The sequence below is a fragment of the Desulfitobacterium sp. genome (assembly GCF_035539115.1).
Lineage (GTDB): Bacteria > Bacillota > Desulfitobacteriia > Desulfitobacteriales > Desulfitobacteriaceae > Desulfitobacterium_A.
In genome coordinates this window covers 1-53962 of the sequence record NZ_DATLJA010000024.1, presented here as the reverse complement: position 1 = coordinate 53962, position 53962 = coordinate 1, and the positions used below count along the sequence as shown (strand labels likewise).

General features: G+C 43.0%; 41 protein-coding genes, 4 pseudogenes and 1 riboswitch. Of the genes and pseudogenes, 14 read left to right on the top strand and 31 right to left on the bottom strand.

The window, feature by feature from the left end:
- The 5 genes and pseudogenes from VM640_RS04395 to VM640_RS04375 all read right to left on the bottom strand — a co-directional run.
- Window positions 1–375, bottom strand: a 375-nt coding sequence (locus VM640_RS04395) for a response regulator (RefSeq protein ID WP_325390200.1), incomplete at its 3' end; no start/stop codon positions are given.
- Between the two features lie 16 nt (window positions 376–391).
- Entirely contained in the window at window positions 392–2749 is a 2358-nt protein-coding gene (locus tag VM640_RS04390; protein ID WP_325390199.1) for an ATP-binding protein, read from the bottom strand.
- A gap of 58 nt (window positions 2750–2807) precedes the next feature.
- Window positions 2808–2975, bottom strand: coding sequence for a competence pheromone ComX (gene comX, locus VM640_RS04385; RefSeq protein WP_325390198.1), 168 nt, complete (start codon window positions 2973–2975; stop codon window positions 2808–2810).
- 123 nt (window positions 2976–3098) lie between these two features.
- A complete protein-coding gene (locus VM640_RS04380) occupies window positions 3099–4013 on the bottom strand; it encodes a polyprenyl synthetase family protein (protein ID WP_325390197.1) in 915 nt (304 codons plus the stop codon).
- Window positions 4014–4175: 162 nt separating this feature from the next.
- A pseudogene (locus VM640_RS04375) lies at window positions 4176–5114 on the bottom strand (Rpn family recombination-promoting nuclease/putative transposase).
- Window positions 5115–5783: 669 nt separating this feature from the next.
- On the opposite strand from VM640_RS04375, the pseudogene VM640_RS04370 reads away from it, so the two are divergent.
- Window positions 5784–7009 (top strand): annotated as a pseudogene (locus VM640_RS04370) (IS110 family RNA-guided transposase).
- A gap of 454 nt (window positions 7010–7463) precedes the next feature.
- Window positions 7464–7673 (top strand): hypothetical protein, encoded by a 210-nt coding sequence (locus VM640_RS04365; RefSeq protein WP_325390196.1) that lies wholly within the window; start codon window positions 7464–7466, stop codon window positions 7671–7673.
- On the opposite strand, the gene VM640_RS04360 is transcribed toward VM640_RS04365, so the two are convergent.
- The 7 genes from VM640_RS04360 to argC form a co-directional block, all read right to left on the bottom strand.
- Window positions 7670–8524, bottom strand: coding sequence for a DMT family transporter (locus VM640_RS04360; protein WP_325390195.1), 855 nt, complete (start codon window positions 8522–8524; stop codon window positions 7670–7672). The genes VM640_RS04365 and VM640_RS04360 overlap by 4 nt on opposite strands.
- Window positions 8525–8805: 281 nt before the next feature.
- Window positions 8806–12018: a carbamoyl-phosphate synthase large subunit gene (carB, locus tag VM640_RS04355; protein WP_325390194.1), complete on the bottom strand. Its 3213-nt coding sequence runs from the start codon at window positions 12016–12018 to the stop codon at window positions 8806–8808.
- A complete protein-coding gene (gene carA, locus VM640_RS04350; protein ID WP_325390193.1) occupies window positions 12008–13135 on the bottom strand; it encodes a glutamine-hydrolyzing carbamoyl-phosphate synthase small subunit in 1128 nt (375 codons plus the stop codon). The genes carB and carA overlap by 11 nt, the downstream gene beginning before the upstream one ends.
- 95 nt (window positions 13136–13230) lie before the next feature.
- A complete protein-coding gene (locus VM640_RS04345; protein ID WP_325390192.1) occupies window positions 13231–14436 on the bottom strand; it encodes an acetylornithine transaminase in 1206 nt (401 codons plus the stop codon).
- Window positions 14437–14778: 342 nt separating this feature from the next.
- Window positions 14779–15672 carry an acetylglutamate kinase gene (gene argB, locus VM640_RS04340; protein WP_325390191.1) on the bottom strand — a complete coding sequence of 298 codons (894 nt, stop codon included), beginning with the start codon at window positions 15670–15672 and terminating at the stop codon, window positions 14779–14781.
- Between the two features lie 404 nt (window positions 15673–16076).
- Window positions 16077–17330 carry a bifunctional glutamate N-acetyltransferase/amino-acid acetyltransferase ArgJ gene (argJ, locus tag VM640_RS04335; protein WP_325390190.1) on the bottom strand — a complete coding sequence of 418 codons (1254 nt, stop codon included), beginning with the start codon at window positions 17328–17330 and terminating at the stop codon, window positions 16077–16079.
- A gap of 53 nt (window positions 17331–17383) precedes the next feature.
- The gene (gene argC, locus VM640_RS04330) at window positions 17384–18409 is read right to left on the bottom strand and encodes an N-acetyl-gamma-glutamyl-phosphate reductase (protein WP_325390189.1); all 1026 of its coding nucleotides are present in this window, start codon (window positions 18407–18409) and stop codon (window positions 17384–17386) included.
- 1107 nt (window positions 18410–19516) lie between these two features.
- Between argC and VM640_RS04325 the strand changes: the two genes are divergently transcribed.
- On the top strand, window positions 19517–20182 hold the full coding sequence (locus VM640_RS04325) for a hypothetical protein (protein WP_325390188.1): 666 nt from the start codon (window positions 19517–19519) through the stop codon (window positions 20180–20182).
- Window positions 20183–20288: 106 nt separating this feature from the next.
- Here the strand turns inward: VM640_RS04325 and VM640_RS04320 are convergent, their stop codons facing one another.
- Together VM640_RS04320 and VM640_RS04315 are read right to left on the bottom strand one after the other, a co-directional pair.
- A complete protein-coding gene (locus VM640_RS04320; protein ID WP_325390187.1) occupies window positions 20289–21449 on the bottom strand; it encodes a DUF2812 domain-containing protein in 1161 nt (386 codons plus the stop codon).
- Window positions 21442–21768 carry a PadR family transcriptional regulator gene (locus tag VM640_RS04315; protein ID WP_349255220.1) on the bottom strand — a complete coding sequence of 109 codons (327 nt, stop codon included), beginning with the start codon at window positions 21766–21768 and terminating at the stop codon, window positions 21442–21444. The genes VM640_RS04320 and VM640_RS04315 overlap by 8 nt, the downstream gene beginning before the upstream one ends.
- A gap of 488 nt (window positions 21769–22256) precedes the next feature.
- Between VM640_RS04315 and VM640_RS04310 the strand changes: the two genes are divergently transcribed.
- The 6 genes from VM640_RS04310 (at window position 22257) to VM640_RS04290 (ending at window position 30233) form a co-directional block, all read left to right on the top strand.
- Window positions 22257–24380, top strand: a complete 2124-nt coding sequence (locus VM640_RS04310) for a S8 family serine peptidase (protein WP_325390186.1) — start codon at window positions 22257–22259, stop codon at window positions 24378–24380.
- 608 nt (window positions 24381–24988) lie between these two features.
- Window positions 24989–25579 carry a recombinase family protein gene (locus VM640_RS04305; RefSeq protein ID WP_475394570.1) on the top strand — a complete coding sequence of 197 codons (591 nt, stop codon included), beginning with the start codon at window positions 24989–24991 and terminating at the stop codon, window positions 25577–25579.
- A gap of 262 nt (window positions 25580–25841) precedes the next feature.
- A complete protein-coding gene (locus tag VM640_RS04300) occupies window positions 25842–28616 on the top strand; it encodes a Tn3 family transposase (RefSeq protein ID WP_325390185.1) in 2775 nt (924 codons plus the stop codon).
- A 16-nt stretch (window positions 28617–28632) separates the two neighbouring features.
- The gene (locus VM640_RS17130) at window positions 28633–28884 is read left to right on the top strand and encodes a Tn3 family transposase (protein WP_414647897.1); all 252 of its coding nucleotides are present in this window, start codon (window positions 28633–28635) and stop codon (window positions 28882–28884) included.
- Between the two features lie 120 nt (window positions 28885–29004).
- The gene (locus VM640_RS04295; protein ID WP_325390184.1) at window positions 29005–29766 is read left to right on the top strand and encodes a threonine/serine exporter family protein; all 762 of its coding nucleotides are present in this window, start codon (window positions 29005–29007) and stop codon (window positions 29764–29766) included.
- 20 nt (window positions 29767–29786) lie between these two features.
- Window positions 29787–30233: a threonine/serine exporter family protein gene (locus VM640_RS04290; RefSeq protein WP_325390183.1), complete on the top strand. Its 447-nt coding sequence runs from the start codon at window positions 29787–29789 to the stop codon at window positions 30231–30233.
- A gap of 353 nt (window positions 30234–30586) precedes the next feature.
- Here the strand turns inward: VM640_RS04290 and VM640_RS04285 are convergent, their stop codons facing one another.
- From VM640_RS04285 to VM640_RS04260, 6 genes and pseudogenes are all read right to left on the bottom strand, one after another.
- Complete coding sequence (locus VM640_RS04285) at window positions 30587–31753, bottom strand: M20 family metallopeptidase (protein WP_325390182.1); 1167 nt, start codon at window positions 31751–31753, stop codon at window positions 30587–30589.
- Window positions 31754–31843: 90 nt separating this feature from the next.
- Window positions 31844–32251: a hypothetical protein gene (locus VM640_RS04280; protein ID WP_325390181.1), complete on the bottom strand. Its 408-nt coding sequence runs from the start codon at window positions 32249–32251 to the stop codon at window positions 31844–31846.
- Window positions 32199–32787, bottom strand: a pseudogene (locus tag VM640_RS04275) (RNA polymerase sigma factor). Before VM640_RS04275 ends, VM640_RS04280 begins: the two are co-directional and overlap by 53 nt.
- Window positions 32788–32904: 117 nt before the next feature.
- The gene (locus VM640_RS04270; RefSeq protein ID WP_325390180.1) at window positions 32905–33357 is read right to left on the bottom strand and encodes an endolytic transglycosylase MltG; all 453 of its coding nucleotides are present in this window, start codon (window positions 33355–33357) and stop codon (window positions 32905–32907) included.
- Window positions 33354–33896, bottom strand: a complete 543-nt coding sequence (locus VM640_RS04265) for a sigma-70 family RNA polymerase sigma factor (protein WP_325390179.1) — start codon at window positions 33894–33896, stop codon at window positions 33354–33356. Before VM640_RS04265 ends, VM640_RS04270 begins: the two co-directional genes overlap by 4 nt.
- Before the next feature lie 124 nt (window positions 33897–34020).
- Entirely contained in the window at window positions 34021–34776 is a 756-nt protein-coding gene (locus VM640_RS04260) for an N-acetylmuramoyl-L-alanine amidase (protein WP_325390178.1), read from the bottom strand.
- Between the two features lie 188 nt (window positions 34777–34964).
- Here VM640_RS04260 and VM640_RS04255 point away from each other — a divergent pair, with 188 nt between their 5' ends.
- The 4 genes and pseudogenes from VM640_RS04255 to VM640_RS04240 all read left to right on the top strand — a co-directional run bounded on the left by VM640_RS04255 (window position 34965) and on the right by VM640_RS04240 (window position 36341).
- The gene (locus VM640_RS04255) at window positions 34965–35102 is read left to right on the top strand and encodes a hypothetical protein (RefSeq protein WP_325390177.1); all 138 of its coding nucleotides are present in this window, start codon (window positions 34965–34967) and stop codon (window positions 35100–35102) included.
- A 302-nt stretch (window positions 35103–35404) separates the two neighbouring features.
- A complete protein-coding gene (locus VM640_RS04250) occupies window positions 35405–35698 on the top strand; it encodes an autorepressor SdpR family transcription factor (RefSeq protein ID WP_325390176.1) in 294 nt (97 codons plus the stop codon).
- A pseudogene (locus VM640_RS04245) lies at window positions 35691–35858 on the top strand (DUF1648 domain-containing protein); the annotation flags it as partial. The gene VM640_RS04250 and the pseudogene VM640_RS04245, both read left to right, overlap by 8 nt.
- Before the next feature lie 27 nt (window positions 35859–35885).
- Window positions 35886–36341: an SdpI family protein gene (locus VM640_RS04240; protein WP_325390175.1), complete on the top strand. Its 456-nt coding sequence runs from the start codon at window positions 35886–35888 to the stop codon at window positions 36339–36341.
- 554 nt (window positions 36342–36895) lie between these two features.
- On the opposite strand, the gene VM640_RS04235 is transcribed toward VM640_RS04240, so the two are convergent.
- The 11 genes from VM640_RS04235 to atoS (VM640_RS04185) all read right to left on the bottom strand — a co-directional run bounded on the left by VM640_RS04235 (window position 36896) and on the right by atoS (VM640_RS04185) (window position 52504).
- On the bottom strand, window positions 36896–37534 hold the full coding sequence (locus tag VM640_RS04235) for a 3-oxoacid CoA-transferase subunit B (RefSeq protein ID WP_325390174.1): 639 nt from the start codon (window positions 37532–37534) through the stop codon (window positions 36896–36898).
- On the bottom strand, window positions 37527–38198 hold the full coding sequence (locus VM640_RS04230; protein WP_325390173.1) for a CoA transferase subunit A: 672 nt from the start codon (window positions 38196–38198) through the stop codon (window positions 37527–37529). The genes VM640_RS04235 and VM640_RS04230 overlap by 8 nt, the downstream gene beginning before the upstream one ends.
- 102 nt (window positions 38199–38300) lie before the next feature.
- The gene (locus tag VM640_RS04225) at window positions 38301–39716 is read right to left on the bottom strand and encodes a short-chain fatty acid transporter (protein WP_325390172.1); all 1416 of its coding nucleotides are present in this window, start codon (window positions 39714–39716) and stop codon (window positions 38301–38303) included.
- 267 nt (window positions 39717–39983) lie between these two features.
- Window positions 39984–40424, bottom strand: coding sequence for a sigma-54-dependent transcriptional regulator (locus VM640_RS04220; RefSeq protein WP_325390171.1), 441 nt, complete (start codon window positions 40422–40424; stop codon window positions 39984–39986).
- A gap of 132 nt (window positions 40425–40556) precedes the next feature.
- Entirely contained in the window at window positions 40557–41738 is a 1182-nt protein-coding gene (locus VM640_RS04215; protein ID WP_325390170.1) for an acetyl-CoA C-acetyltransferase, read from the bottom strand.
- Window positions 41739–41781: 43 nt separating this feature from the next.
- Window positions 41782–42963: an acetyl-CoA C-acetyltransferase gene (locus VM640_RS04210; protein WP_325390169.1), complete on the bottom strand. Its 1182-nt coding sequence runs from the start codon at window positions 42961–42963 to the stop codon at window positions 41782–41784.
- Window positions 42964–43200: 237 nt separating this feature from the next.
- Window positions 43201–45177, bottom strand: coding sequence for a methyl-accepting chemotaxis protein (locus VM640_RS04205; protein ID WP_325390168.1), 1977 nt, complete (start codon window positions 45175–45177; stop codon window positions 43201–43203).
- A gap of 160 nt (window positions 45178–45337) precedes the next feature.
- Window positions 45338–45421: riboswitch (cyclic di-GMP riboswitch) on the bottom strand.
- 31 nt (window positions 45422–45452) lie between these two features.
- Window positions 45453–46838: a sigma-54-dependent transcriptional regulator gene (locus VM640_RS04200; RefSeq protein ID WP_325390167.1), complete on the bottom strand. Its 1386-nt coding sequence runs from the start codon at window positions 46836–46838 to the stop codon at window positions 45453–45455.
- Window positions 46839–46854: 16 nt separating this feature from the next.
- Window positions 46855–48669 carry a two-component system sensor histidine kinase AtoS gene (gene atoS / locus VM640_RS04195; protein ID WP_325390166.1) on the bottom strand — a complete coding sequence of 605 codons (1815 nt, stop codon included), beginning with the start codon at window positions 48667–48669 and terminating at the stop codon, window positions 46855–46857.
- Window positions 48670–49289: 620 nt separating this feature from the next.
- Entirely contained in the window at window positions 49290–50672 is a 1383-nt protein-coding gene (locus tag VM640_RS04190; RefSeq protein ID WP_325390165.1) for a sigma-54-dependent transcriptional regulator, read from the bottom strand.
- Between the two features lie 11 nt (window positions 50673–50683).
- The gene (gene atoS / locus VM640_RS04185; protein WP_325390164.1) at window positions 50684–52504 is read right to left on the bottom strand and encodes a two-component system sensor histidine kinase AtoS; all 1821 of its coding nucleotides are present in this window, start codon (window positions 52502–52504) and stop codon (window positions 50684–50686) included.
- 797 nt (window positions 52505–53301) lie between these two features.
- Between atoS (VM640_RS04185) and VM640_RS04180 the strand changes: the two genes are divergently transcribed.
- The gene (locus tag VM640_RS04180; RefSeq protein WP_325390163.1) at window positions 53302–53784 is read left to right on the top strand and encodes a helix-turn-helix domain-containing protein; all 483 of its coding nucleotides are present in this window, start codon (window positions 53302–53304) and stop codon (window positions 53782–53784) included.
- The last annotated feature ends 178 nt before the right edge of the window (window positions 53785–53962 follow it).

The window sequence follows — 53962 nt, the reverse complement described above, 5'->3', positions numbered from 1 at the left end:
AGGTATAACTGCTTCACCTCGTAAAGCACAGCGAATAGCCGTAACAAGCTGCTCTCTGGATGCTGTCTTGCTTATAAACCCGGAAACTCGTGCTTCTATGAGAATATTAAAATAAGAACTAATATCGTATCCTGTATATATTAAAATAGGTATATCCGAATTTATCGCGACTACTCTCCGGGTTAATTCCAATCCATTGATTACAGGCATATTCAAATCAAACATCAGTACGTCGAACGTTCGGCTTTTCAGTACCTCTAATGCGTCTGTACTAGAGGTTACAACAGTAACTTTCATATCGCTTTTTTGCTCAATCATACTTTTTGTCCCTTCACCCACTGACGGGTGATCATCGACTAATAATATTTCAATCATGTTTTGTCTTTTCCCCCTAAAAAACTTGTTCGTCTATACTCGGTATCTTGTTTAATGGCATCCAAATTGAAACTTCAAACCCTTTACCTAAACCTGAATGAATACATATTTTACCTTCAAGACTTGAAACTCGCTCCTTGATTCCAGATAACCCCATATGGTCAAAAGAAGCGTGTAAATTTTTAAGATCTATATCTGTACCCATCCCATTATCTCGATAGTCTAATTTTAAGCTGCCCTTACTATTGGCTAGCCTTATATTGATCTCTGTTGCCTTTGAATGTTTAGCTGCATTTGTCAAAAGCTCTTGGACAATTCGATAAACTGCCAATACATGTTCATAATCGAAATCTATCCTAAAATCAGTGGCATTAAAATTCACAATATAATTGGTTCGTAACTGGGCATTAGCGAATAAGTCCTCTAACGCATGAACAAGCCCCACCTCTTTTAATAAAGGGGGACGCAGCTCATTACAGGTTTCACGAATCTGATGGATTACATCTAATAGCCCTTCCGCCGTATCATTTAATCGTTTTCGCAGATCCACAGGGATTCTTTCATCTGTTGATATTATTTCAAGGTTGCGATACCAAAGCAATTGCTGTTGCAGTGCTGAATCGTGCAGATCTGATGCTAAACGACGTCTCTCTTTCTCCGATAAGTTAAATAAAAGGCGCAATACCCAAGGATGCGCTGAGTCTTTTTGGGTAACCGCTTCCTCTAATTCCTCCAATTCCTCTATTACCCCCTCAATCAAGTGTAGATTTTCATAAACCATATTTACATAAACTGCAACAGTTTTAAGCCATATTCGTTCATCTTGATTAAATTGAGTTCGATTTGATTTTTCCCTAATCCATACAAGTTGACTTTTATCCGTTTCCTGATTGACGATTAGAAAAACTCCATGACTACCGATATTGATTAACTCTCCAACCGGATTTGATCCCGGATTGTTTCTAAACCAATCCATTATAACTATATCAGGAAAGTCTGGACTTCCTGTTTTTTTCGCTAATGAATAATTTGTCAAATCCATTTCCAACAAGGAAATGGATCTGACAGATAAAACCTCCTTTACTTCCATAACTAATCGTTCTTCTAAATCGGAGATTTTCATCACTGTGGCAATATCATGAGAAAAACGATCTAAACTGGCTTGGAAATTAAATTTCTCTCTAAAAAGTTTTGGACGAAAACGAAAATCAAGTTCTTCTTTTAGATAAAGAAATACGATAATTCCTATATACGTCACAAGGGTAACCTGAATCCGCTGAACTAAAGTAAAATCCCTCACAAGATAGAATAAAAATATTACAAAAAACACAGTGGGTATGAGTGTTAAGATGGAATAATAACGTATACGGTTAATGATAAAATCGATATCGAACAAGCGATTTGCAGTTATCAGATATAAAAATACGGCAGGAAGGAATACTAAAAAAGCTGCCGCTAAAGCTCCCGGTATAAGTTCCACCCCGAATAAAAGAGTGGGAAAACCCACTAAAAAGACAAAGGGGGAAAATGCCAGTGTAAAGCCTGCAATGATGATTTTAAAAACCGGTCTATGTATGGTCTCTCTATAACGAATATAACGGGAGATTAAAATGTAAAGACATAAAAGAATGCTTATTGAAAAGATAGCCAGAAAGGAATATCTAACAATGGATAAACCTACTCCAAAGATCTGAAAAAATGAACTGATAACAAGAAGTAAACCATTTGTTAAATAAAATGCAAATAAAACCTTTCGGTTATACAAAGAAAGTCCATATCGCCTAAAATAATTATGTAAGAATTCTAAAAATAGTACGGGTATCAATGAGAATGCAATTCTATTGATATTCATCCCCAGAATATCTTTCCTAGATGAAGCACCGGCACTCAAATAACTAAATCCAAGCGCAAGAAAAAAGAGAATCAAAATGAGAGCGGACTTATCATCGCTTTTCTTGATATATAAAAAAAGGGAAGAAATGAATAATATGACGAATACAAGTGTTGGTATGACGATATGATACTGGACTAAGTTGGGAGTCAGATTATTGGTCACCTTATATGAAATTGATTCTCCATTTTTATTAATTTCTAATGTCTCTGCTTGTTCAATAACACCATATTGCAGAACTGTAAAATATTCGCTCGGCTGATTTTGATTGATCCGTAAAACCGTATCTCCAATTTTGATTCCCTGCTGTTCTGCCCATCCGAGATGATCCACATTAGCAATCTGCCATTTACCTACTTCATTTTCTTCCACGGTTAGCCCGATGTATGGGGTGTTTAAACTTACAAACAGCAAGTAATAGGACAACAGCAAAATGATTCCTGTTGAAGTTAGTAACACGAAACTTTTTCTAGAGTTTCCCATGCGAATCTCCTCCCATAAAAAAGAGTCAGGATAAATCCTGACTCTTTTTTGGATCTTTTTACCAATACTCTATTGATCCAGAGGTACTACTACCTGAACCTCCGAAAACCTCAAGAACTGCCTTCTGTTCCATTTCGGATAATCCTACTAAGCTCTCTGTACCCTCTTTCACTTTCTCTATTAGCTCAGAATTTTGCATTAAGTACTCAACAGCATTTTGCAGCATACCCTTTTTCCCTCCCTTTTGATTTTTTATCTGATTTTATCTAAATTATATCATGTAATCTAGCGTTTAACCCCGCCAACTGTACTGCGGGTTTCCGCAATTATATTGCGGGGAACAGAAGAATTAGACATAGTGCAACAACTTTTCCTTCCATTCTTGCGCCATCCCCATACTATCAATCAGTTCAAGAGCCTGTAACTGATTTAGTCTCATAATAACACGAGCATATTCAAGGGCGCCGGATTTTCCGATTAACGCTTGAATTTCTGCTTTATTTTTGATTAACTCTTCTTTCTTTAGTTTACCGCTAAAATAATCTCTCGTAAACTGATATTGCGGTTGTTGATTTTTAAGTAAATATAAGGTGAGAAGCGTTTTTTTCTTATTGATCAGATCATTTTTCTCATCCCAACGACAGATATCCTTTATGTCATTCTTGATTTGAGCAATAATCCCGATATGCTCTGCATATTTATTTACACGATCATGATATTTTTCACTGGCTAAAGCGGTTCCTACCAGACATGCAGCAGCCATCAGCGACCCTGATTTTTCCCTAACCATTTGGATATAATCTTCTTCGGATTCAATCAAATCCCTAAGATCAGTGTGTTGACCATTGATCGCTTTTAGCACCAGCGTATTTAGGTAGTCGTTTGCCCTTACCTTTCTATTTTGTTCAAATGAGGTTTGTTCTAATGCTTTTGTACTAAGCACTAGAAAACCCGTAGCTATGTTCATCGATATAGCCTGGTCAATTTTATTCCAAGGTACTGAAAAATCATCTTGATCCTGCAAGTCGTCGAATATATCCAGCGAAAGAATCATCAGCTCAACCGCCGCAGCTGCTTGAAAGATGTCTTGAGACCGACCCTCAAACATCTGATAATGCAAAATAGCAAGCTGGCCAAAAGGAAAATGGCCTTTCATTTTAAAAGTAACGAATTCTGATAAATAGTTTTTAAGTTCTTTTACCGGGAAATAGTCATCTACCAGTTGTAACATGACGTGTCCGATAACATCCCAATCCTCTTCCATAAAATGTGTTGCCTCAATCTTAAGAACTTTTTGCCGAAGGTTCATTTGATTAACTACTTTGCCCCAACCCTATGACAAAAACTCAATAAGCTCATTTAAGTTGAGTTCTTGTATTTGAACAAGAACTCTAAGCAGTTGTAACTTATGGGTAGCTTAGCCTCTTCAATCTTTTATTCTTTTAACTTCTTCTTCAGACAATCCAGTCGCCCTGACTACTTTTGGAATCTCAATTCCCATGTCTAAGAGGTTTTTAGCAATTTCAGCTTTTCCTTCAGCTTTTCCCTCGGCTTTTCCTTCGGCTTTTCCCTTCCGTTCTGCTTCTCTCGCCTTCAGCTCTCCTGCCTGTAGGGCTTCCCTCAACCGAAGTTCTGCCTCTCTGACTGCCGCCATCTCATCTAAAACTGCCTTACGTCTAGCAAAATACGCCTCTCGCACTTGGGGATCATCGCTTGATTTCTCCCAAGCTGCCATGGCCTGGTGCAAAACGGGATCTTGCATTGCAATCGCCTCCAGTGTTCTTAAAATTTCTTGATTCTCTGAACCCTCTAAGAGCAACAACCATCGCACTAAACTATTCTCCCAGGGGCTAACTTCCTTTCGCTGCCACTTAGCGATCAATTTCGGCAACTCCATGAAGTGCATTTCTAAGGCATCCGTGAGTTGAAATTTTCCTTCATCTTCATAGAGATGAAACACGTTATGATAGTTCTTCGTCTGATTCAAATCATTGAAATCCAGGATGTTTATCGTTACTGCTTTCGCCAGTTCCTTATATGCCATCCCTTCTCGCATCTGCCGGGAGTACATTTCCGCCCAATAATACAGTGAGCGTTTCTCCATGTCATATTGATTGCTTAATTGAATCTCTATGTTAATCTGCATTCCTTCGATCGTAACAGCACGAACATCCAGAATCGATTTCTTATCCTCTTTGTATTCTTTGTTTAATTCCGGATTCATGATCGTTATCGCTTCAATCCGACTTTCCTATGGCAGCCTCAGCGCGGCATTAAGAAATGCGATGAGGATCGCTTCATTCCCCTCTTTTCCGAAAATAAGCTTAAATGCGTAATCGATCTTAAGGTTGATAAGTTCCTTCACATTTCACGCTCCGTCCTCACCCTTATGAGATAGCCCTGATCATAAATGAGTCATGATCGTTCTTGATCGCCGTTTAAGGCATAAATTCCTTACGATCTATAGCCATATTATACCATAGGTATGGAATCATTCAAACGATTAGCCTGAAATTTCATTCACTATAGGGCATGTAACTTCGTTTTCTTGTGGATATTTTATTGTAAAAGATTTATCTCATATAAATTATGGAATACAATAAATTATTTTATCTTAAAACTTTTCTTAAAATATTTTTATATAAATCAAAGAGGTGTAGTTCTATGAATAAGAACTTAAAATTAGGTTTGATTATAATTTTAAGTTTTATTCTCATTTTAAGTGCAACAGGATTTGCCATTAAAAATCTAGTCCAAAATACAAGTGTATATATAAACATCCATGAATTCGCAGTTCACAGGGAGGGATGAAAATCAGGCATAGGAATCCATTCTACATTACCAATAAACTGGGAATAATCTTAATAAGGCGGGGGTACTGTTAGCCGTTCTTTTTGTGGTGGATTTTACCCCGGAATATAAACTGGCTCCAACAATCTATGAGTACAGGGGAATGTGCCAAGAGCACGTGTAAGAAATTTCTTTAGTTTTCTCCGATTGTTGGATTCGCCCGCCTTATTTGGAGGTGTGTTTAGTGGATGCTGTTTTAGAATGCTGTGCTGGGTTGGATGTCCATCAAGAAACAGTGGTTGCCTGTGTTCTCTTTGGTCCCCTTGAACATAAGCCGAAAAAAGAGATCAGGACGTTTGGAACGACAACTCCCGAACTTTTGGCCCTTGCTGACTGGCTGGAAGAACAAAAGTGTACTCATGTGGCGATGGAAAGCACAGGAATCTATTGGAAACCTATTTGGAACATTCTAGAGACCGGGTCGTTTCAGCTCATCCTAGCGAATGCCCAAAGAATCAAGAATGTTCCGGGACGAAAGACGGATGTCAGAGATGCAGAATGGATAGCTCAACTTCTTCGCAGTGGCTTAATCGAAGGTAGTTTTGTTCCACCCGTAGAGATCCGTGATTTAAGGGATCTAACCCGATATAGGAAGAAACTTCTTCAGGATGCGACTCAAGAGAAAAACCGGATTCATAAAATTCTGCAAGACGCCAATATCAAAATTACAACCTATATTTCCGATATCTTCGGAGTCTCTGGACGTAATATCATGGAGTCTCTCCTTGATGGAGAGGTCATAACTGCAGAGAAGATTACCAAGATGGTAAGAGGTAAGCTAAAAAGTAAAGTGCCTGGTTTGGTCGATGCTTTAAATAACCGCCTACGCAGCCATCATCGGGAAATGATTAGATTCTCCTGGAAACACTTGGAGTACTTAGAACGAACGATTCTCGATATCGAGGCTCAAATAGAGCTGTGCCTAACTCCCTATCGTCAAGAAGTCGAACTATTGGATTCCATACCCGGTGTAAACCAAACGGCTGCAGCGGTGATGATTGCTGAATTTGGTACAGATATGTCGGTTTTTCCAACGGATAACCATATTTCTTCTTGGGCTGGAGTATCACCAGGAAATAATGAAAGTGCAGGTAAAAAAAAAGAGCTGGGACCACATCAGGGAACAAAGCATTAAAGGCGGTTTTATGCGAGTGTGCATGGGCTGCTTCTAGAACAAAAAATACTCGTCTATCCGCAACATATTGGCGATGGGTAAAACGCATGGGAAAGAAAAAAGCGTTGCTTGCCCTAGGCCATCTAATGCTTCGGATTGCTTACAAGATATTGCTTACCAAGGAACCATACAAGGAATTAGGCACGGAATATTTAGCAGAACGTGAACGCGAAAAGGAACAACGAGTTATTCGGCAGCTTCAATCTAAAGGATATCAAGTTTCGAAAGTGTGTTAAGGTAGGTTCCGAATAAGGCAATATTTAAGAGATCCCACAGTGGTTCTCGGGCATCCCTATTGTCTTTAAAACTTAAGTTATAAGGTCCGGACACGGGATTTAACGCCGAAGAGAAAAAGTAGTAATTCCAAAGAATTTAGTGAAGCAGATGCAATCTCTAAAATAATTAAAGAGCATCCAGACTTTCCTGCAAATCCTACTGATACTAATTGGGATATGGCCAAGTATAAGGGAAAACCTCGTACCTTTGTGAAGTTTAAATGCCGTCTGGGAAGTTATATCGGTAAATCCATATCTGATGTATGGCTTGCCCGTCGGTATCGGTATCTTGTTACTTGTGTTATCCTGCACACTATCCTGTAGGTTGTATGCGAAAAGAGATATTTAAGAATCGTATTAACGGAAAATAACTTTAGCATATCAAAATATTTTTTTAGATTTAAAAGTTGAGTTTTTGCATTTACAGCATTACTCTAATTTATTCATTGAACGCTATAAAAAAACGTTGTTTTGGCGGCAGATCATTATCCACATCGTAAGGATAATCAAATACCAAGCGGCGGTGCGTATTCCGACGTATCCGGATATCCCCGAAATACGCAGGAGTTCCCGAGGAAGATTATCCGATGATGGTGGGTATCAAGCGGTTCGTTTTTCTGCCTAAAGCGTAGCCAAAACCGCACCGAGGATGGTGATTAATCCTCCCGCAAGTGAAGTCCCAGAAATCTGCTCCTTTAATAAGAGAACTCCAAAGATAACCGTGCAAACCGGCAGCAAGTTGATATAAGGGGCTGCTTTGCTAGCGCCAAGCATTTTAACACCTGCGTTCCAGGCATAAAAGGCACACACAGAAGCGAGAGTACTGACATAGAGTACTGCTAACCAAGCACTTACCGTCATATGGATCATCCCCGGCTGAACCGTTCCGATACAGCTTAAAGCACTGAGAAGCGTGCCATAGAAAGAGGCGCCTGCTGTCATTGTCAGCGGATCCGTATCTTTTCCATATTTCTTGCCAAAGACCGTATAGAGCCCCCACGCCAAACTGGCTAGGAGAGTTTCGATTTCTCCAAACACTGAACTAGAGGCGGAGACAACATGTTTTCCTTGAAACAAAAGGATTACGCCTGCTAACGATACTAGGGTACCCAGCCAAGCCTTTCCACTGATATGTTCTTTAAGTACAAGAAGGCTAAACAGCAGTATCGCAATCGGATTTGCCGCTGAAATCATACCGGCTTGAGATGCACTAATCAATCTTAATCCCATGTAGTTCAACGTTGAAAATGCAAATATACCGAAAAAGCCTAGGATCAAAAATTCCTTCCACATTACAAAAATGGGAATTCTCTTTTTCTTGATAGCCAGTAACCCAAAAAGGATGACCGTCGAAATTGCCCACCGTACTGTATTCAGTAAGGTTGCCGGTAAGGCAGACGCTAAAAAACGTCCGCAAATATAATTGCCACCCCAAAGAATTGTAGCAAGCACCAAGAGCCCAATTCCTCTTTTCATATAAATAAACCCTCTCTCTACATATCCTTCAATTTTTCAGCTAAAGAAAACCCGGCTTTCGCCGAGCTTCAGCGATAAAGAAAACTTGGCTAGCACCAAGCCCTAGCGAAGGTGGTAGCCCTAGTTGCCTTATCCTGCCGGACTTAACCACTTGCATCGTAGGAGAATGAAAGCCGCTGGTTGCACTTATACTATCTGCCCCAAAATTTATACTTTCTGTTAGTATAAAAAAGTCAAGAAAGGGCAAGAACCATCCTCGGAGGGTTCCTGCCCTTTTTACTTTATCCTTGATTCTTCTCCATCGCCCGATATTCTTGCAACGTCAAGGTCTGGGGAGTTGTATTTCCACGAATCTCTTTCAGTGCGCGAACAACCGCTTTTGCCGTATCCATGGACGTCAGACAAGGTACGCGATGCTCTGCCGCTAAACGTCGTAAGAGATACCCGGTTCGTTCTTCTGTTCCCCCTTTGATAGGCGTACTTAAGATAAACGAAAATTCGCGTTGACGAACAGCTTCTTGAAGCTCGACGCTTCCCGCTCCTACTTCTTCAACTTCTACTCCGCATAAGGCTAAGGCTTTCGCCGAATCCCCGGTTGCTTTGACCCCGAAGCCTAAGCGTGCGAGTTCTCGGGATAACGTAATTGCCTCTGGGCGATCTTTCTCCGCAACACTAACCAAAATATTGCCTTGCTCTGGGAGAGGAACGTGGGACGCCGCAAACGCTTTCGCCAAAGCATGCCCAAAACTGAGATCCATCCCTAAGACCTCACCTGTCGATTTCATCTCTGGGCTGAGGGACGTTTCGACCTTGGTCAGTTTTTCGAAGGAAAAAACCGGAGCCTTAACGACAACAAACGGAATCTCCGGAGCAAGCCCATGACTATACCCCAAGTCGGTGAGTTTTTTACCGAGGGAAACTTGAACCGCTAAACTCACGAGAGGAATCCCCGTAACTTTCGAGATAATCGGTACGGTTCGGCTGGCCCGCGGGTTAACTTCAATGATAAAGACCTTCCCACTAACCACCACAAATTGAATATTGACAAGTCCCCTTACCCCTAGGCCCTGCGCAATTCGACAGGTATAATCCTGAATCTGCTGAATCTCAGAGGGCGTTAAGCGTTGAGGGGGATAGACCGCGAAACTATCCCCGGAGTGGACCCCTGCCCGCTCAATGTGTTCCATAATCCCCGGAATCACAGTAATCTCACCATCGCAAACGGCATCGACCTCGACTTCTTTCCCTTCAAGGTACTGGTCGACAAGAATCGGATGCTCCGAAGAAAGGTTGATGGCGCGGGTCAAATATTCTTCCAATTCTTTAAGGTTATCGACGACCTGCATTGCTCGACCCCCGATTACATAGGAGGGGCGGACCAAAACTGGAAAGCTCAGTTCCTCAGCGATTTTCTTCGCTTGATCGACAGAAGTGGCTGCCCGTCCCTCGGATTGCGGAATCCCCAGTTCAAGAAGAAGCTTGGCAAAACGTTCTCGATCCTCAGCAGCATCGATCGCATCAACAGGTGTTCCCAAAATCTTGACTCCAGCCTGACTGAGCGGGCCGGCTAGATTAATCGCCGTCTGACCGCCAAACTGAACTAAAACTCCATCAGCCTTTTCCTTTTCTACAACATGGAGAACATCTTCCAAGGTCAAAGGCTCAAAGTAAAGTTTATCACCGGTATCGAAATCGGTAGAAACGGTTTCTGGATTATTATTGATCATGATCGATTCAACGTTCGCCTCTTGCAAGGCCCAAAGTGCCTGCACGGAACAATAATCAAATTCAATGCCCTGCCCAATCCGAATGGGGCCTGAGCCTAGAACGACGACCTTCGGTCCGGGGTGGACCGAAACTTCATCTTCCTCTTCATAACTTGAATAGTAATAGGGAGTGGAGGAAGCGAACTCAGCAGCACACGTATCCACGGTTTTATAAACGGGTCGAATTCCTTCCCGATAACGTTCCTGGCGAATATCTTCTTCTTTTCTCCGTGTTAAACGCCCGATCGCCTTATCGGAAAACCCTTGAGTTTTAACCAGGCGTAGAAGTTCAGGTGTTAAAGGTTCCTGGCTTAAACGTTGTTCTAAGGCCACGAGATCTTTAATTTTATGAAGGAAAAAAGGATCGATCTTGGTTAGCATTTGCACTTCAAGTATGGTCCAATCCCTGCGAAAGGCTTCAGCCACTGCAAAAAAGCGCTCATGATCGGCTTCGGATAACTTATCTTCGATCTCAATTTCCGTCCAACGGGCTGCATCTGAAATTCGAAGTCCAATTGCCCCAATCTCCAGGGAACGTATGGCCTTAAGCCAGGCTCCCTCGAGAGTTCTTTCGAGGGCCATGACCTCACCGGTGGCTTTCATCTGTGTCCCTAAGCGATTATCCGCCGCGGGGAACTTATCAAAAGGCCAACGCGGGAATTTAACCACGACATAATCCAGAGCGGGCTCGAAACAGGCGCTCGTGTGTCTGGTTACAGGATTTTGTAATTCTGGCAAGGTGAAGCCCACGGCGAGAAGCGCTGCCATTTTAGCAATTGGATACCCTGTTGCCTTGGAAGCGAGAGCACTTGAACGGCTTACCCGTGGATTCACTTCGATTACAACATATTCACGGCTTAAGGGATTGAGGGCATATTGAACATTACACCCCCCATTCACCCCTAAAGTACGAATAATTTTCAAAGAAGATGCCCGGAGCATTTGATACTCGACATCCGATAGTGTCTGGGAGGGAGCAACGACAATACTATCCCCTGTATGGATCCCGACGGGATCGATATTTTCCATATTACAGACCGTGATACAATTATCCGCTCCGTCGCGCATGACTTCATATTCTATCTCTTTCCAACCTGCCACGCTACGTTCCAGTAAACATTGATGAATGGGGCTGGCTTGTAGACCGAGTTGCAAAATCTCCTGGAGCTGGCGCTCGTTCTTGGCTATTCCTCCACCTGTTCCTCCCAACGTATAGGCGGGGCGGATAATGACTGGATAGCCAACGCATTTTATGAACGCTAGCCCTTCCTCAAGGGCCATCACGATCGCACTCTCGGCGACAGGTTCACCAATCTCTAACATCGTCTTTTTAAAGGCTTCCCGGTCCTCTGCTTTATAAATTGTCTCGGCGTTGCACCCAATCAGCGCGACACCGTAACGTTCAAGAATTCCCTGCTTTTCGAGTTCCATCGCGAGATTCAGACCGGTCTGCCCACCCAAAGTTGGGAGGATCGCATCTGGCCTTTCCTTAGCCAGGATCACTTCCAAACGTTCAGGGAGCAACGGCTCCAAGTAAATCTTGTCCGCCATTTGCACATCCGTCATAATCGTGGCTGGATTGCTGTTGACCAGTACAACCTCAAGCCCTACTTCATGCAAGGCTTTACATGCTTGTGTCCCGGCATAGTCAAATTCTGCCGCCTGCCCGATCACAATCGGCCCGGAACCAATAACAAGTACTTTTTTCCAAGCCGGATTAAGAGGCATGTTGAGCCCTTCTTTCTGCCATTAATTCTGCAAATTGATCAAACAAGTAAAGTGAATCATTGGGGCCCGGCCCCGCCTCCGGGTGATATTGAACGGAAAAAACGGGCAGACTCTTATGCTTCATCCCTTCAACGGTCTGGTCATTCAAATTCCGGTGGGTAACCTCAAGCGAGGTTCCTGGCAAACTCGCTTCCGCAACTGCGTAACCATGATTCTGAGACGTAATCGTAACTTTCTCCGTTTTCAAATCTTGGACAGGTTGATTCCCGCCGCGATGCCCATATTTCAGTTTATAGGTATCTCCACCTAAAGCTAGGGTCAAAAGCTGATGACCCAAGCAGATTCCGAAAATGGGAAGCTGCCCCACCAGTTTAGCGATGGTTTTAATCCCAGTAGTTACGACCTTAGGATCTCCCGGGCCATTGGATAGAAAGACACCGTCCGACTGATAGGATTCAATTTCCTCAGCTGGGGTGGAATATGGGACAACGGTCAACGCGAACCCTTTCTTCTGCATCGCTCGTAGAATACTGGCCTTGATTCCAAAATCCAGGACTACGACGTGAAAAGGTTCGGAACCGCTAGAATTATTAACTAAAGCATCCTTTTCCCATGAAGGACTAAGTGTATAGACCTCTTGAGTACTGACCTGTGCTACAACCTCTGAAGGCACTTTCCAATCTCGAAGACGTGCTGGCAGTTCTTCCAGATGATCCAGCTCCGTCGTAATCACTCCTCGGAGAACCCCATGTTCCCGGATAAGGCGGGTCAGGGCTCGGGTATCAATCCCTTTAATCCCTACAATTCCTTCTTGTTCTAGAGCCTGAGCAAGATTTCCCTCTGACTGCCAATGGTTAGGGTTACGCGCCGCCTCTTTAACAATAAATCCTTGAACCTGAATTTTCTTCGACTGATAATCGCTATCGTTGATCCCGTAGTTTCCAATTAGCGGATAGGTCATACAAACCATTTGACCCGCGTAAGAGGGATCGGTGAGCACTTCCTGATACCCAGTCATGCCCGTATTAAAAACAACCTCTCCCCAGGCTTCCCCGTTTGCTCCAAAAGACTCACCGAGAAAGATTCGTCCGGTTTCAAGAACCAAAGCTGCCTGCATCTCTATTCCTCCCTGGGGTTAGCTACCCAAAAACTTTCAAACGTATTTCGTGAATCTTCCTTTGTTAAATACATCTTACTATAGCAGTGCCCCGATCAAGCATTCCACAGGGATGCAAATACTTCGTCGAGGATCTTTACCGCGTAATCGATTTCTTCAAAGCTCACATTAAGCGGCGGCACAAATCGAAGTGCTTTCCCACCCGCAAAATTAATGAGCAACCCTTTTTCACGACAGGTATTAACAAGTTCTGAACCTAACTTCGAAACTGGCCAGCCCAGAAGAAATCCTGCACCCCGTACCGCTTCTCCCGTTTGATATCTATCCGCTAACTTCTGTAATTCTCCTTTAAAATACTCAGCACGCTCCTGAACTCCTTCCAGGAACCCTTCTTCAAGCATCACGTTCAAGACGGCACACCCTGCTGCTGTGGCTAAAGGATTTCCTCCGAAAGTCGAAGCATGATCTCCGGGTTTAAACGCGGCTGCCACGGAATCCTTTGCCAGCATTGCCCCGATCGGGACTCCTCCACCTAAGGCCTTAGCAAGGGTCATAATATCGGGTTCCACCCCACTCCATTCATAAGCAAAGAGCTTACCGGTCCGACCGACGCCTGTCTGCACTTCATCAAAAATCAAAACCGCTCCTTTCTCATCACAGAGCTTGCGGGCTGCTTTCAAAAATTCCGGTTCTGCTGGGATGATTCCACCCTCGCCTTGAATCGGTTCAATAATCACGGCCGCTGTTTTATCACTGATCTTCTTCGTGAGATCGTCAATATTGTTCAGCTCCGTATAGGAAAATCCTTCAGGCAAAGGCTCATACCCTGCTTGATACTTAGTTTGTCCTGTCGCCGTCAAAGCTGCCAGCGTCCGGCCATGGAATGAGTTCTTGAGGGATATGATTTCGTATTTTTCAGGACCAAAATGAAGCTTCGCATATTTACGCGCTAGCTTAATCGCGGCTTCATTCGCTTCCGCCCCACTATTGCAAAAAAACACTTTATCTGCAAATGAGTGCTCGACGAGTAGTTTCGCAAGCGCAATCTGATTTGGAATCCAATACAAATTTGAGGTATGCAGAATCTCTTCCGCCTGCTTTTGAATCGCTTGTACAACCGCAGGATGCTTATACCCTAGCGAATTAACCGCTATCCCGCTCACAAAATCCAAATATTTATTTCCTTCCCTATCCCAAACCCAGGATCCTTCGCCTTTTACCAACGCCATCGGCAGACGACCATACGTGTTCATCACCACGGCTTGACCTTCCTGGATCAACTGTTCAGTTTTCGTACTCATGATTTCTTCCTCCTTCTTATTTTCCTTCCGCTTCTACTCTTACCACTAAAGTACAAGCATGGCGTGAAATGGCCCTTTCAAATTCAGGATAACAGGGCATCCCGTGACAAGACCGAAAGACTTAAAGCGAGTAGCCACCGAACTTGGCGAAGACCTGTAGTGGAAGAGGGTCTGAGCACACGGATGTGCGAAGCTGCCAGTCGCCGCATGGACGCGGCGTTTGGCAGGTGCCCTCTGGAACGGAAGGTTAAGCCCTAGTTCGGTCTACGCAGCGCCTAGAATGAGGGATGGCACGGGATGCCCGCCCCCACCAAAGCGAATAATTCACGCCATGTTTGCTTCTCAAACGATCATCGTGCCAATTCCGCAATCGGTAAACACCTCAAGTAAAATCGCATGTGCTAACCGTCCATCAAGAATATGCACGCTTCCTACTCCACCGTTAAGAGCTTCTAAGGCACACTCGACCTTAGGAATCATGCCACCATTGAGAATTCCCGTCGCGATCAACCCCGGAGCCTCCTCCTTCTGTATCACAGAAATCAGCGATTCGGGATTATTAACATCCTTCAAGACCCCACGGACATCTGTGAGTAAAAGGAATTTATCGGCCTCTAACGATTCGGCTATTTTTCCGGCTGCCGTATCGGCATTGATATTATAACTTTCTCCATCTTCTCCCCCAGCAAGAGGAGAAATTACGGGGATATATCCTTGATCGAGCAATGATTTAACAATCCCAGGAGATACGTGTTCGATTTCCCCAACAAATCCCAAGTCTATATCTTCGTATTCTCCCTGTGGATTTTGCACCTTAAGCGGTTTTTTGACCGCTTGCAAAAGTTGGGCATCCTTGCCCGATAATCCGACCGCCCGACCTCCGAAATGATTAAGCAAAGATACTATTTCTGTATTCAGCTTGCCCACTAAAACCATAGCTGCGATTTCCATGGTTTCCGCATCAGTCACCCGTAATCCACGGATAAAATGGCTTTCCTTACCCACTTTTTTCAACATGGTGCTGATTTCCGGTCCCCCACCATGCACTAAAACCGGGCGAATTCCTACCGAATGCAGCAGAAGTACATCCAGCATCACGGACTTCTTTAAGTCCTGATCCAGCATCGCATGACCACCATACTTAATTACCATGGTTTTACCCGCGAATTTTTGGATATAAGGCAAAGCCTCAATCAATATCCTTGCTTTATCAATGCCATAGTCCAACGGTGTCATCCCTGTCATCTCCTAATTCAAGGTTCGAGATTCGTGATTCGAACCTGTCTTGCTAAACCACAGCTCGGCTTCACGCTCCGCTGCCTGCGTTCACTACGCCCCTATGCTTTAAGTCTTCGCTTGCCAAATCGTTTCGCCTGTCTTTATAGCTTTCATACTGTAAAATCTAAGAGGCCCATAAGCGTAGCTTCTTGCACAGAAGTGAACGATTTCGTGAAAGGGCGTTAAGGCGAACTAAGTTTCCGTGGGGTAGCGTGCCACTTGGTTCACTCCTGGTATTACCCTGAGGTTTGGCTAAGCTCCCACGGAAACTAGAGAGCCAGCCCTGAAGCGTTGAGTGAACGGATGTGCGAGAAGCTACACGACCCACTATTTATCTGCTGATAAAATATACAGCCATGAATTTAGGTCCGATAATCCCCGTTAATCGTCACATATTCATGGGTTAAGTCACAGCCCCAGGCCGTCGCTTGGGCTTCTCCATCCTTGAGCTGAAGTAAAATCTTAATCTCTTTTTGCGAAAGAACCCCTTTCGCAACTTCCTCAGAAAAGTGAACTCCTTGCCCATTCTGAGCGACCAAACACTCTCCTAAATAGATGGCCGCCTGGGAAGGATTAAATTCTGCACCTGCATAACCTGCCGCAGCAAGGATCCTCCCCCAGTTTGCATCTTCGCCATACATCGCGGTTTTAACCAAACTCGATCCGCAGATCGATTTCGCGAGCTTGCGAGCATCCTCTAACGACTTTGCTCCGGTCACTTGAACCTCAAGAAACTTGGTGGCGCCTTCCCCATCCCGTGCAATCTCTTGAGCTAAACGAATACAAAACGAATTCACCATTTCTTGAAAAGCAAGCCATTCCTCCTCTACCGGAGTAATACCAGACTCGCCATTCGCCAGGAATAAAACCATATCATTAGTGCTCGTATCTCCATCTACCGTAACCATATTAAAACTCTGATCTACAGCCTGCCGCAGCAGTCCTTGTAACTGAGCTGCTGGAAGCTTCGCATCCGTCGTGATAAACCCAAGCATTGTTCCCATATTGGGATGAATCATACCTGAGCCCTTGGCTATTCCGCCGAGGCGGATCACCCCTTCATGACAGGGCAATTCACAAGCGAGTTCCTTAACCTTTGTATCTGTAGTCATAATCGCTAGTGCCGCTTGATGCGCATTCTCGATCCTCTCCTGAGGCGTCCAAGTTGGCGTCTCGCTGCTCGTTAAGATCTGGGCGGCTTCTTCAATTCCATGCGCCAAGCGTTCCACTGGCATTTCAACACCAATGACCCCAGTCGAGGCCACTAATACATCTTCGATCTTTAAGCCGAGTGTTGAAGCAGTTGTCCTCGCCATTTCCAAAGCTGCTTGGTCTCCTGCCTCCCCGACACACGCATTCGCATTTCCGCTATTAGCCACGATGGCTTGCGCTACACCGTCTTCTAAATACTTTTGAGTAAGCACTAACGGATGAGCCTTCACTTGATTCCGCGTAAAAACCCCAGCAGCTTGAGCTGGCACACTTGAATAAATTAGGGCAACATCATATTTATCTTGATATTTAATTTCTGCCTTCACTCCGGTCGCTTGAAATCCTTGGGGTGCCCCTACTCCGCCTTCAATCCAAGTCCATGGTCTATTTAACTCTCCACACATCTACTTCATCCCCTGTTTTACCTTACTTTGTTTCTTAGTCTGGCACCGACGCTTTACGGCCATAATCCTCGGCCCTCTAAGCCCATATTCTCCGGCAAGCCCAATACAAGATTCATATTTTGAATGGCTTGCCCGGCAGCCCCTTTCACGAGATTATCAATAACGCTCACGATAATGACCCGTCCCGTACGTTCATCCAATTTGAGTTGTAAAAAGACGTGATTGCTGCCTAAGGCAAACTTCGTTTGCGGCCAAATGCCCTCAGGAAGGATATGCACAAACTCCTCTTCTTGGTACGCCTCTTCCCAACACGCACGAAGGGTGCTCTCCGAAATCCCGTCCTCGACTTGCGCATAAATTGTCGCCAAAATTCCCCGAATCATTGGCACCAAATGCGGCGTAAAACTCACCTTGAACGAATGCCCAGCCGCAAGGGACAGCTGTTGCTCAATTTCAGGAGTATGACGATGTTCAGCAACCCCGTAGGCTTTGAAATTCTCATTTACTTCACTAAAATGCGTTCTTAAAGAAGCTCCCCGTCCAGCCCCAGAGACTCCGGATTTCGCATCAATAATAATGGAATTCAAGGCGAGGAAATTCTTCTTTAGAAGCGGGGCTAAGCCTAAAATCGAGGCTGTGGGGAAGCATCCGGGATTCGCGACAAGCGACTTCCCTCGAATCTCTTTCCGATAGAGTTCTGGAATTCCATAGACCGCTTCCGGAATCAGCTCAGGGGCAGGATGCTCGAGTTTATACCACATGTGATAAACTTCCGGATCTTTAAGCCGAAAGTCTGCACCTAAATCAATAACTTTAATTCCACGCTTTAGCCACTCCGCTGTTCGGGCTGCGGTTAACCCATGGGGAAGTGCGCAAAACAAAACCTCGACATCGGGAACCTGCTCATCTTCTAATTTTCCTAACTGTTTCCCCGTAAACTGAGGAAACATCTCTTCATAGGTTGCACCAGCTGAACTGGAAGAGCCTAGAAAAGCGATCTGTACCTCAGGATGTTGCTGTAAAAGTCGTACCAACTCCTGGCCTGTATACCCTGTTGCTCCTAAAATTCCAACCTTCAAAACTTTCAACCCCTTTGTGCAGAAGTTCACCTTACTATGTTCTTATAATTATACATTTATACGCATAAACATTCAACTCTTTCGCTAAAACATTTTCGCATTAATTAGGGGTATGGCAACGATTCTTTCTTTTTGGGACCACTAATAGTATATTTTTGCCCAACGCCGCGAAAAGGTAAAATAAGTGAAGACAACGATCCAAATTGTTTACTTAAATCGGAATGTTAGTGCAGAGGTTAATATACCTTTTCTGCGGGTTGTGCAAAAATACCCAAATTTGACCTAGCAGCCGCACTAGGAAAAATGGATTCTGAGCCAGATATAAAAAATCCAGTCGCATGGTTACAAAAAGCCCTGGAGAATGAAGTCATCAACAGAGAGCTGGCCAACAGACCAAAAACCGAAAAAAAGTCAGCATTAAAACGTACTGCGCCACGATCCACCCGAGCAAAGACCGATATGCCCACGACCACTACAAAAGACAAATACGAGAAATTCTATCTCTGATAAATAGTTATGTCCTGGTATCGACCATGACGTTATCTTCGTTTGACAGGGTAGAAGGGAAGGTGTGATTTTATGGAATACTCAATCAAGCAAGAAAAATCCTAGGTGATTCAACTTTTAAATTAGATGGCGACGAGGACCCCAAAGACTTATATCAAGTTTGTCCCCCAGCCACGGATCAGAGCTTGAAAACTAAAACAGACGTTACAGAAATCAATGTAAACAAGAGAAAAACCGACTTTGATCTTTTTAGGTAAAACGCATCTGAAGGATAAAAAATAAAGAAATTGAAAACAACCAAATCGACGCTCATGGCCAAATTTGGCTGTTTTTGAGGATTCGGACGTTTAGCTACTTTACATAGTGTTCGTTTTAGGACGCAACTATTACTTATCAAGTCAAGTTAATTCATAAAGCCAGAATATTGTCTAAAATAATCGCAAAACCATTAATAATGTAAATGGCAGGAATTATTTCACAAAAGTGGAATTATTGTAATTGGAGTCCCATGATATGGCAGAAAAAAATAAAGGAGGAAGGATAGATATATTTAATTTATTACATATCATGGAAATTAAATAAAAAATTGGAGGCAAAATAATGAAAAAGAAAAGATCTTTATTTACTATCTTGGTAGCCGTATTCTTAATTACAATAACATCAGCGTTCCCGGTGTTAGCAGCCACTCAAGAAGTGGCACCAGTGGTTACACAGGCAGATAAAAGTACTACAATGATAACTGATCCTGGACAAGCTATCCAGCTGATAGAGCAAAATTTCTTGGGATCAAATAAAAATGGAACCTCATACATTAAAGATGGGGCAAGCAAAAAAGTTGATGCAACGTTGTTGAAGAGTATTGAAGCAGGAATGAATGGAATAAACAAAGAAATAGAAGCAGGAGTTCTATATAAAGATCCAACTACTCATAAAATTGATAAGGTAAAAAAAGATATCCAAACCATGTATTCGGCAACTGGAACTTACGAGTACTATTGGTATGGGTTTAGCATTTTTATGGATGCTTATAATGCTCATATTATGGGCGATGAATTATCAGCAAATGCTTATATAATGGCTGGAGGAGCTGCTGTAGCTGGCTTTTTCACAGTAGGAGGAGCGGCTTTTGTAGGTGCTGTTTCTGCAGCCACAATTGGGTATTGGGGTACTCAGGCTACTTTAGGAGGCGATAGGGGCACAGGATGTGTAGTGGATTGTTTCGGCACTCCAACATGGGCTGAAATTTACAATGTTTATGCGAGATAGCATCAATAAATTTTAGGTTGAGGATATGCATTATCGCGTTGACACTAACCAATATCAATAACTTTGGCTTATATCATTTTTAAGAGAACGGGATGAAATATCCGTATTAATTATTAATCTTCTTTCTAGTTCTTAGATAGAATCCTAAAGATTGTAAAGTGAAGTATCCAAGTCCAATGACGAGCACTGAAAGCATTATTATCATTGGCCAAGAGGGTGCCTTACCCAATGATAATATTCTTAAATTAAGCTCTAGTATGGAAATATATAGAACTATTATTGGAACATATAGAATGCAATATAGCACACATTGGTTTCTTGCGTGGTTTAATATATGGTTATTGTCTGAATATAGCTCCGGTTCTTCATCGGTATATTCTTTTCGCCATAGTGTGTATTTTTTTATTGTTAAAGCTTGTTTACTAGTAAATATCATGTTCCAACCGTCAGACTTATGGATTTCAAAATAGCTGTCATTTACAAGTTCTTGATAATCTGTACAATATTTAATGGATCGTGGTTCACCCTTTGTAAAATAGAAAGTATTTCCTGACCAACTCACTCTAACTAGGTTATAGCCTTTCATTTCCATATCTTCAAGCCATTCTTCAAGTTTATCAGGAGCATACATCCAGGCTAATTTGACCTTCTTTAGAAGTTTCCCCTCATTTCGTAAGGCTCTTTCGGTCTTACCATCTAAAATAGTACTTTTAGGAAGTGTTAAATCAGAGCTATTTACCATACGGAGTTTTGTATCGGATTGGTTAACCCTTAAAATTATATATAACAACGAGGACGCAACTAATAATCTGCTTATAATAAACCATGGACTTAAAAACGAGTAGGAATCAGGAGATAATATTGCAGTAAATAAAAATATTGATTGTATCTGTGCAAAAGACATAAGCGCTAAAAGTATTCCAATAGAGTATTTAATAATAAGATTTCTCTTTAATATACTTTCTCTAGAAGGAAATATTTTGAGGTCGGGTGCCTCATTTTCATTCGCTAAAATACTCCATTTGCCTTTTGTGAAAACACTGTACCATTGACTATTAATTAATGATTGTGAAGCAGCACTCAAATCAACCTTCTGCCGGACAATTCTGTATTGGACCGTTCTTTGTTTATCATCTTCAAAGATGAATTCTCTCGTCATAAAGTTTACTTTATTTAAACGATACCCGCTGCTTGCCATTTCACTTAACCACGTCTCAGTCTTCATAACATCAAGGCTCCAAAATGGTCTAATTACCTTCTTAATCATGAAAATCCCCCTCAAATCTTAAAGCATTAGTATGTATTTCCTTGATCCTATCTATCTCGGCAAGAATTAGCTGCTTCCCAATATTCGTTATTTCATAAACGGTGCGTCTTTCCTCATCAGAATAAATAGAAATCGCCCCTTTATTCTGGAGTTTAGTGAGCGTTCCATACACAGTTCCGGAGCCCAGCTTAATTCTTTCATTGGTTATTTCCGCAACATGAAGTATTATTCCGTAACCGTGTCTTGGTTGGGCTAAAGATAGCAATATATAATAGGCGGTCTCAGTCATAGGTAAGAAGGCTTTTAACACTCTATCCACATTTCACACTCCTTGCTAGAATTTAAATCTATATGTGATACATATCTACGTGACATATCGCATATAAACTATATCACATCGCAACATATTTGGAAAGACTTATATTTTACGGCGTTAATAGCAATGGGGAAAATCATATATACGGTGGGGCCATATCCTCAGCAACCGTTTTGTAAGTAAATGTCATATAAAAAATTAAGATTGGCGAGGAGCAGTAAAATATTAAACAATATAGAAACAACAATCAATCCTCCATTTCAAATGGGATTCTGATAATATTTTAATGAAAATATTCACTAAAATTCATCAATTAGCTTTAGGGTAGTTACCGCCTCAATGGTTAAATTTCAATATTACCCATTAAAAAATATGTAGAAAAAAATGTCTATTTAAAAGGATTTTATTTTTATCATGTGACTTAGAGTTGTCTCTTAGCTTAAATATTGTTGATAGGGTTCAAATCTGAATTTTGGAGGGTAATGTTACCAATGAGAAATCGTTTAATCATTTTTGTCATGGTTCTAACAATATTGGTATTTCCTATACGAAATGCTACTGCTTCTCCAATAACCATAAGTAGTGTGTTCTCAGCAGAGTGGGGGCTACAGGCAATTCAAGCTCCAGAAGTCTGGTCAATGGGCATTAACGGCAATGGTATCACAGTTGCCGTTATTGATACTGGTGTGGATGCAAGTATCGGTGATCTCAAGGGAAATATCATCCCTGGTTATAATGTTATTACCGGAGGGACAGGCTTTTTAAATACTAATGATCTTAATGGACACGGAACAGAAGTAGCAAGTATCATTGCTGGAAATGGGCAGGGACTTGGGCTTATGGGAGTCGCTCCTGGAGCAAAGATTCTGCCGGTGGAGGTATTTGACAGTTATGGTGGCGGCGATTTTCAAAGTGTAGGTGCAGGAATTCGGTGGGCAGCGGATAATGGAGCCAAAATCATTAACTTAAGTATGGGGACTGCTACATTAGATACTCAGTTACAAGAAGCAGTTAAATATGCTCAAGATAAAGGTTGTCTTATAGTAGCCGCGGCAGGTAATCACTTAGATGGAGAAGAATCGAATATTTTGTATCCAGCATCTTTACCTGGAGTCGTATCCGTTGGGGCAATGACTGAAGATAATAAAATAGCTCCTTTTTCTAATACTGGATCCTATCTCGATCTTATTGCTCCAGGAACGCGTATTTCAACAGATTTAGCTGGAATTTCCGGTTTAAAGCAACAACTTGTTCTTAGCGATGGTACATCTATGGCGTCTCCGTTTGTATGTGGAGTGGCGGCTCTGATCTGGAGTGCTCACCCTGACTGGTCTGCACAGCAAGTTGCATCAAATATTAAACAATCCGCTCAGAGACTCGATGTATCCGGGTGTTCTCCCCAATTCGGATTTGGTTTACCTAATGCTTATAGAGCTGTAAAAATTGCAGATCTACAAACCATAACTGCCCCTGATACAATTGATTTTGCCGGTGGTATTATTAAAGATACTTCGAGCGGAGAATCTTTATTGGTCTCTCCTTTGACTTGGAACGGTACCAATACAGTAAACCTACAACGTGTTGAAGTACCAGCTCCGTTTCCAACCGGGATTATTCCTGGATCAGCAGCGGTGCTTGTTTCCTGGAGCACATCGGAAACACCTCATAAAATACTTTCTTTGTCTATCCCAGTCACGAATCAATCAACACTCGCTAACTATCTTTTCCGCTGGGACGGTTCTCGTTGGATACGCGTGGCTGGAGGATTTACCGGAAACTTGCTTAAGGTTGGCATCTTTGAACAAGGTATTTTCCGTATCGGACAGATGCCCTTGCCCACGTCTCTTAATTTAAAAGGGGATGACCGGATTGCGACTGCCATTCAAGTAGCAGATTCCGCTTATCCCACGGGATCTGACACTGTGATTTTAGCGCGAGCTGATGATTATTCGGATGCATTAGCCGGAGTTCCCCTCGCTTATAAATACTCAGCGCCAATTTTATTGACCTATCCTGATTCTTTGGATCCGAGAGTTAAAGCAGAAATTCAGCATCTTTCCCCTAAGTCTATTTATTTACTTGGTGGAACAGGAGCCATTTCTTCTGGAATAGAATCAGATTTATCTCGGATAACCTCTGTCTATCGTTTAGCTGGAGCAAATCGATATGCCACAGCTGCGCAAATAGCACAAACTTTAGGAACAATAGGTAGGGCGGTTATAGTTAGTGGAGAGAATTTTCCGGATGCCCTATCAATTTCATCTGTTGCAGCCGAACGAGGAGAGCCCATTCTGTTAACAGATAATGATGATTCGGTTCCTACAGAAACTCTGAATGCGCTCAACACCTTATGGGTTACGGATACCCTTGTGGTTGGGGGAAACGCAGTTGTTTCCGATGTTGCCTTAAAACAATTGCCCGGACCAGTACGTTTAGCGGGAATAGACCGCTATGCTACAAACCGCATGGTAATTGACGCTTTCCCATCGGCTGAAACTTTAAATATTGTTGTTTCCGGCGAAGATTTTCCAGATGCCCTGGTAGGAAGCGTTTTGGCCGCAGTCAATAATTCAATTCTTTATTTAATAAACCCAGATCGTCTTGTCTTCAAGTGAAATAGTATTTAATGATAAATAATGGAAAAGTATTTAGTCGGTGAGTTGATGCTGTTATCATCATCGTATTTATCGTACTTAGAAATGAACCTGTCTTGTTCAATTAAATATACAAATCTGCTTTTTAGGACCTAGAGGTGAGGCCAGTCAATATTAGACTCCCGTTTGACAGCTAAGCCTCAAAAACTCTTTAGATTAAAATGTAATAACCGCTTCCTATGTGGGTTCTCGACCTCGATAACATATTATACCTTTGCGAGCTGAAACTTTCTTTAATTTTTGCATTGTTTGAACGTTGGCAGGACAGTATGGACCCATTTGTCGCACGTATGCGATGCGATATTTTGGAAGAGTTTCGAACTTAATATTCATATTTTTTTCCTTTCTGTATTAATATTTACTCTGCATTTCGAATGCTACCATAATATAAAAATAGAATCATTAGAATTTTTAAAATTCTAATTGATTACTATTTGTTCCAAAACTCGTCCCTTATTGAACACGCTTCTTTTTGATTTGAAAGGGGCGTTTTTTATCGCCTCAGATGTAATAAAACTCTGTTCATTATTCCGTGTTCAATAACCAATCTATTTTCATCTTATGTTACAATGAAATCAGAGCAAAACGAGAAAAGAGTGATTTTGGTGTTAATTGGATATGCACGAGTGTCGACAGGATTACAAAATTTGGATTTGCAAACAGATGCATTAACGCAATATGGTTGTACGAAAATTTTTCACGATAAAATGAGTGGAACAAAAAAACAAAGGCCCGGTTTAGAGGAAGCACTTCAGTATGTACGTGAAGGCGATACAATTGTCGTTTGGCGATTGGACCGACTAGGACGCAACATGCAAGATTTGATTCAAATTGTGAACAGCTTAAATGAACGAGGTATTGGCTTTCATAGTCTGCAAGAAAACCTAACAATGGACAAAAGCAATGCAACGGGGCAATTAATGTTTCACTTATTCGCAGCGTTTGCAGAATTTGAACGTAATCTGATTGAGGAACGCTCGGCTGCAGGACGAGCAGCTGCAAAAGCGCGTGGGCGTCTAGGTGGGCGCCCGGAGAAGTATGGACCAAAAGATATTGAAATGATGAAAGCTTTAATTGAAAGTGGTACACCGATTAAAGATGTTGCGGAAAAGTGGGGCGTGTCTCGCACGACGATTTATCGCTATTTAGAAAATCAGTAAATCGGAAGGGTTGTCTATGCAGATTGAACATCCTCAGCTATGTCAATAAGCCAATTCCGTAAGGATCCGTAAGGACATTTATTCGTATATTGACAGTTACTTTGCACTTGTGACACAGATGCTCCCTTTAAGCCAACAGGAGGGTGACGACAACTTAGGCTGATTTTACCTTTTTGACGGGATGGGCACAAACAGCCAAGTACCAGTTCGAAAAAATAGTGATTCTGATTTTTATAGTTCACATTAGAAAGGAAGCATCAAATTGGTAAGCATTCAGGAAACTGCTTATCCCCGGTTAAGAAGCAATTGTTCGAAAAAGGAACTTGATGAAGTTTATACTCCAACTGCTGCAGAACTTGCATGGATATCTCAGTTTGCTAGGAGCCCTATTTCAAAACTTGGACTGATGGTATCGCTCAAAATTTCTCAGCGCCTTGGATATTTTATTTCCATAGCCGATATTCCAACCAATATTGTAGAACATATTGCTCAATCGGTAGGAATCTTATCCATTTCACCAAGCGAATTGAAGGCGTATAGCCTGTCAGGTACTTGTAAGCGACATCATTCCAAGATACGAAATTATAGGAACTTTCGATTTTTTGATGTATCTGCAAACCAGCTCATGTTGGAAGCGATGTCGCAATCGGCTTTAACGAAGGATGATCCAGCTGACCTAATTAATATAGCTATTGAAAAATTGGTTCGTGAACGTTACGAGTTGCCGGCATTCAGCACACTTGCAAAGGCAGCCGACCATGTTTATGCAAAGGCTTATAGAGAACTTTATGAAAGAATCAATAATTTACTGAGTACAGAAGAAAAGGATACAATTGATTGCTTGCTGAGGACTTCCTCCCAATCGACCTACACTCCTTGGCATAAACTCAAACAAGATCCCAGCAGTCCTACATTAACACATTTAAAAGAATTAGTGACCCATCACGAATGGCTTTCTGCGCAGCAAGTTGGAACTCAAGCACTACAAGAAATCCCCATTGCCAAAGTGCGGCAAATGGCGGCTGAGGCAAAAACATTAGATGCCGCCCGGATGTTGGAGATGGAGCTGAAAAAACGTTGCGCATTGGCCATATCTCTACTTGCGGTGCAGTCTACCACGGTGATGGACGATATTGGCGAAATGTTAATTAAACGGTTGATGGGTATTCAACACAAGGGCAAGCAATCATTGGAAAATTACAAGTTACAGAAGCAAAAACGTACTGATGAATTGGTTGCTACGCTTCGAGATATGCTGACAGCTTATCAAACCGAGGGAAGTGCGGAGGATCGAGTAGCTGCCCTCGGGAAAGTAATCGGTGATCAGGGGAATGCCGTGTTGGAAGACTGTGAGACTCATTTGGCTTATTCCGGCAATAATTTTTATCCCTTCTTGTGGCGCCATTTCAAAAGCCACAGATCGATTTTATTTAAAATTCTTCAAGTTATTAAGCTTCTATCCACCAGTGAAGATAAGGTGATGGAGCAGGCTATAGAATTTCTTCAAGCCCATCAACATTCACGTGCAGACTGGATTCCGACTGTCCGAATCGAAAAGAGAGGAAAGTTGAAAGCCGATTGTACGACCATTCCTTTGGTAGATTTGTCATGGGTGCCGGATCCGTGGTGGCGGTGGATAAGTCCTAACTATAAGCGCGAGCCATTTCCGGAAAAAATACATCGCCGATACTTCGAGGTTTGCGTGTTTTTACAGATTATGTTGGAACTAAAGTCTGGCGATCTCTATATTGAGGGAAGCGAAAAGTATGCAGATTACCGGATGCAATTGATTTCGTGGGAAGAGTATGCTCAAGGTATCGAGGAATTTTGTGAACAAGTTGGCTTACCGGTAGAAAAAACTGCTTTTATTGAACGAGTTCAATCAGAGTTGATGAATACAGCGCATACCACGGATGCTTCGTTCCCCAAGAACGAGTATGTTCGTATCGAAAATAGAGAAGCAATGCTCACTCCTCTAAAAAAACAAGCAGTTCCGGAAGGGTTAAAAGATTTAGAAAGGTACATAAGTGAAAACCTGGAGCCAATCAACATCCTTGATATGTTGGCCGACACAGAATACTGGCTGAACTGGACTCAATTTTTTGGTCCAATCTCCGGCCACGATGCCAAATTGGAAGATCCAGTTGAGCGCTATCTAACTACCGTGTTCAGTTATGGATGTAACCTAGGACCGACACAAACAGCGAGGTCTTTGGGAAACATCGATCGTAGGCAAATTGCCTGGATCAACCAGCGACACATTTCGGAGGAAACCTTAGAACTGGCTATCCGTCACATCATAAACTCGTACAATAAATTCATCCTCCCGAAATACTGGGGCACTGGCAAACGGGCCGCTGCCGACGGAACCAAATGGGACTTGTACGAGCACAATTTGCTTACAGAGTATCATATACGATACGGTGGATATGGCGGAATCGGCTACTATCATGTATCCGACACGTATATAGCCTTATTCAGCCATTTTATTCCGTGTGGGGTGTGGGAAGGCGTTTATATCTTAGACATTTTGTTGAAAAATAAGTCTGACATTCAGCCAGACACTCTACACGGAGATACCCAAGCCCAGAGCGCCCCTATTTTCGGGCTGTCGTACCTTATAGGGATTGAATTGATGCCTCGAATCCGTAATTGGAAAGACCTTGATCTGCGTCGTCCAAACAAACACGTAAAATACACGCATATCGATGAATTGTTTTCATCGAATATTGACTGGGCTTTGATTGAAACCCATCTCCCGGATATGATGCGGGTCGCTATGTCGATTAAAGCTGGCCGGATTACGCCTTCCACCATTTTAAATAAACTTGGCACCTACAGTAGGAAAAATCGTTTATATCAAGCATTTCGCGAGTTAGGTTTAGCTATTCGCACCGGATTTTTATTGAAATATCTCTCGGACGAGGAGTTACGGCGAACAATCCAAGAAGCCACCAACAAAAACGAATCCTTCAACGCCTTTACAAAGTGGCTATCGTTTGGTAGTGATGGCATAATCGGAGAAAAACGACCGTGAACGGCAACGAAAGTTCATCAAATACAATCACTTAATATCCAATTGTCTAATCTTTTATAATGTTTTTGCCTTAACTCGAGTTTTGCACGATTACACGCAATTGAAAAAGTCCTTTAATGAAGAAGTACTCTATGATCTCAGTCCCTATATTACTGCTCATGTAAATCGATTCGGTAAATATGGATTAGATCCCAACCGCCACCCACCAACGCTAGAATTCAAGGTACCTATTGGTCAGATCAACCATTCCGATACTACAAATACGTAAAATTGTTATGTTGATTAAAGTGGCCCCAAAAAGAACGAATCGTTGCCATACCCCAATTAACCCCACCGGTTTGTGGTAGAATAACGTTAACCAATAACGTAAATGAGACGGAGGAATAATATGGTGGCTCCGATTACTGATATTATGGAAGTCTGCTTGTTAGCAGGAAAGGTGATGCTTCAGAGCGGCGCGGAAACCTACCGAGTAGAGGATACAATGAACCGGATTGCTCGAGCGTGCGCCCTCAATGAAGCTCACAGTTACGTTACTCCGACCGGCATCTTTCTTTCCATCCAAGGCGAAACTCGCGAGGCGGAGCAGACAAGATTTCTGCGTATTTCGGAACGCCTTATTGATTTGAATAAAATCGTCATGGTTAATGATATTTCCCGTAAAATAAGCGAGGGAGATATCTCCCTCAACGAAGCTTACCAAAGTCTACGTGAAGTAGAAAAAGCCAACCCCCTATACTCTACTTGGCTTCAACTTCTCGCAGCCGCCTTCGCCAGCGGATTTTTTGCGATGATGTTTGGTGGTTCCTGGGCTGATTTTGGTTCCGCCTTTCTCGCTGGTGGAGCAGGTTATCTGATCTACCTAAACGCCAGTAAAATGGTGGAAGTTAAGTTTTTTGCAGAAGTTCTAGCGTCCTTTATTATTGGAATAATCGCCTATTTCTTATACCATCTGGGTTGGAACTCCCATATTGATAAAGTCATCATCGGCTCACTCATGCCGCTGGTTCCTGGGGTACTCATCACGAATGCAGTTCGCGATCTGATGGCCGGAGATCTTGTCTCCGGTCTGGCCCGTGGTGCTGAGGCTTTTTTTACGGCTTTAGCTGTAGGTACTGGCATCGCAGTTGCGCTCTCCCTGCTTAGCTAATTGAAAGGAGCTGCTACTTCATGAATGCTGCAACTTTTTATTCAAGTTTCATTGCCACGATGGCCTTTGGAATTTTATTTAATGTTCCCCGCCGTTCTTTGGCTAGTGGTGGCTTAGTAGGTATGCTCGGCTGGGTCATTTATACCAGCCTGATGGCCTACTTTCAGGTTGATATGGTGATAGCGACCCTAATTTCTGCGTTTAGCATTGCAACTCTGAGCCAATACTTGGCACGCTACCACAGAATGCCTGCTACCCTTTTTAGTGTAAGCGGGATCATCCCTTTAGTCCCTGGCGGGTTGGCCTATGACACAATCCGTAAGCTCATGGAAAATAACTATGCCGAGGGAATTCAACTCGGAGCCAAAACCCTGATGCTTGCTGGGGCCATCGCATTCGGGCTCATCTTTTCAGGTGTACTCACGAACACGTTGCACCGGTTCAAACAGGCGAATCAGGAATCTTAGAGACCGCTGCCAGCGGATATAGAAGACTTAGCTTGTGCCAAGCGTAGCGCAGGCAGAAGGCTTAGTTGCCTTATCCTGCCGAATATAAAGACTTGCATCGTAGGATAAAGAAAACTTGGCTTGTGCCAAGCGTAGCGCAGGCAGAAGCTATAGTCGCCTTATCCTGCCGAATATAAAGACTTGCATCGTAGGATAAAGAAAACTTGGCTTGTGCCAAGCGTAGCGCAGGCAGAAGCTATAGTCGCCTTATCCTGCCGGACTTAAAAGCATGCATCGAAGGGTAAAAATGGGGCGTACCAGAAATCAACTTTCTGGTACGCCCCATTCATTGTTACGTGCACCTGTAACTCATGTTAGTTTTTTTGATTGAACTCTCGCTTTATTTTCTGCAGGAGTTTGGGATCATTTAAAACATCCCAGCCAGTCAAAGCCAAAGATTCGATAGCCAATAAGAGTAAATGCTCGCCGGACGGTGAAACAACAGCCTCGGCAAAATCACGAGTATGAGGAACATCCATCCCTTTTCCCAAGGCGAGATACGGATGAATGGCCGGAACCACCCGACTTACATTTCCCATATCGACTGAGCCCATCGCAATCTGGGGAGAAGCGATTTTCTTAATTCCCAATTCCCGCAGATTCTGGGCAAAGGATTCGGCCATCGTCCGATTCGTCAACATATCATCATAAGAAAATTCAAACTTACGCCAGGTCACTTGGGCCGAAACCATGGACGCCGCTTCTTTGGCACAACGGATAACCTTCTCCCGCAATTCATCTAAGGTCATACGACTGCGTGCCCTTAGATAAAAGCGAGCTACAGCTTTCTCGGGAATAATATTCGGCGCGGTGCCTCCTTCGGTAATAATTCCATTGATGCGTGCATCCGCTGAAATCTGTTTCTTCAGGGTATTAATACGATTGAAAAAATTAATCATAGCATCGAGCGCATTGACTCCATATTGCACTGCCGCGGCCGCATGGGCTGACCGTCCAAGGAAGGTGAATTCCAAAGCATCGAGAGCTAAAGTCGTGATTTCGGAGACATTTTGACTTCCCGGATGAAACATCATTGCTGCATCAACAGTATCAAAGATCCCCTTTTCCACAAGGGTTACTTTTGCCCCACTCGTTTCCTCAGCCGGAGTACCAATAACCCAAATCTCACCCATCAATTCTTCACTTTTACTTAAGACTATCCCAGCCCCCGCACTTGCAGCCCCGATTAAGTTATGTCCACACCCATGACCCACTCCGGGCAGGGCATCATACTCGGCTAAAAAGGCAATTCTTGGTCCTGGCTTTTTCCCCTGGAATCGGGCAATGAAGGCTGTCTCTAAACCGGCTACAGGGCGCTCTACTTTAAAATCATGACGGATTAAAAACTGGGTCAGCACGTCAACCGCAAAATACTCTTGATAACCTAACTCTGGGTGTTCTCCGATCTCATGAGCTACATTCCATGCTTCCTGGTTGAGAATATGAGCCTGATCCTTGAAGAATTTTTTGATTCCGTCCATGGAACATCCCCATCTCTTTTCTCTTTGCTCGTTCTTTCTTCTTGAGCTTTCTATTTCGAGAATGATTTTCTAATTGTATTTTCCACTCCTTTACTCTTTCACCTGCATCTTATGTCGTATTCCATCAAATAGAACCCAGGCAAAAGCAATCCCCACGAAGGGCCAGACATATTGCCGCCAGAGATATTCCAAACCCAGGATAAGTTGGCTAAGCAGCCTCCCCTGTTGTCGAAACCACTCTGGAGCATGACTGATTAAGCTAAGTAGCCACTCCCCTTCAAACCAGATCAGACCAAAAGATCCTAGACCCGCAGCAAGCAAAACGACAAGAAGAAAGACTCCCCATTTCCGACGCTGCGCCACCAGGATCTTGGCTTGGAAATCAATCGGACTGGCTAGGACCTGGGTCATGACTCCCGTTTTCAAGTTCCCTAAGGAAGCTTCATTAATGGGCTTCTCTTGAAATAATTGGGTCCACATAGTGTCCGTTCCGTTCATCACAGCCCCTCCTTTCCATAATCTGACGCAGTTTTTCTTTACCTCGATGTAAATGAGTCTTCACTGAGCTAACAGGTATATTGAGGACTAAGCTAATCTCTTCATAAGACAGTTCCTGTTGATATCTTACTTAAATAAAGCACCTGTCGGTAATGTGCTGGAAGCTCGTTCAAAACCTCCTGCACTTGAGCCGCCCGTTCCTTAGCCAGCCATGCTTCTTCCGGACCCTCCTGATCGTCGACAAAATTCTCATTAAGAGGTACCGGAACTTCCTTCTTTTTCTTTCTCAACAGGTCAATAGCCTTATTCCTGGCAATAGCATAAAGCCACGCTCGAAACGTGTGCACCGGAGAATACTTCCAAAGATTACGATAAGCTGCGAGGAAGGCTTCTTGGGTACAATCCAGAATCTCCTCGTCATCATGCAGAATTCCTCGCAAAAAATAAATTAATGGCTTCTGATAGCGCTCAACGAGATGCGCATAATATTCATGTTTTCCAGAAAGGACCTGTCGAATCAGATCCTGATCATCCATCTCATAAGCCGCTCCCATCTACCCGCTTTTCTTCTTTTAACTGTATCACGTTAATAATACGTAAATATCCACTTAAAAGTTTCACCTTTATGCTGAGTAGATATCCACCTGTCAAATCTACTTAATGAGCTGATTAATTATATCGTCAATGGAAAGCCCAGGTACGAGTTCATACGTACCCGCTTTAAATCGGTTTTCGAGTTTTCTGGTTTTAGCAATCGCCAAAAAATCTTCTTTGTTCTGAATCCAACCCTCATTTTGAAGAAGTTGAGCAATCTTGTCTGCACTCGCACCCGGGGGAATCACAACGCTCTTTTTAGCCTGAGTCGTATTATTCTCGGGTGCTGATTTTTCCGAACTTTGAGATTCTTGGGCAGAAGATGCAGGTGTTTGTGAGGATGGGCTTGCTGTAGCTGTGGATAAAGTTTCTACAGGTGAACTCGCTGCAGCTGCAGTAGCTCCCGCCGTACTCGGACTCTTCGCCGTAGCCGGGTTAAAGAGTAACGCTAACATAGCACTCAAAATCAGGCCCGAACCCAGTCCGAGCAGATATTGGCGTGAAATTTTCATCTTTGTCCACCTCGAGGATAGGTTCTTAAAACCATATTTACTGCATCTTGGCTGATCGCAAGGTGGCCTGCAATTTCTAAGGTTGACCATCCTTGTTCATGAAGTTGCATGACCCCGCGGTATTTATCAGAGAGAACCTGGGGAACCGATCTTAGATCATCTTCTATCCTCGGTTCAAAGGCTTGTTCCGAAGTGACACGCTTGCTTAAATCCGGAATAACTTCCTCCTGTACGGCCTCCTGTTGCAAGGCCTTCAGTAAAGCATGTCCTCTTTGCCAAAGTTGATCTACCTGCTCAGGCTGCTCTTCAGCTTTTAATCCCAAGGTTTTCCGTTCTTCAATTCGCCTCTCATGATCCTCCAATCGGGTCCCTGTTTCCTGCAGTTCTGAGCGGATATACCCGATATCCCGCTTCACGCCAGCTATTCCTTTCAGCGCAGCTATAAGCTCAGGACTCGTAGTCGGTGGATTGCCAAGTCTCCAAGCCGCAAGCAAAACTATGACTCCGAGCGTAAATAATAAAATCGGCAAAAAACTCATGATTATTCTCCCTGCATTTTCCGTAAATGCCCCTTTGACTTAAATCTAATTCTGTAGATATTCGGGACAATGCAAGTGTTTCCTTCTTTTCGTAAAATCCAGGCTTCAAAAAGCAATCCATTTTTCAGGGTGATTGAGGCAATGAATTCTGCGACTTTCCTAAATAATTGGCAAGCCCTTGATAAACGGCTACAGCGAGTTGCTGTTGATAATTCGAGTCATTTAACTTCTGCTCTTCTCCAGCATTGGACATGAAGCCCAGCTCGATTGTTACAGCCGCCCGATTTGCCTTTTTCAAGATAAATAGCTCTTGATTTCCTTTAGCCACCCGCTTCCCCCCAGTCAAAGAATTAAGCTGCTCTTGAATGCATTGAGCCAGAAGCTTACCTTCTGCGGAATTCGCATAATAAAAAACCTGAGCCCCCGTTAATTTTTCATTTGGGAAACTATTAGCATGGATACTTAAATAGACATCAGCCTGCATATCATTGGCAAGCTGGATTCGTTGGGCAAGATCCTCTCGTTTCCTTTTGAGCAAGCCCTGGGCTGTCCCTAAATCCACATCCTCTTCTCGTACCATAATGGCCTTGCCACCGGCCTGCTGCACAAGAACTTTTAACCGTTTGGAGACAGCCAAGGTAATATCTTTTTCCAAAGTGTTATTTTTACCAACTGCGCCAGGATCCACCCCACCATGCCCAGCATCGATCAAGATGGTCTGATTCCCGACGGTCCAACTCCAACTTTTTTGATCATGGGGGTAGAGCTTCCATGCCACGCCACCTAATAATAGCGCCATAACTAGCAAGCCAAGAATTATCCGTTTTCTCAGCTGTTTATGCTTCCCTTGCTGGTACCACTCGTCCCGCTTTTGTCTCATGCACATCCTCCTTCCCTCATGTCCTGTAAAAACCATATGGGAAAAAGGCTTGGAATTATGCATGGCAGGCAAAAAAAAAGCGATAATCCCTTCTTTTCTGGTTTCGCCCGAAATAATCAGGGAGAGAAGCTAATAAAGCAGATAATTTTGTGCACAATATATTTATATAATTGAAAGCAGGTGAACTTATGGGTGAAGACGTTCGAGACCGTATGGATCTAGGAACTTGGGGGACTTTTAGAACAGGTTGGTGGGTACTCCACATCGTTGGTATCGTTGCTGTAGGCTATATAGGGTATTGGTTAGGAACTAGCATGTTCAGGTAAATGAGAATATTATATGAACTTGGAAATGGTAAAATCCCCAAACCACAAGGGTTTGGGGATTTTACCATTTCCTGATAACTAACGTTTAGAGAATTGATAACCCAATAACATCAACGGTTTTAGCCCGAAATAAAGTGTTCAATGGATTTAGATAAAACTTCTTTAGGTACTAAAATAACTATTGTTTTTTTCTGTCTAAGATGTATAATCTAATCATATGATTAGACAGTTGTTGAATTATCTAATTATAGTTGTGGCCATGAGTACCATTAGAAATTTTCTAATAGGAGGAATATCGTTCAATGCTTGAACTACCATTTAAAGCACTCGCAGACCCAACAAGGCGAGAAATTATTTTATTACTGAAAGAACGAGATTTGACAGCTGGAGAAATTGCTGAACATTTTGACATGTCTAAGCCAAGCATCTCCCACCATCTTAATGCATTAAAACAAGCTTTGTTGGTAACAGATGAGCGTAAAGGTCAACATATCTATTATTCGTTGAACACGACAGTATTCCAAGAAGTAGTTAAATGGTTTTTTAATGCAGCACATATCAATGAAGGAGGGTCTGAAGATGTAAAAGATAAGTAGTATTTTAAAGAAAGATTGGCTAATTTTAATTCTCATTATTTTAGGCCTTGTACTGGAAGTATATTTTTATCCATCGCTTCCTGACAAAATACCTGTTCATTGGGACGTAAACGGAGAAATTGATGGTTATGGAAGTAAAATATTTGGAGCATTCGCACTTCCGTTGATAAATTTAGGAATGTATATAATGTTTCTTGTACTTCCTTATATAGATCCCAAAGGTAAAAATTATGCCAAATTTGATTCTACCTATCAATATTTGAAGTATCTATTAATTATTTTTTTCCTTGGGCTGGAGGTATATACACTTCTATTAGCTACAGGGGTTATAGTTAATAAACCTATTTATATTGGAATTATGATTTCATTGCTATTTATTTTACTTGGAAATGTAATGGGTCGATTTAAGTACAACTATTTCGTAGGATTCAGAATCCCTTGGACTTTAGCTAATGAGGAAGTATGGAGGAAAACCCACCGACTGGCTGCTCCGTTATGGGTAATAGGGGGTATCATGAATCTATTATTAAACGTGATAGGTACAAATTTAATGGGAATTGGTGTAATGATTAATGTGGCCGTAATTATAATTGTACCAATAGTTTATTCATATTTTACCTATCAGAAGATTGTTAAAGAATAGAACCTTTGCTACTTTAATGAATAATGCGGGAGCGTAAGTATATTGAAGAACTAAAGAAGGCAATTGACCTTATCTATTTTTTTGTCTATTACATTATGAATTCCAGAGATTTTTACAGAGTCTTCGAATAAAGAAAATCCCCAAACCACAAGGGTTTGGGGATTTTGCGTTTTCCTGATAATTAACGTTGGTAAGTGTTGGAATTAGATGTTGAGGACTCCAGATGGAAAGAATGAGCGGCTGCTCTCATCAGTTTGGTAAAATCAGTTCCTGCACTGGCGGTAGTCTGTGAGTCTGTGAGTCTGTGGTTGCAGCCGCTGTAGCCGGATCTGTAGCTGTAGGTTGGACGCTGAGTGTTTCATGCCTTAGGTTATAGGTGGAACTGCTGGTATGGCCGTTGCCGTCGGTGGCAGAGGTTAAGTTACCGACCGCATCATAGCCATAGGCTGTGGTGTCGACCATACAAAAGGGCCCAACCGCGAAGGTAAGGCCCATTTATGCAAAGAATATTTTATCTGCCTGCAACACGTTCTGAAAATACCCTTCGTATACACTTATGCTGATAATAACGTCGCTTCCGTAGCTACCTGAACATCCTCAAAGGTGAGTCCCGGTGCAATCTCCCTAAGCACAAGGCCCTTTGGAGTCACTTCGATAACACCCATTTCAGTAATGATTAAATTGACTTGTTTAGCAGCCGTCAACGGTAAGGTGCATTTCTTTAATACCTTCAACCCTCCGTTTTTGGCACAGTGCTCCATCATCACAATGACCCGGCGTGCTCCAACGACTAAATCCATGGCTCCCCCCATACCCGGAACCATCTTGCCAGGAATCATCCAGTTCGCCAGATTACCTTCTTGATCGACCTGAAGTGCACCCAAGACTGTAACGTCAACATGTCCTCCTCTAATAATCCCAAAGGACGTAAAACTATCAAACGTACTTCCACCCGTTAGGATGCTTGCATTTTGTCCGCCCGCATTGACGATGTCTGGATCTTCCGACCCTGCGTCTGGGCTAGGTCCTACGCCTAAGAAACCATTTTCAGATTGTAGAATAATGTTGACACCTTCTGGTAAGTGGTCGGCAACTTTAGTCGGCATTCCGATTCCCAAGTTAACCACGTCGCCGTTCTTGAATTCCTGTGCCACACGTTTAACTAACCATTCCATCCGTTCTTGCTTATCCAACTTTAGCCACCTCCTGAGGTACTAGCACCAGGTAATCCACAAAGATTCCAGGCGTAATGACTTCATCAACTGGAATTTCACCCACTTCCACGATCTCTTCAACCTGCGCAATCACTATCTTTCCAGCTGTAGCCATGAGAGGATTAAAATTACGAGCAGAACCGTGATAGACTAAATTTCCAGCTTTATCGGCCTTCTTCGCTTTGATGAGCGCAATATCAGCACTTATAGGCAGTTCTAAGAGGTATTCATTTTCTCCTACAACTATCTTTTGTTTTCCTTCTTCAATCACTGTCCCAATTCCAGTCGGAGTTAAAACTCCGCCCAGACCGGCACCGGCGGCCCTAATTTGCTCCGCTAAGGTTCCTTGCGGAACGAGTTGAACTTCCATTTCACCAGAATTCATTTGATTTCCCGTTTCTTTGTTTGTCCCAATATGGGTAGCAATAACCTTCTTAAGGCAGTGGTCAACTACGAGTTGTGACAATTCATCACCAAGGATTCCTGTGTCATTCGCAATCAGCGTCAAGTCTTTTGTACCCTGTAAACGAATGACTTCAAGTAGCTTTCTGGGCGCTCCACACCCGATAAAGCCGCCAACCATAATCGTCATTCCACTTTCAACTTTACGCACAGCTTCTTCTGGACTGATAATAACCGTCATTAGCTTCAACCTCCTTATTGCGTACTGGCGTCATAGCGTCAGTTTTTGTACAGAAGACTTCAGATGGAGTTTGAAACTCCATCTGAAGTCAGTTACCTTTACTTACATCATGATCGGTGGTACATATTGCATGGTATAACCCAGAAGCCATACCATGATGAGGACGACCGGAGCATGGAAGATAAGTTGTAGGAACGAGAATCCTGCCAAGTCACGCGCTTTAACGCCCATAACACCCATCAAAGGCAACATCCAGAATGGATTGATGAAGTTAGGTAAAGCTTCGGCAGCATTGTAAATCTGAACAACCCAACCCATGTTAAAATGCAACTGTTGAGCAGCTGAAAGAATATAAGGTGCTTCAACAACCCACTTCGCACCGCCGGAAGGAAGTAAGAATCCAAGAATAGCGGAGTATACACCGACAATAGGTGCAAACGTGTGTCCATTAGAAACAGAGACGAAGAAGTTCATCAGTACTTCATTAAGACCAGATCCCATCAAAATTCCGAAAATACCTGCATAAATTGGGAATTGGATGAGTACTGAACCGGTAGCCGGGACAGCTTTGGCACAAGCATTCAAAAATGCCCGAGGACTCTTATGAAGAATCATACCTAACAACAGGAACAATAAGTTATACGTGTTTAAGTCAAGTGCGGCAATAGGACCTTTCTTACTAATAACATCAATGAGATAAAGTGCACCAAGAACAACAATAATAATTGTTAAAACTGGGCTGTACTCTGGCTTTTCTCCTGGACGTGTAGGCTTCCCAACAATAATTCCATTATCACCGTATTGAATACCGGCAGAATCTGCGGTTTTGGAATGTTTGCCATCCGGTGCGGAGAAGTAGCAGATTGTAACAGAAAGGGTAATTAAGACGATAACCATAACTCCGCTTTGCCACGTGAAAATGGTTTGGCTCAGAGGAATAACACCACTGATCTTATAGAGTGCAGCGGGGATTGATGACTTAGTGGCCATCTGCAAGGCAGCTGACGAAGATAAACCCAATGCCCAGATGCTTCCTAATCCGAGATAACCAGCTGCACCCATAGCCCGATAGTCAACATCTTTAACCCTTTTACTCACTTCTTTAATTAAGACCCCACTAAAGATGAGGCTAAATCCCCAGCTCAGCAGAGAAGCGACCATGGCGAAAAACGCGACAAAGGCTACAGCTCCTTTTGCGGTCTTCGGCACTTCAGCTAATTTTTCAATGAGTCGATGCACAGGTGCGGACATTGCTACAACATAACCCGAGATAATAACAAATGCCATCTGCATCGTGAAGGGAACCAAGCTCCAATAGTTAGCACCAAAGTCGACTCCGATTTGCATGGGCGACCGACCCATTGCCAGTGCGGCAATGGTTACGATGACAACAGCGAAGCATGCAAAAACGTAGGCATCAGGGAACCATTTTTCACTCCATTCTGCAAGGGCGCCACCCATGCGTTCCATAATATTGGGTTTTTCATCCGAATGACTTAAATTTGATTGCAGTGCCATTAGTATAATTCCCCCTTTTATAAAATAGGTTTTTAAATAATGAATGTAGAATTACTACTTTATTTCTTGTCCCACCACCTTTCATATCTATATATAGCAATCTTTGTGCCAGCTCTGGAAAACAACTCAAATAAATAAACTCGCTCGGGAAATGCCTTTCCCGAGCGAGTTTCACTAATTTATTGAATTATACTGGTCAGGGCACTAGAGAGAAAAATCATCGAAAGGTGTGAAATGCTTTACCCACACGTGCATAAATCTGCGCACTCAGAATTCCTTTTTGTTCTGATTAAGGATTTTAACCTTCTGGAATAGCTGTTCCACTTCACAGGTCAAACGCTTCATGCGAATAGCCCGTGCTACATAAAACTTTACTTGTTCCACGTTAAACGGTTTCATGATATATTCGAAGGCCCCACGTTTCATGGCCTCCACAGCATCCTGCCCGCTCCCATAAGTCGTCATCAATATGATGGGCAAGTTAGGTTTAATTTTATGAATTTCGCTAAAAGCCTGTAACCCATCCATTTGAGGCATACAGATATCTAAAATCACAGTTTCATATTCCCTGCTTTTAACCATTTCCAATGCTTGAATACCGTTCTCCGCTGTATCCACCTCGTACCCATCTTTACTCAGTACCGTATCAAGCACCAAGCGTAAACTCTGCTCGTCGTCTGCTATCAAAATATGACCTTTGCTTGACACCTTACTTTTCCCTCCTCGGTACAGTTATGAGAACCTGAATATGGGACTCATTAATCCGTTCTGCCGGTTACACTAAGGGGGAACCCTGACGGGTTCCCCCTAAAGTATGGATTTCTAAGAATTTGCTGCACTCTAATCGCGCTCGACGATTAAGGCGATGCCCTGACCTCCACCAATACAAAGTGTCGCCAAGCCGCGCTTTGCTTTAAGCCGTTTTAATTCATGCAGGAGGGTTACCAAAATACGGGCACCGGAAGCTCCAATTGGATGCCCCAAGGCAATCGCTCCACCATTGATATTGGTCTTTGCCATGTTCAGTTTAAGTTCCTTAGCCACTTCTAAAGTCTGTGCTGCAAAAGCCTCATTAGCCTCTACTAGATCTATATCTTCTATGGTCAACCCAGCCTTGTCTAGTGCTTTGCGGCTAGCCGGGATTGGTCCAATCCCCATGATTTTCGGATCGACACCTGCCGAAGCATAAGATCGGATGGTCGCTAAAGGAACAAGTCCTAAAGCTTCAGCCCTCTCTTTGGCCATAACAACTACGGCCGCTGCACCATCATTAATCCCGGAAGCATTTCCAGCCGTAACCGTTCCTTTTTTTTTGAAAGCTGGCTTTAGTTTTGACAGAGATTCATACGTCGCGCCAAAACGTGGAAACTCATCCTGATTAATAATGATAGGCTCACCCTTACGTTGGGGGATGCTGACAGGGACAATCTCTTCGTTGAATTTTCCTTCTTTAATAGCCTGTTCAGTGCGATTTTGGCTACGGACAGAATAACGATCCTGTTCCTCTCGAGTGATACCATACTGTTCGGCCACATTCTCTGCCGTTACACCCATGTGGATATCATCGAAAGCATCCATCAAGCCGTCCTTAAGAAGGCTATCGTAAATTACATCATTCCCCATCCGGTAGCCGCTGCGTGCTTTGGGCAGAAGATACGGGGCTAGGGACATGTTCTCCATTCCACCAGCTACCACGATATTAGCGTCGCCGAGTAAGATGGATTGAGCCGCACAAATAATCGCTTTTAACCCAGAACCACATAGTTTATTCATCGTCCAAGCAGGAGTCTCCTGTGGAATGCCCGCATATATGGCCGCCTGACGAGCAGGGTTTTCCCCTTGCCCGCCTTGTAACACGTTGCCCATAATCACTTCTTCGACTTGGTCAGGGGTTATCCCCGCCCTGACGATAGCTTCACGTATCGCTATAGCACCTAACTCCGTTGCTTTAGTTTGCGCAAATACACCGTTAAACGAGCCGACAGGCGTACGTACTGCACTGACAATTACGGCTTGCCGCAAAATTCATCCCTCCAATACTTCAGATAAAATTCTAACCAACCTTCTACTGCCGTTCCACGATCATGGCAATACCCTGTCCACCACCAATACACAGCGTAGCCAAACCACGTTGTGCTTGACTTCGTTTCATCTCATGGAGTAAGGTAACTAGGATTCGAGCGCCGGAAGCTCCAACTGGATGACCTAACGCGATAGCTCCACCGTTGATATTGGTTTTTTCTTGCTCAAGTTCAAGCTCTTTGCTGACTTCTAAGGTTTGCGAAGCAAAAGCTTCGTTCGCCTCGACAACATCGATATCATCGATAGTCAAGTTTGCTTTGAGCAGAGCTTTACGCGTAGCGGGAATTGGACCTGTCCCCATGATGAGTGGATCAACCCCTGCCGAAGCCCAAGAGGTAATCACGGCTAGTGGAGTGAGTCCGAGTTGTTCAGCCTTTTCTTTACTCATCACCACAACAGCAGCAGCCCCATCATTAATACCCGAAGCATTTCCTGCCGTCACTGTTCCGCCTGTCTTAAATGCCGGTCGCAGTTTAGCTAATCCTTCATAAGTCGCACCAAAACGAGGAAATTCATCCAGCTCGACAATAATAGGATCGCCTTTTCGTTGGGGAATACTTACCGGTATAATCTCTTCCACAAATACGCCTGACTTAATCGCTTTTTCTGCCCTGTTTTGACTTCGAACTGAATAGTTATCTTGATCTTTGCGGGTAATTCCAAACTTCTCAGCGATGTTTTCAGCGGTAATACCCATGTGAACATTATGAAAAGCGTCAGTCAAACCGTCATTGATCATCGTATCCACGATAACTTCGTTTCCCATACGATATCCTGTCCGAGCCTTTGGTAAAGCATAAACCGACTGCGACATGCTCTCCATACCACCCGCGACAATGACTTCAGCATCTCCGGAAATAATCGCTTGAGCTGCACAAACAACCGCTTTAAGACCGGAACCACACACTTTACTCACAGTCCAAGATGGAACCTCTTGGGGAACCCCGGCTTTCATCGCCGCCTGGCGGGCTGGATTTTGGCCTTTTGCCGCGGATAAGACATTACCCATGATCACTTCTTCAACGTCAGTCGGAGCGATCCCGGCACGGCTGATAGCCTCTTTAATCACAATTGCACCTAAATCTGCAGCAGTAACCTGGCTTAGTGCCCCATTAAAAGAACCGATAGGTGTTCGAACAGCACTAACGATAACGACATCTTTCATTTTGAAGTTCCTCCTTGTATTTAATCTAGGACTGGAATAGGACTGAGCCTCTAACCTAAACTAAATATATAGCAAACTTCATGCCAGCTTTGGCGTTTTTAGAATAATAACCCGTCAAAGCCTGTCAATGCCTCATTTTTCGTTAATCGCCCTGTCCAAATACCCACCGGTTTTTTGTATTTTTCACCGAACCTGTGAAACTATTTCACTCTGGAGTGCAATAAACTGCGCACGTAGTTAAATTTTGAACTGGGCCACTGCACCTTGTAAACTCTCTGCCATCCCATTAAGGTCTTGACTCGCCTGCGCTATTTCCTGAAAAAACGCCAGTTGTTCTTCTGTCGAAGCAGATACGGATTGAACCTGTGCAACCGCATCCTTACTTACATTACTTAAACGATCAATTGACGTTGTAACACGCTCACTGTCGCGTTCTACTTGACGAACTATCTGGTATATGTCCTTAATCTGCTCTGAAATCGTGTTAACCGATACTGAAATATCACTAAAGCTGGTCGCCGCGGTTTCCACCACTTCTGCCCCTGTCTCAACTTCCTTCGTCCCTGCTGTCATGGCTTGGACCGCCTGATCCGTGTCCCCTTGAATTTGCCGGATGAGGACCGAAATCTGTTTTGTTGCCTCCGCTGACTGCTCAGCCAACTTGCGCACTTCATCCGCGACAACAGCAAAACCCCGACCCTGTTCTCCGGCACGTGCGGCTTCGATGGCAGCATTAAGGGCTAAAAGATTGGTCTGTTCGGCAATTCCAGAAATGGCGTCCACAATATTTCCAATCTCGTTCGAACGATCCCCAAGTTTGAGAACGAGCTTAGCCGCCTGTATGACCACATCTTGAATACGATTCATCTGGTTTATGGCCTTGTCCACCGCATCACTCCCCGTTTGAGTTGCAAGCAGCGTCTTTTCAGAAAAATCTACCACCTTGTCCGTATTGCTGATCGCATGTTGAATGCTGTCCTGAATCTCTGACATAGCTTGCTTAGCTTCATCAATAGTCGTAAGTTGATGTTCAGCACCAACGGCAACCTGAGACAGAGAGATAGCGATCTGGTCACCTGCCTGCGCTGATTGTTCAGCGCTAATCGCCAAATGGCCCGCTGAGGTCACAACGTGTTCCGCTGAATTGGCAACATGCCCCACTAACGAATGAAGATTTTTGACCATTGTCTGGAGTGCTTCAGCCAGACGACCAATTTCGTTTTTGGCTTTAATATCAATCTCGGTTTGACTCAAATCGCCTTGAGCAACCCGCTCGGCTTGAGCTTGTAAATTAGAAAGCGGTTTAGTAATCTGATTCGTTAAGCCCACCAAAGCAAGAAAGGCAATCAGGAGCAAAATAACTGCTGTTATAACTGAGGAATAAGCAAGGGATACCAAAGGACCTAGGAACTCAGTTGTTGAAGCATTAACCGAAAGGGCCCAGGTCACACCAGGTATTGGCGCATAAGCTAACAAACTATCTGAACTGTTCAGCTTATCTTGAAGAAGACCGGTTTCCCCCTTAAGCATTTTCTGATATCCTGCCTTAAGTGTTGGATCGAGTTTGGAATCTTGTAGAGGATTATATTTCATCACCTGTTCTTGGTTTAGGTGGGCAATTGTCATCCCATTGCTTTGATATAAGGATGCATAGCCCGTCTTCCCCACTTTAATCTCCGTTGTCCTGCGCGACAATTCATCCATTCTGACATTTCCGCCCAAGATCGCGACTATCTTGCCATTTTGCTTAATCGGCACCGCTATGACGAACGCCATTTTACCATCGGCCTTGCCCAGAAGGGGATCGGAGATAACGGTTTGACTCGTTTTCATCAGTTCTTGATAATAGTCTCGTTCACTAATGCTTCCTGTGGTCCCCGCGGGTGAGTACCAACTTCCTTTTTCATCAGATACCCAAAATGTGCTGTAATCCGGTAGACGTTTCAATTCTGTGCTTAAATAGTTCTTAATTGCGGTCTGATCACCCATTGACATTACCGGAGCATTTGCGATTGTTTCCAGTTCACCCTTTTGAATACTAATCCATGCACCCAAATCCTTGGCCGCACCTTGGGTGGTTAACGTCATTGTCTGGTTCAGATCACTCATAATTATGTTTCTGGTGTTAATGTAATTAATAAGCGTGAGAACACTAAGTGTTAATACAAGAATCATACCTAGAAATGTAATAAATACTGTCTTAATACTGCGCAAAATAAAACCCTCCTTTTTTTATAAAGAAAACCCGGCTTTCGCCGAGCTTTGCGAAAGCGAAAACCGCTGGTTGCACTTATGCTATCTGCCAAAAATTTATACTTTCTGTTAGTATAAAAAAAGCCATACTCCTTTGGGTATGGCGACAAAGATAGCATCTTTCGGTAGCCTGGCAGTCATTACTCTAAGTAGAAGACCCATAGCTTTGCGTCCATAGCTTTCGCTATGTTTGCCTTTATCGCAGAGTATATTCTTAACGAGTGGAACCTCTTATCTTAGTTGTTCAGCTTATGCTCTTGAATCTTATAAATTAATGCGCGACGAGAGATCTCTAGCAGCTTAGCCGCATGAGCTCGATTACCACCCGTACAGTTGAGGGCTTTGATAATATGATTTTTTTCTGCATCTGCTAGAACACTTCGCAACGGATGAAAGGCTTCCGAACTTTCCTTAGGCGAAATCTCCGTTTCTTCAGACATAAAATGAGGAGGTAGATTTTCGGGCATAATGACTTTCGAGTTACTCATGATCAGAGCATGTTCAACGGCATTTCCCAATTCTCGGACATTGCCAGGCCACAAATAGTGACGAAAAATATCAATAACCTCCGGGGAAAAGACCACGCCTACACGCTGTGCTTCCAAGGCAAACTGATTAAGAAAATATTGTGCCAGTAAAATAACGTCATCTCCGCGCTCACACAAGGGAGGAAGATAAATGGAGACAACATTGAGACGATAGTATAGGTCCTCCCGGAAACGCTTTTCGACAATTTCCTTCTCCAGATCGCGATTGGTCGCCGCGATAACACGAACGTCAGCCACATAAGTCTGGGTGCCCCCAACCCTTTCGTATTCATGCTCCTGCAATACTCTTAAAAGTTTAACTTGTAAATTAAGGTTCATCTCCCCTATCTCATCAAGAAAGATCGTACCTCCCTCAGCAAGTTCAAATTTACCCAGTTTTTGATTAATCGCACCCGTAAAGGATCCCTTCTCATGCCCAAATAAGTCGCTCTCCAACAAACCTTCAGGTATTGCTCCACAATTCACTTGGATGAATGGTTTCTGCCAGCGGTCACTGACAAAATGGATAGTTTTGGCAACCATACCTTTCCCCGTACCCGTACTGCCGGAAAGAAGTACAGTCGCTTTAGAGTTCGCCACCTTGCCGATGCTCTTATAAACTTCCTGCATTTTGAGGCTCTCTCCAATTAATCTGCAAGGTCCGGTAGGCTCTTGGCTTAAAGCTTGAACCTCTTGCGTAAGATACTCTACCTCCCGATTCAGATTCAATAAGTGTATTGCCCTAGCAATCAAGATTTTGACTTCCTCCACGCTAAAAGGCTTAATGACGTAATCAAAGACACCGCGTTTCATCGCTTCGACAGCAATCTCAGCCGTACTATAAGCTGTCATTAAAATCACGGGCAAGTCTGGCTTTTGTTTGTGTATTTCATCGAATGCCTGGAGTCCATTCATTTTCGGCATCCGGATATCTAATAATGCTGCTCCATAGTCTTCGTTTAAAGCCATTTTCAAAGCCTCTGCACCATTATCGACAGAGTCTACTTTATAACCGGCTTTACCTAAGACTGTCTCCAGCACCATGCGCAAGCTCGGCTCGTCATCAGCAATCAAAATCTTCGTTTTTTCCGGCATATTTATTCCTCCATCTTTAAGCTTCGGTAGTATACGGTAAGAATAACGTGAAGGTGGTTCCTCCCCCCTGTTTACTCTCAACTTTAAGATGTCCATGATGAATTTCCACAATCTTGTTGCTCACTGCCAAGCCTAATCCAGTTCCCCTATCTTTAGTTGTATAAAAAGGATCAAAAATCCGCGGCAAATCTTCAGGGCTAATTCCACTCCCTGTATCAATGACGTCAATAGTTATCCCCTCCTCAACCTTCCTCGTTCTGACTTTTACTTCCCCTCCCTGAGGTGGAAGCGCCTGTGCAGCATTGAGTAACAGGTTGACCAGGACTTGCTTAATCAGCCCGGAGTCAACCGAAATCATAGCCAGGTCCGGTTCAAAATCCTTAATTAAAACAACTAAATCCTTTTTAAGACTAGGGGAGAGCAACGCGAGCGTCTCGGAAACCAGCTTATTCGGATCAATTCGCGAAATATAGTTTTTCGAAGGTTTGGCAAAGTAAAGTAGATCTTCAACAATCCCGTTTATTCGGGTGATCTCTCGAACAATGACATCCCCAAACATTCTCGACGGATTGTCTTTAGGTATTTCATCCAAAAGAATTTCGACACTTCCTGAGATAGCAGCTAAGGGATTTCGGATCTCATGGGCAACCCCTGCAGCCAATTCGCCAATAGCGGCCAGCTGGTCGATTCTCCGCACCCAGTCTTCAAAAACCTTGCGTTCAGATAAGTCTTTAAATACAATAACCGCCCCTAAGATATGCTCTTTATTGCGCAAGGTGGACGTACTGACACTCAAAGGTACTGTTCTTCCATCATTCCGCGTAAAAACAACTTCATTACCAATAAAAACCTTGCCGGTGTCCAATGTTTCCAAAATCAACGTTTGAAAACTCATCTGATCTACTAAAACTTCAAACCAATTCTTACCAATATCCTCTTTTTCAAGACCACTAATTCTTACCGCGGCATCATTAACATTCGTCAATTTCCCGGTCTTATCAAGGGTGATAACTCCATCTACCATACTCTCCATAATCATATCTGTATGAGACCGCGATTTCTCCAGGCTGGCTGCCATATCGTTAATTGCTTCAGTTATTTCTCCAAATTCACCATTACAGATGGGCATACGATATTCAAAGTCGGAACGGAGACGTCTTAAACCTGCAATAATTCTTTGGACTGAAGATGAAACATTATTAGCGATGGTTAAGACGATGCTTAGCCCAACAATCAGCGCTATACCCAACGTCAGATACATGACCATTTCCATGGAACGGATTTGTTCATCCACACTCTTGGTTAACTCGTTAGCCCAAGCATAACCAATGATCCGGCCATTACGTTGCAGGGGTATCATGGCATTTAGAATTTGTCCACGAACCATTTGTCCTCGTGCTGCCTCAGGGATCCCTTTCACCATGACTTCCCTGCCCTTATGTTCTGGGGCTATGGGTTCACCCATCTTACTGGAGAATTCGCTGCTGGGTCCGTAGGTAATAATTGCATCTAGATCTTTAGAATAATAACCTGCGCCTACTCCAGGAATAGACGCGACAATTTGATCCGTGACCTTGACCAATTTGGAATTCAAGATCGTAATTTTTTCGCGATCAGGCAACTTCTGCTCATCTTTTGTTAAAAGGCTATCATAATCCCCGGGCAGATTGATATCTAAAGAATGAGCAATACCAAATAGTTTGCTTTCCTTTTCGGCTATAAGGGAATGTTCCGCCCTCTGGATTAAAACATAGCCGGAGCCTAAAATTGGAATAACAACAGCAAGCGTTAGAATAAACATCAGCTTTACACGTAAACTTAAACCTCTCATTCAACATCCTCCCAAGGGGTCACTTAAATATATGGATTACTTTGAAGGTTTTGAAAGTTAATTATGCAAGAAGGATGCCACTCGTCATATTGTCTACTTGGAATGTGAAAGAGCAGGTCCATTGTGATTTTTAATAATACATTTTTTGTGATTTAGGAAGAAAGCGTGAAAAATTTTACACACTGTGCAATAATTGTTCACCTATAATTTCGCAACCATCCGAAATAGCACTATTTTCTTGACCAAATATCCAATAGAGAATTTGGGTAAAAAGAACCGACGGCACAACTGAATAATCCATAATAAGACTGCTGGCCGGATAATATAAGAACGCCGGTCTGAATTAAAGAGAATAATCCTAGATGGCAAGCTGCGTGAAAACGAGTTGCAAAAGTAAAGAAAACCCGGCTTTCGCCGAGCTTTGCGAAAGCGAAAACCGCTGGTTGCACTTATGCTATCTGCCGAAAATTTATACTTTCTGTTAGTATAAAAAAAGGGAAAGCCATCGGTAACTCCAAAAAGGAGTTGATAATCGATGGCTTTCCCAAATTCGACTATACCTTTTGAAAAAATGCTAACGAAATTTGTAACCGATGAAGATCCCATGCGGTGTTTCACCACTAGTTTAATTGATGCTGCTGAATCTTATAAATCAAAGCACGCCGTGATATTTGCAGCAGTTGTGCTGCTTGAGCGCGGTTCCCTCCCGTACGCTCTAAGGCCTCGGCAATTGCTGCCTTTTCAGTCGCCGCCAGAATCTCCCTTAAGGGCTGAGTGAAATGATGGTCCTGTCCTTCTGTATCTCCAACTTCCTCTCCTAGGAGGGTTATTGGAAGATGTTCCGGCAAAATCACGGTCGAATTACTCATAATTAAGGCATGCTCGACAGCATTTCCTAGTTCCCTAACATTTCCAGGCCAAGCGTAATTCATAAAAATTTGAAGGACTTCAGGTGAAAATGCAATCTTAGTTCGACCACTTTCTAGACTATAGCGACGCAAAAAATATTCCGCTAAAAGGCGAATGTCCTCTCCACGTTCCCTCAGTGGGGGTATATGAATTGATACGACATCTAACCTATAATATAAATCCGCTCGGAAGTTATCTTCGGCGATTTCTTTTGTCAAATCTCGATTTGTCGCAGCTAGGACTCGTATATTTGCATTTAAGGTCTGACTTCCTCCAACCCGTTCAAATTGCCGCTCTTGCAAAACTCGTAATAGTTTGACTTGTAAATCCAAACCCATCTCCCCAATCTCATCAAGGAAAATAGTTCCCCCTTCTGCCATTTCAAACTTTCCTAGTTTTCGACTTATCGCTCCGGTAAAAGCGCCTTTTTCGTGTCCAAATAATTCGCTTTCCAATAATCCCCCTGGAATAGCACCACAATTGACTTGGATAAACGGTTTTTCCCTTCGCTCGCTATTATAGTGAATACTCCTCGCGACTAACCCTTTTCCTGTTCCAGTCTCTCCAGTTAATAAAACCGTTGCTTTAGTGGGAGCAACCCGCCCGATATTCTTATACACTTCCTGTATCTTCGGACTTGAACCGATTAATCTCGAACAACCATTAACCTCTTGCGACAGGGTCTGTACCTCTTGGGTTAAGTTCTCAACCCGCTGAGCCATAGATTTCATATAAATTGCCCGATCCACTAAAATCTTGACTTCATCTAAATTAAAGGGTTTAGTGATATATTCAAAGGCCCCCCGTTTCATCGCTTCAACCGCAATCTCTACACTGCCAAAAGCCGTCATTAAAATTACAGATAAATCGGGTTCTAGGTTATGAATCTGATAAAAGGCCTCGAGTCCATCAAGTTTAGGCATTCGTATATCTAAAAGTACAACCTCATACTCTTTCTCCTGAACATTCTTTACCGCATCAACCCCGTTACTCACCGTTACCACAGTAAAACCTGCTTTCGTCAATGCGGCCTCAAGAACCAAACGCAGACTTTCTTCATCATCAGCAACTAAGATACTTCCACGACTAGCCATGGCTTGTCCTCCTACTCAGTCTCTTCCGTTTTTCCTTCGTTCTCTTCATACGGTAAAAATATCGTAAAGACAGTTCCTCTCCCAACCTCACTCTCGACATGTAAAAAGCCATGATGAACTTCGATAATCTTACTGCTCACTGCTAATCCAAGACCCGTACCCCGTTCTTTGGTTGTAAAAAAAGGATCGAAAATTCGTTCAAGGTTTTCAAGGGCAATTCCTTCTCCTGTATCTTGGATTCTAATTTTTACGCCCTTCGACTCTGTCTGGGTTGTCACGATTATTTTTCCTTCCTGTTCTGGCAGTGCTTGAATCGCATTTAAAATAAGATTAACAATTACCTGCTTAATCAGTCCGGCATCGACAAGAATTGGCTGAACAGACGGATCCAAGGATACTTCTAAAGAAACCAAATTCTTCTTCATGCTTGGTTTAAGCAGCTCAATTGTTTCAGAAATGAGTTCATTCGGTTGGATTTGAGCAATAATATTTTTTGATGGCCGAGCAAAATAAAGAAGGTCTTCGATGACGATATTGAGACGTGAGACTTCTTTTAAAATCACACTGCCAAAATTTCGCGCTGCGTTATCCTCTGCAATTTCGTCCAGTATAATTTGAACACTTCCTGAAATCGCCGCCAGCGGATTCCGAATTTCATGGGCTACCCCCGCGGCTAGCTCTCCTACAGCAGCTAAACGATCCACTCGACGGACACGTTCTTCAAACAGACGACGCTCGGTCACATCTTTAAAAACGAGAACCGCCCCCAATATTTTGTCTTCATTATGAAGTAAAGATGTACTTACACTGATTAGGACACTTCCCCCACCCCTATGTGGAAAACTCGCCTCATAACCGATAAATGTTTTCCCTGTATTAAGCGTCTCCAACAACCAACTCCGAGTACGAATATCCGAATAATCCGTCCCGATAATTTCTTTACCCCAACCTGTAATTCGGATAGCTGCAGCATTAATGGCCGTAACTTTCCCCGCATTATCGACCGTAATAATGCCATCCGCCATACTCTCCATTATAATCTCGTTATGACTCCGCGTATTACGAATACTTTGAGCCATACCATTCACTGCCTCAATGATTTCACCAAACTCTCCTGATGCAGCAGGTAGCCGATAGTCTAAGTCTGATCGAATTCTCCTTAATCCCATCACAATATGTTGGACAGAGGCTGAGACAATGCTGGCTAAAGGTAAAGTAATTCCCAGTCCGAGAAGTAACGCCAATCCAAGGAACATATACATGGAAGTTTCCATCTTCTGAATCTGTTCGTCAATGTTTTGTGTTAATTCATTAGCCCACACGTACCCAATAACCCGCCCATTGCGAATTAAAGGTACCATCGCGTTTAAAATATCTCCACGAATCATAGGCCCCTTTACCGCTAAGGGAATTCCTCTGTCCATTACTTCCCTTCCTTTATGATCCTGAGCAATGGATTTCCCAATAGTATCCATATACTGTGAATTTGGTCCATAAGTGATAATCGCATCCCAATCCTTCGAGTAATAACCAGCTCCGACTCCTGGATTAGCCATTACGATTTTCTCCGTTATATTCTTCAACCGTTCGTTAGAAAGTTTGATTTTCTCACCACGTGACAAGTTTTGCTCTTGCACAGTTAATATGCTATCAAAGTCACTGGGGAGGGCTGCATCCAACATGCGGGCAATTCCGAATAACTTATTTTCTTTCTCACTCATCAATGCTTGCTCGGAATGATGAATCAACAGAAATCCGCTTCCAATTAACGGTACCGTAACAGCAAATGCGAGAATGAGCATCATCCTTAAACGCAGACTTCCTTTTTTCATAATTCCCTCACTTCTTCGTTTTATTTGATGTAATGGAAATAGCTTTTAACTCTTCATTTATTGTTAAATATTACATGACAATGATTGACCTGCAAAGCGTCTTCGGCCATCATTCGGCTCTATACCTCAGTTTCACTACTGGAACACGTCATGCAAAATCTACCCTTACAACGATAAGGTTTGTTTCCATAACTCCATCATACCAAACTCGCAAGTAAAGGGGAAACCCCCACAAAAAAACTTATACTTTCTAATATATTGTATGTTAGGCAGGGTCCTGAATTAGGATATATAAGAAAGATCCTAAAGTGGCTCTCGGGCACCCTATTGTCATTGCGATTTAAAGTTTTAAGTCTAGAATAAGGCTTCACAGCCTTGGAGGATAGATTTTCGTAAGAAATAAAGTAAGTATTAAACGTATTAAACGTATTAAACGAATCATGGGTTATGCCAGTAAAGGTATCACCGAAAAAGTTTATACGCACAATGGCATACTGAACTTAAAAAATTCATGGGTTTTTAGAGAGACTTAAAAATTAGAAAATCCCCCAAACCGTAAGGGTTTGAGGGATTCGTGAATCTCTGATAATTAACGTTTGGAAAATTGAAACTCCTTATATATAAGGAGTTTCAGGCATTTTTGTCTATTACCCGTATATTATAGATAATACCCTATAACAATGCGCAAAGGCTTATTCCACCTATCTCGTAGCCTTTTTTCAATCTTCCTCGCTTACTAGCGAGGTGTTACTGCTCAATCAAGTTCTTGACAAAATTGAACAATTCGAGGTAGCTACATGCACAACCGTGCAGTTCACAATATGGGGATTTTATATATTAAAAAGGAAGTTTTACCTCCCTGGCAGACTGGAATTACTCTGGTTGGAAATACTGTAGGTACTCGCATTCGGCGGGCAAGGATCGCTATGAATATGACAATTAAAGATCTCGTAAGGGCCAGTGGGTTAAGCGAATTCACAATCATTAACATTGAGCATGACAAAGAAAATCCCTCTTTACCCACGCTTAAGATTTTAAGTAATACATTGGGGATAACTGTTTCCGAGCTGGGATCCTTTAATTTATTACCTGAGAACACGATCCCGGAAAAACTAACGAAAGCACGACTGATGCTCGGTATGAATAAAACTCAATTCGCCAAGTTTGTTGGGGTAGATCAAACTACTGTTAGGTTCTGGGAACGCGGCAAGCAAGCACCCCAAAAGAATTGCCTAAAAAACTTAAGCTTGAAGATTTTAAACTTAGGATTCAAATTGTAAAACAGAAAAGTATATTTTAATAAAATGCCTTCCTTATTAGAGGTTGTTACAAAATAACGAAAAATATTAAACTGGCAAACAGACGTACTTAAATTCTGACGTTTTAGTTGGCTTTAAAACCCTCGTGGGATGTGACTTAGATAAGAACTAGAGATATTGACAAAAACCTCCTCAAAAA

Bases quoted from the DNA above. Each gene is read 5' to 3' on its own strand.
- VM640_RS04390 (WP_325390199.1), bottom strand. From the start codon at position 2,749: ATGGGAAACTCTAGAAAAAGTTTCGTGTTACTAACTTCAACAGGAATC.
- comX (WP_325390198.1), bottom strand. From the start codon at position 2,975: ATGCTGCAAAATGCTGTTGAGTACTTAATGCAAAATTCTGAGCTAATA.
- VM640_RS04380 (WP_325390197.1), bottom strand. From the start codon at position 4,013: ATGGAAGAGGATTGGGATGTTATCGGACACGTCATGTTACAACTGGTA.
- VM640_RS04360 (WP_325390195.1), bottom strand. From the start codon at position 8,524: ATGAAAAGAGGAATTGGGCTCTTGGTGCTTGCTACAATTCTTTGGGGT.
- carB (WP_325390194.1), bottom strand. From the start codon at position 12,018: ATGCCTCTTAATCCGGCTTGGAAAAAAGTACTTGTTATTGGTTCCGGG.
- carA (WP_325390193.1), bottom strand. From the start codon at position 13,135: ATGCAGGCAGCTTTGGTTCTTGAAACCGGACGAATCTTTCTCGGTGAG.
- VM640_RS04345 (WP_325390192.1), bottom strand. From the start codon at position 14,436: ATGAGTACGAAAACTGAACAGTTGATCCAGGAAGGTCAAGCCGTGGTG.
- argB (WP_325390191.1), bottom strand. From the start codon at position 15,672: ATGACACCGTTGGACTATGGCATTGATAAAGCAAGGATATTGATTGAG.
- argJ (WP_325390190.1), bottom strand. From the start codon at position 17,330: ATGTGTGGAGAGTTAAATAGACCATGGACTTGGATTGAAGGCGGAGTA.
- VM640_RS04325 (WP_325390188.1), top strand. From the start codon at position 19,517: ATGAAAAAGAAAAGATCTTTATTTACTATCTTGGTAGCCGTATTCTTA.
- VM640_RS04320 (WP_325390187.1), bottom strand. From the start codon at position 21,449: ATGATTAAGAAGGTAATTAGACCATTTTGGAGCCTTGATGTTATGAAG.
- VM640_RS04310 (WP_325390186.1), top strand. From the start codon at position 22,257: ATGAGAAATCGTTTAATCATTTTTGTCATGGTTCTAACAATATTGGTA.
- VM640_RS04305 (WP_475394570.1), top strand. From the start codon at position 24,989: ATGAAATCAGAGCAAAACGAGAAAAGAGTGATTTTGGTGTTAATTGGA.
- VM640_RS04295 (WP_325390184.1), top strand. From the start codon at position 29,005: ATGGTGGCTCCGATTACTGATATTATGGAAGTCTGCTTGTTAGCAGGA.
- VM640_RS04290 (WP_325390183.1), top strand. From the start codon at position 29,787: ATGAATGCTGCAACTTTTTATTCAAGTTTCATTGCCACGATGGCCTTT.
- VM640_RS04285 (WP_325390182.1), bottom strand. From the start codon at position 31,753: ATGGACGGAATCAAAAAATTCTTCAAGGATCAGGCTCATATTCTCAAC.
- VM640_RS04280 (WP_325390181.1), bottom strand. From the start codon at position 32,251: ATGAACGGAACGGACACTATGTGGACCCAATTATTTCAAGAGAAGCCC.
- VM640_RS04270 (WP_325390180.1), bottom strand. From the start codon at position 33,357: ATGAAAATTTCACGCCAATATCTGCTCGGACTGGGTTCGGGCCTGATT.
- VM640_RS04265 (WP_325390179.1), bottom strand. From the start codon at position 33,896: ATGAGTTTTTTGCCGATTTTATTATTTACGCTCGGAGTCATAGTTTTG.
- VM640_RS04260 (WP_325390178.1), bottom strand. From the start codon at position 34,776: ATGAGACAAAAGCGGGACGAGTGGTACCAGCAAGGGAAGCATAAACAG.
- VM640_RS04255 (WP_325390177.1), top strand. From the start codon at position 34,965: ATGGGTGAAGACGTTCGAGACCGTATGGATCTAGGAACTTGGGGGACT.
- VM640_RS04250 (WP_325390176.1), top strand. From the start codon at position 35,405: ATGCTTGAACTACCATTTAAAGCACTCGCAGACCCAACAAGGCGAGAA.
- VM640_RS04240 (WP_325390175.1), top strand. From the start codon at position 35,886: ATGTTTCTTGTACTTCCTTATATAGATCCCAAAGGTAAAAATTATGCC.
- VM640_RS04230 (WP_325390173.1), bottom strand. From the start codon at position 38,198: ATGACGGTTATTATCAGTCCAGAAGAAGCTGTGCGTAAAGTTGAAAGT.
- VM640_RS04225 (WP_325390172.1), bottom strand. From the start codon at position 39,716: ATGGCACTGCAATCAAATTTAAGTCATTCGGATGAAAAACCCAATATT.
- VM640_RS04210 (WP_325390169.1), bottom strand. From the start codon at position 42,963: ATGAAAGATGTCGTTATCGTTAGTGCTGTTCGAACACCTATCGGTTCT.
- VM640_RS04200 (WP_325390167.1), bottom strand. From the start codon at position 46,838: ATGCCGGAAAAAACGAAGATTTTGATTGCTGATGACGAGCCGAGCTTG.
- atoS (WP_325390166.1), bottom strand. From the start codon at position 48,669: ATGAGAGGTTTAAGTTTACGTGTAAAGCTGATGTTTATTCTAACGCTT.
- VM640_RS04190 (WP_325390165.1), bottom strand. From the start codon at position 50,672: ATGGCTAGTCGTGGAAGTATCTTAGTTGCTGATGATGAAGAAAGTCTG.
- atoS (WP_325390164.1), bottom strand. From the start codon at position 52,504: ATGAAAAAAGGAAGTCTGCGTTTAAGGATGATGCTCATTCTCGCATTT.
- VM640_RS04180 (WP_325390163.1), top strand. From the start codon at position 53,302: ATGCACAACCGTGCAGTTCACAATATGGGGATTTTATATATTAAAAAG.